Origin of the sequence: Streptomyces sp. NPDC014727, from assembly GCF_043083485.1 — a bacterium.
GTDB lineage: Bacteria > Actinomycetota > Actinomycetes > Streptomycetales > Streptomycetaceae > Streptomyces.
In genome coordinates this window covers 227785-280477 of sequence record NZ_JBIBYR010000011.1, presented here as the reverse complement: position 1 = coordinate 280477, position 52693 = coordinate 227785, and the positions used below count along the sequence as shown (strand labels likewise).

Sequence of the window (52693 nt, the reverse complement as noted above, 5' to 3'; positions counted from 1 at the left end):
GTGGGGGGGTTTGGGGGCGGGCCCCGGGTTATTAAAACAACCGCGCACGGCGCCCCCTTCTGCCGGTTCCGGTTAACCACTCACCGGGGGGGGCGCCCGGCGGCCCCCGGGGGGGCGCCGCGCTCCGTCGTACCGGCAGACAAAAAGGCGCCCGCACCACGCACCTTCGCTCGATACGGTGGCGGGATGGGGAACGTGTTTCATGGCGGGGGCCGCAGTCTGTCCATGTCCAACGGGGGCACGGACGTGTTCGTCGATGTGCTCATGCTGGCCGTGTCCGATCTTGCCGAGAGCTCCTGGGACCACCGCTTCGCCACGCTGCTCACCTGGCAGGACCAGAACATCATGGGGCGTGGGACGGTCGGGTTCGATCTGGAGGACGTCGACTGGGGCCGCTCGCCGCACGAGCGGGCCGCGGCGAAGGAATTCGTCCTGCGGGTGCTCGATCTCGCGCTGCGCGGGCACCGGTGGGACGAGCTGGACTATGACCCGCCGTTCGCCGAGGACTGCCTGCGGCAGTACCGGGACATGGTCGAGACGTTCGATCCGGCCGACGTCGAGCCGCGGGGCGACCGTTCCTCCTTCCCCGGCCCGGAGGAGGCCGCCATGGCCTCGTGCGTGCGGCACCGCGTCCTGTGCGCGCCGGACCACCAGGAGGGATGCGTCTTCTGTACGGCACTGCTGTGAACCCTGCCGCCGCACGCCACCCCCACCGTCAACCAACGGTTGACAGCGGGAGGGTGTCAACCTATGGTTGACACATGGTGAATCCCGTACGCATGACCAATCCCGTGCGCCTCGACGAACTGATCGAGGCCATCAAGAAGGTCCACACCGACGCCCTCGACCAGCTGTCCGACGCGGTCATCGCCGCGGACCACCTCGGCGATGTCGCCGACCATCTGATCGGGCACTTCGTGGACCAGGCCCGGCGGTCCGGCGCTTCCTGGACGGACATCGGGAAGAGCATGGGGGTGACCAGGCAGGCAGCCCAGAAGCGGTTCGTCGCCAAGGACCCGGGCGAGCCGTCGGACCTCGACCCCAGCCAGGGGTTCAGCCGCTTCACCGAGCGGGCCAGGAACGTCGTGATGGCGGCACAGAACGAGGCCCGTGCGGCGGGCAACGGCGAGGTACGCACCGAGCACCTCGTGCTGGGCCTGCTCAGCGAGCCCGAGGCACTCGGCCCCGCGTTCATCAAGGCCCAGGGCGTCACGCTGGAGGACGTCCGCCGGGCCGCGACTCAGGCGCTGCCGTCCGCGGCCGACGCGGTGCCGGAGATCATCCCCTACGACGCCGGGGCCCGTAAGGCGCTGGAGCTGACCTTCCGGGAGGCCCTGCGGATGGGCCACAACTACGTCGGCACCGAGCACATCCTCCTGGCCCTGTTGGAGCAGGAGGACGGCGCGGGCGTGCTGACGGGTCTCGGCCTCGACAAGGCGACCGCCGAGACGGCCGTCGCCAAGGCCGTCACACTCGTCGCCGACGCCCCGGACAAGGAGGCCTGACCGGCACCGGACCGCCCGGACGCGGGCGACGGGGCGGGGCCTTGACGCGCGCCGGTCTTCGGGACGACGAGGGTATTTCGTTTGGATCAGGCCGGACCGGCGAGCGGGGTCCGGTGCCGTGAATCACAAGGCGGAGGAGGGAGTCGGATGGAGCTCGGCCAGGGAGTGCGGTTCGCGCAGTCCGGCCGGCCCGGCGCGGTGCGAGAGCGGATGGCGCACGAGCACGGCTCCTTGCCCGCCGCGGCGAATTCCGGCCAGTACGCGGCGCCCGGGGCATCAAGATCGAGCAGGCCCGGTCGACCGGGATGCGGGCCCACAGGGCGGTCGGCTCCTTGGTGGTGGACCAGGCGTTGACCAGGCGCTCCCGCTCCCCGGGGCGGGTGCGCGCCCCCGCGGCCCAGCCGCCCCGAAGATCGGCCACGGGCTCTTCGTCCCAGTACGGCCACGGCCGCGACCGGTTCCTCCCGCTCCCGGAAATTCGCTTCGAACGCGCCGCGAACCGCGGAGAACCGGTCGTCGCAGTGGCCGTGGATCTCCGTCACGGTGGCCTCCTCGCCCCGGACATCCCGGCGGACTCGATGGATGCGCGGCGTACCGACCGATCGGCCCGGCGGGAGGGCTCCGTGCACCCGCAAAACCGGGGCCGTCGGCGGACTCCCGCTTCGAGCCCGGGCCCGCATGGGCAGGGCCCTCAGCGGGCTCCCGCTTCGAGCCTGAGGCTCCAACGGCCCGGCACGCCGGTGAGCGTGACGGTGGACAGCGGTCGGACATCGACGTTCCAGTACGTCGACGGCGGGGCCTTGAGCGCGTAGACGAGGGCGGCCCGGACGACCGCCGGTTCGGCGACGGCGACGATGGCCCCGTCGCACGCCGGGCGGGTGTCCAGCCACCCCCCTATGCGCGAGATGAAGGCGAGCAGCGGTTCGCCGCCGTGCGGGGCGGAGCGGGGGTCGGCGAGCCAGGCATCGACGGACGCGGGTTCGCAGGCCGCGACCTCGGCGAGGGTGCAGCCGCGCCAGCGGCCCATGTCGCAGTCGCGCAGAGCGGGCTGGACGAGCGGCGCGTAGCCGAGGGCCTCGCCGGTGGCTCGGCTGCGCGGCGTCGGTGAGCAGTAGCGCAGTTCCGCGGCGCCCAGGGGCACGAGGGTGTGCGCGACGAGCTGCACCTCGTGCCAGCCGGCATGGTCGAGCGGCCGGTCGTCGTCGAAGCGCTCGGCGAGCAGGGCGGAGCTGCGCGCCGCGGCGACGAGCGAGACTCGAACAGTCATGGCGGCGATCGTGGAGCCGAACGCCACGCGGGTCAAGGGTCCCTTCGCAAGCGCTTCGGGCTCGGCCGAGCCCGAAGCGCGCCACCGGTTCGGGTTCTTCCGTGGCTTGAAGCCGCCCCTCCCGTGAACGCCGTGGGCACCCTCGGCGGGTGCCCGTGGGGGGCGTGGCGTCGCGTCCGGCCGGCGTTCATGCGCTGAAGCCGGTCAGGGCCTCGGCGCAGGCGGCGCGCAGACGGTGCACCCCCTCGGCGATCTCGGCCGCCCCGGCGACCGCGGCATAGCTCAACCGGATGTGCGGGGACGGGGGTTCGGCGCAGAAGTACGGGCGGCCGGGTGCGACGGCCACGCCCGCGCGCAGCGCGGCCGAGACCACCGCGGACTCGTCCGTGCCGGCTTCCGCCTCGGGCAGGCGCAGCCACAGGCTGCCGCCGCCCGTGGGGACGAGGGGGAGCGTGAGTGCGGGAAGCTCCAGCCGCAGGGCCGTGGTCATGGCGGTCCGCCGGCTCCTCAGCTCGGCCGCTACGGCACGCAGGTGGTGATTCCACGCCGGGGAACCGACCAGTTCGAGCGCGGCCTCCTGGAGCGGCCGGGGGACGAAGAAGCTGTCGACGATCTGGATGGCCCTCAGCCGTCCCAGCACCGGGCCGCGCGCGGCGAGCGCGCCCACGCGCAGGCTGGGCGAGGTGACCTTGGTGAGGGAGCAGACATGGACGACCACACCGTCGGGGTCATCAGCGGCAAGGGGGGCGGGCAGCGGGCCGGCGTCGTCGTGGACCAGGCGGCGGGCGAAGTCGTCCTCGACGACGAAGGCTCCCGCCGCACGTGCGATCCGGACGACTTCGCCGCGCCGCTCGGGGGTGAGAACCGCGCCGGTCGGGTTCTGGAAGAGCGGCTGACAGACGAAGACCCGGGCGCCGGTGGCCCGGAACGCGGCGGCGAGCAGCTCCGGCCGTACGCCGTCGGCGTCCACCGGCACCGGCACGGGCCGAAGGCCGGTGGCGCGGGCGGCGGCCAGCATGCCCGGGTAGGTGGGCGACTCGACCAGGACCGGGGCGCCGGGCGGGGCGAGCGCGCGCAGCGCGACGGCCAGGGCGCTCTGGCCGCCCGCGGTGATCAGTACGTCGGCGGCGGTGACGGCGGGCCCGATCTCCCGGGCGAACCAGGCCCGTAGCTCGGTCAGGCCGTCGGTGGGCGGGCGGGCCCAGGCGCCGGGACGGCGACCGGCCCTGGCGAGGGCGGCGGCGAGCGCCCGCTCCGGCTGGAGCGAGGAGTGGAGGTAGCCACCGTTGAGCTCGATGACGCCGGGCGGTGGCGCGGCGAGCGTGACCAGGACGCCTGAGGCGTCGACGGTACGCGGCACCGCTTCAGGACCGCCGTCGCCGCTGAGGGAGACCTCCTGCCAGGAGGTGTCGCCCGGCGGGGGCACATCGGTACGGGGCCACGCCCGGAAGGCGCCCGCGCCGGGCCGGGTGACGACGAGGCCCTCGGCGGCGAGCCGGGCGATGGCCCGGGAGACGGTGACGGGGCTGACCCGGAAGCGCTCCACCAGAGCGCGACTGGACGGCAGTTTTCCACCAGGTGAGTAGCGCTTCAACTCATCACGGAGAGATTCCACGAGTTCAGCGACACTGCTACGCTCTTGCATGAGAGTCAAGAATAGCGCTACTCGTAAAATCACGATAGCGGCTGCTTCATCAGCGGCCCCCACGACGGCCGGTACGGCGAACCGTGGAGGTGTGGCTCTCGCCGGGCTCGGCGTCGTCGCCTTCTCACTGACCTTCCCGTCCACCGCCTGGGGCCTGGAGAGCTTCGGCCCCTGGTCACTGGTGTCGCTGCGCACCTTGCTAGCCGCCGTGATCGCGGGCGGTGCGCTGCTCGCGGGGCAGGTACCGGTGCCGGACCGCCGGCACCGGTCCGGACTCGTCGTGGTCGCGGCGGGTGTGGTGGTGGGCTTCCCGCTGCTGACCACGCTGGCGCTGCAGACCTCGACGACCTCGCACGCGGCCGTGGTGGTGGGGCTGCTCCCGCTGACCACCGCGGTGTTCTCCTCGCTGCGGACCGGCGCGCGGCCGTCCCGCGCCTTCTGGCTCGCGGCGCTGGCCGGGGCCGGCGTGGTGATCGCGTTCACCGTGCAGCAGAGCGGCGGCGAGCTGTCCGGCGCGGATCTGTATCTGTTCGGTGCGCTGCTGGTGTGCGCGGCGGGGTACACCGAGGGCGGCAGGCTGGCCGGGATCATGCCTGGTTGGCAGGTGGTCGGCTGGGCGCTGGTCCTCTCCCTGCCTCTGGCGGTCGCGGGGGCGGCGGTCGCACTGCCGTCGGAGCCGGTGCGGCTGACCGCGCACGGAGTGATCGGACTGGTCTGGGTGGCGGCCGGGTCCACCTTCCTCGGCCTGTACGTCTGGTACCGCGGAATGGCGGAGATCGGGGTGCCGCGGGCCAGCCAGCTCCAGCTCGCGCAGCCGTTGCTGACACTGGTGTGGTCGTTCTTCCTGCTCGGGGAGGAGGTCTCGGCCGCCGCTCCGGTGGCGGCGGTCGCGGTGCTGGTCTGCATCGCGGCCACCCAGCGGGCGGGACGCGCCCGCCGTGCCGGATGAGAGCCTCGCTCCTCCACCGGGCGAAGTCACCGTTCGGTCATAGACTTGTCGACAAGGACCGCCACCCGTGAGGAGGTCACTCCCGATGGAGGCACACGCGGGCGACCGGCTGCTGACGCACGGCAGGACCGTGGGACAGCGTGACCATGTCGCAGAAATCGTCGAAGTGCTCGGTGCCGGGGGCACTCCCCCGTACCGCGTCCGCTCCGAGGACGGGCACGAACACCTCATTTCACCCGGTCCCGACAGCGTCGTGCAGCACGCCGCCGTCCGGAAGCAGGCGCCGGAGACCACGTAGCGGCCTTCGGCGGACGCGCTGCTCCTCGCCCCCGGGACCTGAGCGGGCCGACGGCTTCCCGGCGGCCCGCCCACAGCACCCGGTGCGTCCCCTCCGTTTCTTCTGTCAGCGGGGTGGACGCACCCTGCTGCGGTAGTGGTCGGCGACCACCCGTGCCATGGCTCCGTTCCGGTCGGTCACCACGTCCTTGCCGGAGAAGTAGACATGACCGCGCACCTGGTCGTGGTGGGCGGCGAAGTCGAGGTGGCGGGAGAGTTCGGCCGGGTCCTGCCAGGCGGCGGGCTGTGCGGGGTCACCGGCCTTGTAGAGGGCCTCGCCCACGAACAGATCGACGCCCGTGCCCCGTACGACCTCGCTCCACCAGGGCAGCAGCTTGGCGTAGTCGGCGGCGGCGAAGCCGATGTTCCAGTAGATCTGCGGGCAGATGTAGTCGATCCAGCCCTTCTTGATCCAGCCGCGGGTGTCGGCGTGCAGATCGTCGTAGGTCTGCACCCCCGCCTTCGTGTCGGAGCCGAGCGGGTCGGTCGCGGCGTTGCGCCACACCCCGAACGGGCTGATCCCGAACCGGACGTTCTTCTTGATCTTCTTGATCCGCTCGGCGGTCTCGCGCACCAGCTTGTCGGTGTTGTCGCGCCGCCAGGCGGCCTTGTCCGGGAAGCCGGCGCCGTACTTCGCGTACGTGGCGTCGTCGTCGAAGACCTGCCCGGCCACGGGGTACGGGTAGAAGTAGTCGTCCCAGTGCACGGCGTCGATGTCGTACCGACGGACCGCGTCGAGCATCGCGTCCTGGACGAAGCGACGCACCTCGGGGATCCCGGGGTTGTAGTAGAGCTTTCCGCCGTACGGCAGAACCCAGTCGGGGTGCAGCCGGGCGGGGTGCGAGGTGACCAGCCGGGACGGGTCGGTGTGGTTGGCGACCCGGTACGGGTTGAACCAGGCGTGCAGTTCCAGGCCGCGGCGGTGGGCCTCGCGGACGGCGGTGCCCAGCGGATCCCAGCCGGGGTCCTTGCCCTGCACCCCGGTGAGGTACTGGGCCCACGGCTCGTAGGGGGAGGGCCACAGCGCGTCGGCGGTCGGCCGGACCTGGAGGATCACGGCGTTCATCCGGCGGTCGACGGCCTCGTCGAGATAGGCGATCAGCTCGGCCCGTTGCGCCGCCGCCGTCAGACCGGGCTTCGAGGGCCAGTCGAGGTTGGCGACGGTGGCGACCCACATGCCGCGCAGCTCACGCCGATCGACGTGGTGACCGCCCCTGCGCGGCAGCGCGCCCGTCCGCCCGGAACCGCCTTGCCGGGAGGGTGCCGCGGCAGCCGCGCCCGCCGTGGCGACCGTGCTCACCACACCCGCGACCACTCCGGCCGCACCCGCCACAAAGCCTCTTCGGGCCATTTGCCGCATATCCATGCACCTGCCGTCTCTCTGTCCTCGTCGTCAACGTCCGTCGCCCCTGTAGTCAGGCGTAACGCAGAGCATGCCCGCCCCGGCCCGCGATGACCCGTAGGCCGCGGAGTAACGTCGTGGGGTCGGGGCGGGCACCGGAATCAGACGGGAACCTGCGACACACAGAACAGCGAAAGGCACGAGGTGACGGACTCTATGGCCGACATTGCACGCGTCGGAGTGGTGGGCTGTGGCCAGATGGGCGCGGGCATCGCGGAGGTGTGCGCCCGCAGCGGTCTTGAGGTCATGGTGGCCGAGACCACCGGCGAGGCGCTGGAGATCGGCCGCACCCGGCTGCACAACTCCCTCTCGAAGGCCGCCGAACGAGGCAAGATCACTGCGGAGGAGCGCGACGAGACACTGGCACGGCTGAGCTTCACCACCGACCTGGGAGAGTTCGCCGACCGTGATCTCGTCATCGAGGCGGTCGTGGAGAACGAGCAGGTCAAGACCGAGATCTTCCAGGTGCTCGACCAGGTGGTGACCCGGCAGGACGCGATCCTCGCCTCGAACACCTCCTCCATCCCGCTGGTGAAGCTGGCCGTGGCGACCTCTCGTCCGGACCAGGTCATCGGCATCCACTTCTTCAACCCGGCCCCGGTGCAGAAGCTCGTCGAGCTGATCCCCGCGCTGACGACGTCCGACGAGACGGTGAAGCGCGCCGAGGCCCTGGTGCAGGACGTCCTCGGCAAGCACCCGATCCGCGCCCAGGACCGCTCCGGCTTCGTCGTCAACGCGCTGCTGATTCCGTATCTGCTGTCCGCGATCCGGATGTTCGAGTCGGGGATCGCCAGCCGTGAGGACATCGACAACGGCATGGAGCTCGGCTGCGCCCACCCGATGGGACCGCTCAAGCTCTCCGACCTTATCGGTCTCGACACGGTGGCCTCCGTCGCCGACTCCATGTACGCGGAGTTCAAGGAGCCCCTGTACGCCGCTCCCCCGCTGCTCCAGCGGATGGTGGACGCGGGCCGGCTCGGCCGCAAGACGGGCTCGGGCTTCTACCCGTACTCCTGATCCCTCTCTCGTGCCCGTACGGGGCCGGCCGGGGCGATCCCCCGACCGGCCCCGTCCGTGGTTTCAGGGCGCCTCATCCCAGCCGTAAGTGACGGAGCATCATCAGCCCGGCCGCCATGCCTGCGGCCGGGACCTCGCCGCGGGCGATCAGGTCGGGCACCAGCTTGAGCGGTATCCACTCCCGGCGCGAGGACTCGAAGTCGTCGCTGGGATGACCGGTCCAGTCGGCCTTCTCGGACCAGTAGAGGTGGTGCCGGGCGTCGGTGAGGCCGTTCGACGGCTCCACGGTCAGCAGCGGGCGCAACGGGCCGGGGCGCCAGCCGGTCTCCTCCTCCATCTCCCGGGCGGCCGCGACCGCGATGTCCTCGCCGTCCTCGACCACCCCCGCGGCCAGTTCCCAGCCCCAGCTGTCGGTGATGAACCGGTGGCGCCAGAGCAGCAGCACCTCGTTGGCCTCGTTGACGGCGGTGGCCGCAGCGACGGGGCGGAGCCGGATGAGGTAGTGGTCGAGATGACGGCCGTCGGGGATGACCACATCGGCCAGGTTGACCCGGAACCAGCGGTTCTCATAGACGGTTTGTTCGTTCAGATTCACCCATTGCACAGTTTTGCCACCTTCCGACAAGTAGGTGGCAACATCGCAGCAGGATCGGCATCGCAGGGGAACGTACCGGTACCCGCGAGTCCGCACGCGCGGCGGTACTCACAGCGGTACGCGCAGCGCTCCGTCGATCAGTTCGGCGGCCCGCCCCGCCTCGGCGCAGCCGCTCGCGATCAGGTCCTCGCGCACCGCGCGCAGCCGGTCGCGCAGCCGCTGCGACTCCATGCCCCTGGCCCGTTCCGCCATCTCCACGGCCGTGGCCGCGGCCCGGTCCGCCTCGCCCTGACGCAGCTCGACATGGGTCAGCATGGCCAGCCGGTGCACCCGTCCCCGGTCGTGCGCCGGGGTCCGCACGGCCGTCGCCGCGTGCTCCCGGGCTGCCGGCAGATCGCCGAGGCTGAGCAGGGCCTCGGCCACCTGCACGTCGACCAGGCCCGGCTGGACGTACCCGGTCTCGTCCGGTTCATGGCCCGGCCGGATGCGTTCGGCCTCCGCCTCGGCGCGCCGGATGCACCCCAGGGCGCTGGCGGCGTCGCCGATACGGGCGTACGCCTTGGCCTGCATCGCGTACAGGTCTGCGGCCAGCGCCGGAGTGATGTGCCTGCCCGCGGCCCGCAACGCCGCCTGCGCGAAGGCCACCGACTGCCGGTAGTCGGCGAGGAACAGCGACTGGTTGACCAGCAGGGCGATCACATATCCGCCCAGCGCCCGGTCCCCGCTCGCCTTGGCCAGCCGCAGCGCCTGGTGGAAATAGCGCTGGGCCGACCCGTGCGCGTCGGAGTCGTAGGCGCAGATTCCCGCGACGGCCACCAGACCGCCCGTGGCCCGGTGCAGTTGGCGCCCCGTCGCGTCGCTGTAGCCGCCCCGCAGCAGCGGTGCGGTCTCGGCGTTGAGGAAGCCGACGATGCGGGACCGGGTCGCGATGCCACCGGCCCTGCGGTACATCAGTTCGTAGTGGGCACGGGCCGCACGCAACATCACTATGTCGGCCATGCCGACACGGGTGATGCCGCCGCGGGAGACGTCGACGTCCTCGGGCGGGTTCTCCCACTCCCAGACAGGCATCACCGCGGCGGTGCCGGTGACGGCGGCCGAGGCGAGCGGGTGCGGACGCTGCTGTTCGTCGGAGCGCCACAGCGCGGTGGCCCGCTCGACGAATCCGGTGAGCGTGGACGCGGGCACGGCCGCACCGGCACCCGGGGTCGCCATGCCGATGTCGTCCAGCGAAAGCGGCCTGTCCAGCCGGTTCCCGAGCACTTCGCAGATCAGGTCCGGCACCTGGCCGCGCGGGCGCTGTCCCTTCAACCAGCGGGCCACCGCGGTGTGTTCGTACCGCAGGCACAGTCCGCGGGAGCGGCCGGCCCCGTTGATGTGCGCGGCGAGGCCCGCCCTGGACATCCCCGCCTCCTCGATCAGGGCCTCCAGCAGAATGTTCGGCTCTGTCGCCCCCATGCGCCCCTCCGGTGGTTCGGCACGCCGAGGCGTGTCGCACCAGTGGAGCACGATTCACACGGGGTGTGAACGGAATGCCCCAACCGTCCCGCTGCGCACGCTGTTGCACCGGTGCGCGGATCGGTTGAATCAGTCGTCTCGCAAGAGGCGGCCGGGTCGTCTGCTCCCCCTCGTACAGTCGACGACCCGCACCCGCGCCGTCCGTCCCCGTCGACCCGCCCGGCACTCCGTGGCGGCGAGGACGGCGCGGGGAGCGCCCACGAGCGGTTCTGTGCCGCTCGGCGAGCACGGAAGGGGCGTATCCGGTCTCCGGATACGCCCCTTCATTCACGCTGCGTCACGTGCGGTGCTACGCGCCCCGCAGCACCGCGCCCGTCCGTTCGGCGGCCAGCGCCACCGCGGCGTCACGGGCAGCCGTAGCCTCGTCGACGGTCAGCGTGCGGTCCGCGGCGCGGAAGCGCAGCGCGTACGCCAGGGACTTGCGGCCCGCACCGGTCTGTTCGCCGGTGAAGACGTCGAACAGCCGCAGCGATTCGAGGAGTTCACCCGCGCCCGCGCGCAACGCCCGCTCCACCTCGGCGGCGGGGACGCTCTCCGCGACGATCAGCGCGACGTCCTGGGTCGCCACCGGGAAGGCGGAGATCCGGGGCGCCTGGAGCACGCCGTCGACGGCCTGCTCCAGGACGTCGAGCTCGACCTCCATGGCGCAGGTGCGCTCCGGCAGGTGGAGCTCCTTGATGACACGCGGGTGCAGCTCGCCGGCGTGCCCGAACAGGGTTTCCTCGCCGTTCACCGTCACATACAGCGCGGCGCAGCGGCCCGGGTGCCACGGTGCGTGCTGGTCGTTCCGGACGATCACCTCGACACCGGCCTCGCGGGCGATGGTGCGGGCGGCCTCGATGGAGTCCGCCCAGTCGGCCGGGCGGCCCTTGCCCCACCAGCCGGCCTGCTCGCGGGCACCCGCGAGTACGACCGCGGCGCGGCGCGGCTGGCGCGGCAGCGTGGCGTCGAGTCCGGCGATCTCCTCGTCGGTGGGACGTCGGTCGACCGGCAGCCGCACGGCCCTCTTCTCGGTGCCCCTCGGCCTGAAGACCAGACCGGTCTCGAACAGCGCGAGGTCGTGGCTGCCGCGGCCGTCGTTGCGCCGCAGCGCGCCGAGCAGGCCCGGCAGCAGCGTGGTGCGCAGCGCCGGCTCCTCGTCGGAGAGCGGGTTGACGAGCTCGACCGTGCGGCGACGGGCGTCGTCGGCGTCGATTCCGAGCTGGTCGAGGACCGCGTCACCGATGAACGGGTAGTTCAGCGCCTCGACGTAGCCGGCCCCGGCGAGCGCCCGGCCGACCCTGCGGTGCAGCCGCTGGCGGTCGGTGAGCCCGCGGCCGGACGGCGGCGTCGGGAGGGTGGACGGGAGGTTCTCGTAGCCTTCGAGCCGGATGACCTCTTCGGAGAGGTCGTTCGGTTCGCCGAGGTCGGGGCGCCAGGACGGCACGGTGACGAGCAGCTCGTCCTGACCGTAGACGTCGCAGCCGACCTCCTGGAGACGCCGTACGACGGTCTCGCGGCCGTAGGCGACACCGGCCACCCGGTCGGGGTGGTCGGCGGGCATCGTGATGGTGCGGGGCGCGGACGGGGCGCTGACCTCGGTGACCCCGGCCTCGGCGGTACCTCCGGCGAGCAGCACCAGGAGGTCGACGGTGCGCTGTGCGGCGGCGGCCGCGGCCTGCGGGTCGGCGCCGCGCTCGAAGCGCTTGGACGCCTCGGAGGACAGCTTGTGGCGGCGCGCGGTCCGGGCGATCGAGATCGGATCGAAGTGCGCGGCCTCGATGACGACCTCGGTGGTGCTGTGCGCACCGTCCTGGACGTCCGCGATCTCGGTGTTGGCACCGCCCATGACGCCCGCGAGGCCGATCGGCCCGCGGTCGTCGGTGATGACCAGGTCCTCGGCGTCCAGGACGCGGACCGTGCCGTCGAGGGTGGTGAGCTTCTCGCCCTGCTGGGCGCGGCGCACCCCGATCGGCCCGTCGAGGCGGGAGCGGTCGTAGGCGTGCAGCGGCTGGCCGAGCTCCAGCATCACGTAGTTGGTGACGTCGACGGCGAGCGAGATCGGACGCATCCCGGCCTTCTGCAGCCTGCGCTGCAGCCAGATCGGGGAGCGTGCCTCGGGCTGGAGGCCGACGACGGTGCGTGCGGTGAACCTGTCGCAGCCGATCGGGTCGGCGATCTTGACCGGGTAGCCGAACGCGTTCGGCGCGGGCACGTCGAGGAGCGCCGGGTCGCGCAGCGGCAGCCCGTACGCGATGGCGGTCTCGCGGGCGACGCCGCGCATGGAGAGGCAGTAGCCGCGGTCCGGTGTGACGGCGATGTCGAGGACCTCGTCGACGAGCTGGAGCAGCTCGATCGCGTCGGTGCCGACCTCGTGCTCCGGCGGCAGCACGATGATGCCGTGCGTGCCGTCGTCGCCCATGCCGAGCTCGTCGGTGGAGCAGATCATGCCGTGCGAGGTCTTGCCGTACGTCTTGCGCGCGGCGATCGCGAAGTCGCCGGGCAGGACGGCGCCCGGGAGGACCACGACGACCTTGTCGCCGACGGAGAAGTTACGGGCTCCGCAGACGATCTCCTGCGGCTCGCCGGTGCCGTTGGCGTTGCCGACGTCGACCGTGCAGAAGCGGATGGGCTTCTTGAAGCCCTCCAGCTCCTCGATGGTCAGTACCTGTCCGACGACCAGCGGGCCCTTGAGACCGGCGCCGATCTGCTCGACCCTCTCGACCTCCAGACCCACGGCGACGAGCTCGGCCTGTACGTCACGGCCGGTCTCCGTCGCCGGCAGGTCGACGTACTCCCGCAGCCAGGAAAGCGGGACGCGCATCAGATCTCCATCCCGAACGGCCGGGTGAACCGGACGTCACCCTCGACCATGTCTCGCATGTCTTCTACGTTGTGGCGGAACATCAGCATCCGTTCGATGCCGAACCCGAAGGCGAATCCGCTGTACTTCTGGGGGTCGACACCGCAGGCGATGAGCACCTTGGGGTTGACCATGCCGCAGCCGCCGAGCTCGATCCAGCCCTCGCTGCCACAGGTGCGGCAGGGGCGGTCCGGGTTGCCGACGGACGCGCCGCGGCAGACGTAGCAGACCATGTCCATCTCGGCGGACGGCTCGGTGAACGGGAAGAAGTTCGGCCGGAGCCGGGTCCTCATGTCCGGGCCGAAGAGCGCCTGGACCATGTGGTCGAGGGTGCCCTTGAGGTCGGCCATGGTGAGGCCCTCGTCGACGGCGAGCAGCTCGATCTGGTGGAAGACCGGGGTGTGCGTCGCGTCGAGCTCGTCGGTGCGGTAGACGCGGCCGGGGCAGACGACGTAGACGGGGGGCTCGCGGTCGAGCAGCGTACGGGCCTGGACCGGCGAGGTGTGCGTACGCAGCACGACTCCGGACTCGTCGTTGTCGCCGCCGTCGGCACCGCGGACGAAGAAGGTGTCCTGCATCTGGCGGGCCGGGTGGTCGGGCACGAAGTTCAGGGCGTCGAAGTTGAACCACTCCGCCTCGACCTCGGGGCCCTCCGCGACCTCGTAGCCCATGGCCACGAAGACGTCGGCGACGCGCTCCATGAGGGTCGTCAGCGGGTGGCGGGCTCCGGCCGGGGTGCGGTCGTAGGGCAGCGTGACATCCACGGCCTCCTCGACCAGCACGCGGGCGTCCCGCTCGGCCTCCAGCTCCGCCTGACGGGCGGCGAGGGCCTTGCCCACGGCGCCGCGGGCCTGGCCCACGCGCTTGCCCGCCTCGGCCTTGGCCTGGGGCGGCAGCGCGCCGATCTCCCGGTTGGCGAGCGAGAGGGGCGAGGTACCACCGGTGTGCGCGGTCTTCGCCTGGGCGAGCGCGTCGAGGTCACCGGCGGCGGCGAAGGCGGCGAACGCCTCGTCCCGCATGCGCTCGATCTCTTCCGGTTTCAGTGCCTCGACCTCGACTGGGTCGTACGACTTGTTCGGTGCCGACATCTCTTCCCGTGCTTCCGATTGGCTGATACTGCTCTGAACCGGGGACACCCCGGACCCCGCGGCCCCGCTCGACGGCTGGAGGACGCAAAGGTGCCAAAGGTCGAGTCTACGGGTCACAGGATGTGTAGGAGGCCCGTGGGCTGCTCAGGCCCTCCCGTCGCCCACCGCCACCCTGCCCGATTGCTCCGCAAATCTTCTTATCTCAAGTAGGCCGGCGCGCTCACGGGCAGAACAAATCGGAATTCGGCGCCGCCGCCGGGGCCGCGGCCGACCGCGATCGTGCCGCCGTGCGCCTCGACGATGCCCTTGACGATATAGAGACCCAGGCCCGTACCGCCGCGCTTGCTCCCCCGCCAGAAGCGGGTGAAGACACGGCCCATCGATTCCTCGGGGATGCCGGGGCCTTCGTCGCTCACGGTGACGGCCGTTCCCTTCTCGTCGCTCTTCGCGGGTGCGGGTGCGACTTCGATGGTGACGGTTCCCTCGCCGTGGCGCACCGCGTTTTCCAGCAGGTTGCCGAGCACCTGGTCGACCTTGTCCGGATCGGCCCAGACCACGGGCAGCGGCTGGCAGGTGCGGACGAGGAAGCGGTCCGGGGTCTGGCCGTTCGCGGTGAGGGTCTGGATGTGGCGTTCGACGGCCGCGGAGAGGTCCACGGGCTGGCGTCGCAGCTCCAGTCTCCCGGAGTCGATCCGGGAGATGTCGAGCAGTTCCGCGATGAGCCGGGTGACACGGCCCGCGTCGGCGTCGACGGTCTCCAGCATCAGGCGCTTCTGGTCGTCGGTGAACCGCTCCCACTTGGCGAGGAGGGTCGCGGTGAAGCCCTTGACGGAGGTCAGCGGCGAGCGCAGCTCATGGGCGACCGTCGCGATCAGTTCGGCGTGGCTGCGTTCGTTGCGGCGACGGGCCTCGGTGCCGCGCAGCGAGACCACCAGACGGCGTACGGGACCGGTCGGGTGCTCGCGTACGTACCGTGCGGAGACCAGGACCTCCCGGCCGCCCGGCAGCAGCAGATTGCGCTCGGGCTGGCCGACCCGGGTGGTGAGTCCGCCGTACGGGTCGGTCAGGGCCCACCATCGGCGGCCCTTGAGGTCCTCCAGCGGCAGCGCACGCTCCAGAGGGCGGCCCAGAGCGGCGGCCCGGGGCACGGCGGTGATCCGGGCGGCGGCGGCGTTGAAACAGATGACCCGGCCGGTCTCGTCGGCGACGACCAGACCGTCGGGGAGGTCGTCGGGGTCGAGGGCCACGCCGAAGGGTCCCGGGTCCGGTCCGTCGCCCGGTGCGTCCGCCGGGCCGGGGCCCTCGCGGGGGCGCACGACGGCCGTGTGTGTGTCGCGCGGCCTGCTCATGCCGACAGCCATATCCCGTACCCCACCTCTCGAACCGGTGCAGTGGGCCCCCGAGTTCGTCACCCTACTAGTCGTCGGTGACGGAGCGACACCCTGCGGGGGCGCACTGCCGCGGTCCGCCGTCGGGCGGGGTACGGGGCACGGCGTCGGTCAGACGGCGGCCTCGACGCGGTCCCCGGTCGGCCGGGGTGCCCGCTCCCGCCTCATGAGCGATCCGGAGGCGAACGATCCGGCTGCCGTGCAGGCCGCGATCACCATCAGGAGCAGGGCCGCGCCCCACGAGGCACCGTTCGCCGCGCCGGTCAGCGAGGTGGCGAGCAGCGGTACGAATCCGGCCACGACGCCCGCGAGGTTGTACGACATCGCGACGGCGCTGTAGCGGAACGCCTCGGGGAACATGCCGGAGACCACGGCGCCGATGGGGGCGTACGGGATGGAGAGCGCCCCGATCCCGAGCCCCACTCCCAGGTAGACCAGTGCGGGCTTGCCGGTGTCGACGAGCCAGAAGGCCGGGAAGGCGACGGCCATCGTGACGAGGCCGCCGATGGCACAGACCGTCCAGGCGCCGATCCGGTCGGCGATCCGCCCCGCCACGACGAGCACGATGATCTCGACGACCGAGCCGATGACGGTGGCGTTCAGCATCACGGACTTGTCGATGCCCAGCTCGTCGGTGCCGTACGAAATGATGAACGTGGTCATCAGGAAGAAGCCGCCGACACCGAGCAGGGCCGCGCCGATGCCGATGATCATGCGGCCCCAGGTGCGGCGGAACGCCTCGATGAGCGGTGCGGGCTTCGGGCCGTTCTTCTCGGCGTCGGCGAGCATCGCGTGGAAGACCGGCGACTCCTCGATCCGCAGCCGCATGTAGAGCGCGAAGCCGAGGAGCGGGAACGCGGCGAGGAACGGCAGACGCCAGCCCCAGGAGTAGAACGCGTCGTCGGGCAGCATCCCGACGAGGGCGAACGCGCCGGACGAGATCAGGGTGCCGACGGGCGAGCCGAGCTGAGGGATCGAGGAGTAGCTGCCGTGCTTCTCCTTCGGGGTGTGCTCCAGTGTGAGCAGCATGGCGCCGCTCCACTCACCGCCGACCGAGATGCCCTGCAGGAAGCGGAGGAGTGCGAGGAGCACGGGGGCCCAGATGCCGATGGTGGCGTAGCTGGGCAGCAGGCCGATGCAGCCGGTGGTGACGCCCATCATCACCACGGTGATGATCAGGGCGACCTTGCGGCCGTACCGGTCGCCGATGTGGCCGAAAACGGCCGCGCCGATGGGGCGGGCGACGAAGCCCACGGCGAAGGTGACGAAGGACGCGATGGTGCCCACGGCGGGGTCCAGCTCGGGGAAGAAGAGCCGGTTGAAGACCAGGGCGGCGGCGGTGCCGTAGAGGAAGTAGTCGTACCACTCCAGAGCGGTGCCGGTGAAGGCGGCGATCAGCAGTCGCCGGATGTCCTTGATGTCGGGCGAGCTCACACGTTCTCCTGGGGACGGAGGGCCTGGTGGCCTTGAGGGGACGGGGGAACGGGCTGTGCGGGGGTGCGGGTGGCGGCCTGGGCCGCGAGGCCGTGCGGGTCGTGGACGGGATCGCCGTCGACGACGGTCGCGAGGACCTGGAGCGAGCCGATCCGGTCGGGATCGGTGCGGAGCGGGTCGGCGTCGAGGATCGTGAGGTCGGCGAGGTACCCGGGGACGAGGCGTCCCTTGTGGTCGCCGAAGCCGGTGGCACGGGCGGAGCCCTCGGTCCAGGCGCGCAGCGCGTCGAGGACCGGGACGCGCTCGTCGGGTCCGTAGACGGCGCCCGAGCCGGTACGCCGCAGGACCATGGCCTGGATGGCGGGCAGCGGGGCGCCGGGGGCGACGGGCCGGTCGGAGCTGCCGGGTACCGGCAGCCCGAGGTCGAGCAGCGAGCGCAGCCGATAGGACCAGGCGGTGCGCCGGGCACCGAGCGACTCGGCCATGGCATCGCCGAACGGCGGCAGGAAGTTGTGCTGCGGTACGGGGACCACGCCCAGTTCGGCGAACCGGCCGAGCTGGTCGGGGCGGACCACTCCGGCATGCTCGATGCGATGGTGCACGCCGGGGCGCGGGAGTTCACGCTGGGCGCGGGCGAATGCGTCGAGTGCGAGGTCGACGGCCCGGTCGCCGATGGCGTGGGCGGCGACGGTCCAGCCGGATCGGTGCGCGGCGACGACGATCCCGGTCATGGTGTCGGCGTCGTTCTGGAGGTATCCGGTGGGATTCGCCGCCTCCGCCTCGTTGTGCGGGCAGCCGCAGAAGGGTTCGGTGACGGCTGCGGTGCGGCCGAGCAGGGAGCCGTCGAGGAAGATCTTGACCGGTCCGAGGGAGAGCCGGTCGTCGCCGAAGCCGGTGCGCATCCCCAGGTCGAGTCCGAGGCCGATGCCGTCGTCGGCGTGCGAGACCAACGGGTGCAGGACGTCGGAGGCGGCCATCAGCTGGGCACGGGTGTGGAGCCTGCCGGTGTCGCGGGCGAGCTGGTACGCCGCGAGTTCGACGGGGGTGTGGCCGATCCAGCCGCCGCCGATTCCTGCCTCGGTGAAGCTGGTGATGCCTTCGGTGAGGTAGTGGCGGGTGGCGGCGCCGACGGCGTCGGCGACGGTCTCCACGGGGTACGGAAGCACGTGCCGCTGCACGAGGCGCTGGGCGGTCTCCTCCAGGAGCCCGTCGGGCCGGCCGTCCTCGTCCCGGGAGACGACGCCGCCGTCCGGGTCGGTGAAGCCGTCGGCCAGGATGCCGGCGAGCCGCAATACCGGGGTGTTGACGACGCAGGCGTGGCCGGACGTGTGTTTCAGCCACACCCGTCGGCCGCCCGCGGCCCGGTCGAGGGCCTCGCGGTGCGGGTAGCGCCCGCCGGTCCGGTTGTGGTCGAGTCCGGCGCCGATGACCCAGGCGTCCTGGGGCAGCCCTGCGGCGTACGCGGCCACGGCCTCGTACACCTCGTCGAGGGTCCGCGCCCCGGAGACGTCCAGTTGCGTGAGGGTGAGGCCGAACCACGCGGTGTGGCAGTGCGCGTCGTTGAAGCCGGGCACGACCGTGGCGCCGCCCGCGTCGAGGATCCGTGCGGCGGGGAGGTGCTCGACCTCCTCGTCGAGCCCGACGATGCGGCCGTGCAGGACGCCGAGGGTGCGGGCGGTGGGCCGGGCGTCGTCGAGGGTCAGGATGTTCGCGTTGCGGACCAGCAGATCGAGTTTCACGGGCGGGGGTCTTTCGGGTTCGAGGCTTTCGGGCTCAGGCGAGGTGGTGCAGCTGGGCGAGCGGCACGGCGTCGGCGGCGGGGGTTCCGGTGGGGACGCCGTCGACCAGGACGGGTGCCGGTTCGCGGGGCACCAGGACGTGCGGGGTCGCGGTGTTGTGGAGCATGTCCGCGCGGGTGAGGCCGCGGGAGCCGCGGATCGGCGCGTAGCTGAGTCCCTTGGGCAACGCCGCGCGGGCGGCCCGGTCCGCCAGCGCGGCCTCGGCGACGAAGATCCGGGAGAGCCGTGCGGGCGCCTGGCCGAGGGCGCCGAAGTAGGGCCGATACGTACGGGGCTGGGTCAGCCGGGTCGATCCCGAGCCGGACCCCGTGTTGCCCCAGGCCACGAATCCGGCCTTGATGACCAGCTCCGGCTTCGACCCGAAGTACGCCGGGTGCCAGAGCGCCAGGTCCGCGAGGCGCCCCGCCTGGGCGGTGCCGACCTCGTGCGCGAGGCCGTGGGCGATCGCCGGGTTGAGCGTGATCTTGGCGAGATAGCGCAGGGCCCGCTCGTTGGCGCGGTGCTCCACGCCGCCCTCGCCGGCCGCCAGGGCCTGGAGATGGGCGAGCTGCCAGGTGCGGCGGACGGTCTCGGCTATGCGGCCCATACCCATGGAGTCGGAATTGACGATGGAGATCGCACCGAGGTCGTGCAGGGCGTTCTCGGCGGCGATGGCGTGGGCGCGGATACGGCCCTTGGAGATCTCGATGTCGCTGGCGCAGTGGTGGTTCTGCCGGTGCACGGTCATCGTCATCGGGAAGAGCTCCCCGACGGTGTTCGGGGTGTACGGGATGGTCGGCGTGGTGGAGGACGGCAGGATGTTCGGCTCGGAGAGGATCTCCAGCAGATCGGGGTGCCCCCCGCCACCCTCCACGTGGTACGCGTGCACGGTCCGGCCCCGGGTGGAGCCGATGGTGTCGCGCAGATAGCCGGACTCGTTCATGGAGTCGGTGTGCAGGGCGACCGGCAGATCGGCGGCCTCGGCGGTGTCGAGGCAGTTGTCGATGATGCGCGGGGTGGCCCCGAAGTCCTCATGGATCTTGAAGCCGCCGGCCCCGGCGAGCACGGACTCGTCGAGCAGGGTGCGCGAGCTGGACGAACCGCGCGCCAGGAAGGCGATGTTGAGCGGGGTGCCCTGCCAGGAGCTCATCAGGGTGTGCAGATTGTGGGCCGGATTGCAGCCGATCTCCCAGACACCGCCGAGACCCATGCCGACGAGCGTGGTGACTCCGGCCGCGAGCGCCGCGGGCGCCACGTCGGGCGAGGAGAGATGGACATGGCTGTCCACGATCCCGGGGGTGGCGATCAGTCCCTCGCCGGGGACGACCGAGGTGTGCGAGTCGATGGCGTACTCGACCGGCATCACGTCCGGGTTGCCGACGCCGCCGACGGAGACGATCCGGCCGTCCTTGATGCCGATGTCGGTCTTGCGTACGCCGAGAACCGGGTCCATGAGGACGACTCCGGCCACCACCATGTCCAGGGCGGAGTCCCGGTCGGAGCGCGGGGAGGCGAGCAGTCCGTCGCGTACGGTCTTGCCGCAGCCGCCGAGCAGTTCGTCGCCGGGGGTGCCGTCGTCGGCCTCCACCTCGACCCAGAGGGAGGTGTCGCCGAGCCGGATGCGGTCACCGGTGGTCGGCCCGTACAGGGCGTTGTACGTACGGCGGTCGATGCTGGTCATGCGCGCGGCTCCTCGGACTGGGCGTGCTGCGGGTGGCGGGAGAGGGGGATCAGCGAGACCTCCCGGGACTCCCCCGGTTCGAAGGCCAGCGCGGTGCCGGCGGCGATGTCCAGCCGCAGCCCCCGAGCCGCTTCCCGGTCCAGCTCCAGGGCCTCGTTCACCTCGTGCAGCGGATAGTGCGAGGAGATGAACACCGTGCGGTCGCCGGTGTTGCGGAGGGTGAGGACGGTGCGTGGGCGCCCCTCGTTGATCCGCACCGGGTCGGGGGCGGTCCTGACGGCACCCGGCGCGGTGTCCGGGCTCCCCGGGCCGATCGGCCGGTCGACGGCGACGAGGGCGGTGCCGCTGGGGAAGAGCGCCTCGACCTGCACGGTGGTGACGATGTCGGCCACGCCGTCCATCACCTCGGCCTCGGTGAGCACGGAGCGGCCCACCTCGATCACCTCGTCCAGACCGAGCCCGTCCCAGGCGGCTTCCAGCACCTCGTCGCAGATCAGGGCGATGGCCTCCGGCGTGTTCAGCCGCCTGCCGCGCGCCCTGCGACGGCGGGCCAGTTCGGCGACGGTGAACAGCTGGAGACGCTCCTGCTCGCGAGGCGTCAGATGCACTGCCAGGACCTCCCTGAATGCGGCGGGTCCCGGAAGGGGTTTCCGGGTTGCCTCAGCTTCGAGGGCAACGAGCACAAATCCAACGTCGAAACATCACCCGTACAGCCCCTTACATTGGTCATATGCACACCCCGGTTTCCGAATTCCCAGCCCCGTCCCGTCGGATCGCGGAGCTCGCGGGCCAGTGTCTGGACAACATCGACGGGCTGATCGGCCAGTGGATGGAGATGATCAACCCGGTCCGCAGCGCCTATGCGGACCGGGTGCCGGACGCCGATTTCCGCAGCTCCGCCTGGCAGGCGTTCGAGCTGCTGCTGCGGACGGTGGCGCAGCTGCCGGTGCCCGCGCACATCGCGGGGGTGTCGCAGCGCGTGGGTGAGCAGCGGGCCCGCCAGGGTGTCCCGCTGGACTCGCTGCTGGAAGCCGCCCGGCTGGACTTCCGGGTGGTGTGGGCGGCCTTGGTCCAGCGGGCGGACGAGTCCGACATGGCGGAGCTGGTGACGTCCGCCTACCACGTGTGGGAGGCCGTCGAGTCCCATGTCACAGGCATCATGACGGCGTATCAGCGCACGGTTCTGGAGATGGGCCGACGCCAGGAGGACGAGCGGCGGATGTGGTTCTCCCGGCTGCTGGAGAGCGAGGGCCACAACCCCACGGTGGTACGGAACGCGGCGTTGGCCCTCGGTTTCGACGGCGCGGGCACCTTTCTGTGCGCGGCGGCGCCGGCAGCGGAGGGTTCGGGGCTGCACCTGGCCGCGACGGCGCTGCGCGCGGCGGGTGCTCCGGTGCAGTACCAGGCGGTCGGCGGGGACGCGGTGCTGGTGGTGGAACTGGGCCGGCGCACCACGTGGCAGTCGGTGCTGGTCCGGCTCGCGTCCACGCCGTGCGGTGTCTCGCCGCAGACGAGCGGACTCGCGGCGGTCCCCAGAGCGGCCGTGCTGGCCATCGCGACGGCGCAGATGCTGCCGCCGGGCGCCCGTTCACCGAGGCTGCTGGAGGACAGCTGGCTGGATGTGCTGGTGCGGCGGGCGGGGGACTTCGGCACGGATCTGGCCGCCGACGTCCTGGGCGGTCTCGACGCTCCCGAGGTGTCGGCCTCGGAGGCGGCGCGCCTGCTGGAGACCGTCACCGAGCATCTGCGCGGCAGCGGCTCCATCGCGGACACCGCGGCAGCGCTGTACTGCCACCGCAACACGGTTCAGCACCGCTTCGCCCGCTTCCACGAGCTGACCGGCCGAGACGTCCGCCGCCCCGACGACGCGGCACTGGTCGCGGTGGCCCTGCGAGCCAGGACCGCGGCCGCGGACTGAGGGGTGTCCCGGGAGGCTGTGGACGAGTCATGCAGGACTCGGCCGAGGGATCGTGAACGGGCGGGCCGGACGGCCCCGGTGTGATCCGACGAGAGGCCCTAACCGCGCGGGCGCTGGGCGCGTGCGGAGGCGTACAGACAGACGGCCGCCGCCGTCGCCAGATTGAGGCTCTCCGCCTTGCCGTGGATCGGCACCCGTACCACGGCGTCGGCCAGCTCCCGGGTCTCCTCCGGCAGGCCCCAGGCCTCGTTGCCGAAGACCCAGGCGGTCGGCCCGCCCATGGTCCCCGCGTCGAGCTCGTCGTCGAGGTCGTCGTCACCCGCACCGTCGGCGGCGAGGATCCGGACGCCCGCCTCCCGCAGCCCCTGGACGGCCTGCTCGACCGGGACGCCGACGGCGACCGGCAGATGGAAGAGCGAGCCGACCGAGGCCCGGACGGACTTGGGGTTGTAGAGATCGACCGAGGCGTCCGTGAGCACGACGGCGTCGGCTCCCGCGGCGTCGGCGCAGCGCAGCACCGTACCGGCGTTCCCGGGATCGCGTACGTGGGCGAGGACGGCGACCAGTTTCGGCTTCGCGGCGAGGATGGCCTCGAACGGCGAGTCGAGGAAGTGGCAGACACCGATCAGGCCCTGCGGGGTGACGGTCTGCGACACATCGGCGAGCACATCCGTGTCCGCCAGGTGCACCCGGGCACCGGCCGCGTGGGCGGCTTCGACGATGTCGGCGTACCGCTCGGCCGCCTCGACGGTGGCGAACAGCTCGATCAGCGTCGCCCGGCCGTCGTCGCCGCGGTGCTCGGCGGCCTCGCGCACGGCCTGCGGCCCCTCGGCGATGAACCTGCGCTCCTTGCCGCGGAAATTGCGCTTGGCCAGCCGCCGGGCGGCGGTGACGCGCGGCGATCGCGGGGAGATCAGTTCGGGGGTGCCCATGGTCGGCGGCGAGCCTCTCTGCGTACGGGGGTGGTGACGGGTACGGAGGTGACGGACGTACGGAACACGTCCTGCAACGCACCGGACCCGCAGACGACGAGCGCCTGCGGGTCCGGCTCAGAAGCCAAGAAGTGCGACCTGGATCAGGCGGCCTTCGGGGCGTTGACGTCGCTCGGGAGGGCCTTCTGGGCGACCTCGACGAGGGCGGCGAACGCGTTGGCGTCGTTGACCGCGAGCTCGGCCAGGATCTTGCGGTCCACCTCGATGTTGGCGGCCTTCAGACCCTGGATGAGGCGGTTGTACGTCATGCCGTTCTGGCGGGCAGCGGCGTTGATGCGCTGGATCCACAGCTGACGGAAGTCGCCCTTGCGCTTCTTGCGGTCGTTGTAGTTGTAGACGAGGGAGTGGGTGACCTGCTCCTTCGCCTTGCGGTACAGGCGGGAGCGCTGGCCCCGGTAACCGCTGGCCTGCTCGAGGATTGCCCGGCGCTTCTTGTGAGCGTTTACTGCCCGCTTGACGCGTGCCACTTTTTAACTCCTTGTAGCGGGGCCGTGGTTGGACTCACACGGCCCGGAAACGAATTGGTCCCGGTCTGGTCGAGGTCGCCGCCCCCGGATTCACCGGAGGCTTCGGCCTCACTTGCCGAGAAGCTTCTTGACCTTCTTGGCGTCGGCCGGGGCCAGCTCGACCGTGCCGGTCAGCGAGCGGGTCTTCTTGGACGACTTGTGCTCAAGAAGGTGGCGCTTGCCGGCGCGCTCACGGAGCACCTTGCCGGAGCCGGTGATCTTGAAGCGCTTGCTGGCACCGCTGTGCGTCTTGTTCTTCGGCATCGCGCCGTTCTCTCCTCGTCAGTGGCGCCCCTCTCGGTGCGGGCACCGGACAGCAGGGGCGTCAGATCTTGGTGGGAATTCCGGGGGGACCCGGGGCCGCCTGGATGGCGGCCCCCTGAGGTCACGCCTCGGAAGGTGTCTCGGCCGAAGCCTCGGGCTGCGGGGCAGCCTCACCCGCGGCCTCGGCGTCCGGGGTGGATCCCTGACGCCCCGCCTTGCGGGCGGCCTGGGCCTCGCGGGCCTCGGCCATGGCTTCGGTCTTCTTCTTGTGCGGGCCCAGAACCATGATCATGTTCCGGCCGTCCTGCTTCGGGTTGGACTCGATGAAGCCGAGTTCCTCCACGTCCGAAGCGAGACGCTGGAGCAGTCGGAAGCCCAGTTCAGGGCGGGACTGCTCACGACCACGGAACATGATCGTGATCTTGACCTTGTCGCCCTGCTTGAGGAACCGGACGACGTGACCCTTCTTGGTGTCATAGTCGTGCGGGTCGATCTTCGGCCGGAGCTTCATCTCCTTGATGACCGTGTGCGCCTGGTTCTTGCGCGCCTCACGGGCCTTCATGGCCGACTCGTACTTGAACTTCCCGTAGTCCATGAGCTTGCACACGGGCGGACGGGCGGTCGCCGCCACCTCGACCAGGTCGAGGTCGTACTCCTGTGCGAGTTCCAGGGCCTTGGCAAGCGGAACAATCCCGACCTGCTCGCCGCTGGGACCGACAAGTCGCACCTCGGGCACGCGAATCCGGTCGTTGATGCGGGGCTCGGCGCTGATGGATCCTCCTCGGTAGCACCACGCGGCCGTCTGGCGGACAGCCACGTAACGTCTGTTTCGTCAGACCAACCGCACCAGGCCAAGAAAAATGCCCCGGACGGGACACAGGCGGGGCTCCTGGAACAACCGGAACACCGCCGCGGTCAACCGCGGGGCGCATCGGGTGGCTCCATCGTCCGTACGGAACGATGGGCGCCACCTGACCGGTGACCCGCTGTCCGACAAGGACAGCCAGGTGGGAGATCGGAGCCTCCACTTGTGGGCCGGGCACATAGCTGCCCAGCCGGTCGTTACACAAGGTTAGCAGCTCCCCCGGGCGGGCGCTAACCGGCTACCGCTCGCGGCTCCCGCAGACAGGGAGGCGCCGCAGGGGGCCTATCGTATGGCTCATGAGTGACGCGACCCCCACCACCGATTCCCCCGGCTTCGACGACATGGCCCGCGACATCGCGGAGGTGCCCGCGGTCGAGGTGATCGTGACGGTCGCGGTCAATCTGATGAGCGCCGCGGCCGTGAAGCTCGGACTGACCGAGGACGGCGACGAGCACAAGGACCTCGACGAGGCCCGCAAGCTGGTGCACGCGCTGGCCGGCCTGCTGGACGCCAGCACCACCGAGATCAGCTCGTTCCACGCGGCTCCGCTGCGTGACGGCCTGAAGTCCCTGCAGCTCGCGTTCCGCGAGGCGTCGCTCGTTCCGGACGAGCCCGGCCAGGGTCCCGGGGAGAAGTACACGGGTCCCGTCTTCGGCTGAGCCCCGCTCGTCCGTACTGCTCCACGACGTTCCACGGCCGTGGGCCCCTGCCCGTCCCGGGCCCGGGTCCACGGCCGTCGTCGTCCTCGGCCCCGGCACCTGCCGGGGCCGAAGAGCCCTCCGGCAGGAGACCGCCGTCCGTACACCGGTCGACGCGTGTATCCGTACGCGCAGGACGGACCGGGCCGTCAGCGCGTGAACAGGGCCTCACCGGGCGCGGCCGCATCGGCCGGGAGCAGCGCCAGGTCCAGGCCGCGCACGAGGCGCGCGCGCAGGACCTCATCGGCCGCCAGCCGTTCCGCGACCCGCCGGGCGGCGTCGGCGGGGTCCGCGTCGGGTGCGAGCACGAGCGCGAGGGTGCCGTCCGCCCGCCCGGGACCGAGGTGGGCGCGGAGCACCGCGGGTTCCGCGGCGACCGCCTGCCGCACCGCCGAGGTGACCGCGGGGTCGTCCAGCGGATCGGCGCTGGTGCGGCCCTCGGCGAGGGCGAGCAGGGCGGAACCGGTCAGCTCGAAGGCCACCGGGCCGGCGAGATCGAGGACGACCGTGTCCGCCTTCTCGTGCGCGGCGGCCTGCAGTGCCTGGTGCAGGGGCACGGCGACGGGACGGGCCTGCGGATCCCAGCGGGCCAGCGAGTCGGTCGAGGTGAAGGCGGGCAGGGCCCGGCGGTCTCCCGCCTGAAGGGTGGGGACGGCCATGTCGCTGGTCTTCTCGCGACGCAGCCCGTTCTCGTCCTCCTCCACTTCCCCGAGCACGGCGACGACGGGGACCAGGAGCCGGGTGCCCTTGAGTGCTTCGAGGACCGGGCCGACGGCCTTCCGGTCCTCGGCCCACGCGGCCAGCGCCGCGCTCAGGGCCGGATCAGCCGTGCCGTCGTCGTCGGAGTAACCGGGGTCCGGAATGTTCTTCTGCGCCACAGGGCGAGCGTAGTGCGTGGGGATTCCTGGCGTGGCAACCGGGGGTTTCTTACCCTGGCAACCGGGGGTTTCTTGCCGTGGCAACAGGTCGGACTCAGCCGGTTCCCAGGTGCCGTTCCTAACGTCCGGGGCATGTCCCGAAGTAGATTCCGCAGCTCCGCCCTGTCCGCAGCCGTGACGGCCGTTCTTCTGCTGGCGGGTTCGGCCGCGGGTGGCATCTGTCTGGCCGGCCGGTCGTCGGATCACGCTCCCCGCGCCTCGGCGTCCGTATCGTCCGTACCGGCCGCCGGGAGCACCCCGGCCGCGGCAACGACGAGTGAGGAGCCGACGGTGGATCTCGACGCGGCGCTGGCCGCGGCGGTGGAGCCGCTGCTGACCGACGTGGGTGACGTGGAGGTGTCCGTCGCGGTGCTGGACACCGGGAGCGGGGCGCGGGCGGTCTACGGGGACGGGGCGTACGACACCGCCAGCATCGTCAAGGTCGACATACTCGCGGCGCTGTTGCTCAGGACCCAGGACGAGAAGCGTGCACTCACCGCAGGCGAGCGCGGCTACGCGACCGCCATGATCGAGTGGAGTGACAATGCCTCCGCCACCGCGCTGCTGCGGGCGATCGGCGGGGCGGATGCACTCGACGCGGCCAATGAACGTCTGGGCCTGACCGGGACGACGGCGGCGGGCGCATGGGGGCTGACCCGGACCACGGCGGCGGATCAACTGGCTTTGCTGAAAGCGGTGTTCGGTACGGAATCGGAGCTGAGCGAGGGTTCCCGCACTTATCTGCAGGGGCTGATGGGACGGGTCGAGGCCGACCAGCAGTGGGGGGTGTCGGCGGCGGGCAGCAGTTGGGCCCTGAAGAACGGCTGGATGCCCCGGACGTCGACCGGGCTGTGGGACATCAACAGCATCGGACAGGTGCGGGCGGACGGCCGCACCTATCTGGTGGCGGTGCTCTCGGGCGGGCAGCGGACGAAGGAGACGGGCATCGCGCTCGTCGAGTCGGTGGCGAAAGCGGCGGTGGATGTGCTCGACGCCGCTCGGTGAACAGGCGAGGCGGTGCCGCGTTCAGCGCCGTACGGTGGCCGGTCTGCCGCTCCTGCCTCGCCACAGCACCACGGCCAGTGCCAGCAGGACCGCTCCGAGACCGCCCGCGGCGGGGGCGAGCCAGCCCGCGGGGCCGCTGTCATGGCGCTCGGGGGTGGGGCCGGCGCCGAAGTACCGCTTCCGGTATCCGGCCTCGGCGGACTCGGCACGCAGGCCGGCCGGACGGAGCGCGGCCCCGGCCCTGATCGCCGCGGCGGGGTCGACGATGCCGTATCCCCGGGCGTCGTCCCGGCCGGACGCGGGGGCGCTGCGGGCCGTGTCCGTGAGCAGGCGCTTGATCTGGGCGGGGGTCAGTCCCGGGTGCGCGGCGCGGACCAGCGCGACCGCGCCCGAGACGAACGCGGCGGCGGCGGAGGTGCCCCACTCCACGTAGTACTGGCGGTCGGGGGCGGCGACGACGATGTCCACTCCGGGGGCGCTGACGGTCGCGTACCAGCGGCGGGTGGAGAACGCGGCGTGGGTGCCGTACCGGTCGACGGCGGCGACCGCTATCACGCCGGGATAGGCGGCGGGGTACGAGATGTGGTCGCCCTTCTCGCCCCCGTTGCCCGACGAGGCGACGACGACGGCACCCTTCTTCAGCGCGTACTGGACAGCGGCGTCCTCGCCCGGTTCGGGGTGGGCCGACTCGCTGTCGTCGCCGAGCGAGAGGTTGATGACGTCGGCGCCGTGGTCGGCGGCCCAGCGGATGCCGTCGGCGAGGGCCGTGCCCCGGGACTCCCGGGCCTTAGCGCGGGAGGGGTCGGAGGCTTCGAGGATCACCCGGACCGGAAGGATCTTCGCCTCCGGCGCGATGCCCAGGACGCCGTCGCCGTGTCCGTCACCATGGCCGTGACCTGCGATGATCCCCGCCATCGCGGTGCCGTGCCGGGCCCAGGAGCGGTCGCCCCGGCCGGCCCCGAAGCCGATCATGTCCCTGCCGGGCAGCACCTGGCCCGCCAGGTCGGCAAGGCTGCCGTCGACCCCGGTGTCGACGACGGCGACGGTGATTCCCCGGCCCTTGGTGGTCCGCCAGGCCTGATCGGTGTGGAGTGCCTGAAGGCCCCACTGCTGGTCCCGGATGGCATCGGCCCTGGCCGGCACCGCGGGCAGGAGCGCGAACGTGGTGGCGGCACAGACGGCGCCCAGGACGCGGCGGCGCGTGCGGCGGCTCATTCCGGCTGCTCCGTGAGGTCGGTGACGGTCCGGCGCAGGCCGCGCTCGATCCGGTCGGCGATTCCCTTGGCCTCGTGACCGAGTCCGGCCTGGGCGGCGGCCGTGGTGGCGTTCGCGGCCATGGCCCCGGCGGCGGGCTGCGGATCGGGGACCGTGCGGCCGTCGGCGAATCCGGAGACGGCGAACACGACGACGGGGACCTCGGTCAGTACGTGGATGGTCCAGCTGGCACGCTGCCGGTCGCCGAATCCGGCGGCGACCGTGTCCTCGACGGGGTACGCACGGGGCATCAGATCCGCGCGCCGGTCGAGGTGCTGGTCGGTGAAGCGGGTGCTCAGCGCCCTCATGGCCTCGGTGTCCCCCTCGGTGAAGATCACCCCCACCGTGGTGACGCTGCTGGTGGTGGCGTCGGTGTAGGTGGCCCGGAGCATGCGCTCGCACCCGACGGGGGCGAGGGTCCCGGCCAACAGCGGGTCCAGGGCCGAAGCGCAGCCGCCGTCCGGGGCGACGGCGACGCGGGTCCAGACCCGGTCGGCACCGCCGGGCCCCGCTCCGTCACCTGCCAGCGTGCGCGGGAAGAGCGTGTCCACGGGGACGCTGTGCCAGGCCGAGCGGCCCACGGTGTAGGCGCTGTGGGCGGCGGGGTCGGCCGAGGAATCACTGGTCAGCCAGGCGCCGGTGGCCGCGCCGCCGATCAGTCCGAGCCCGAGCACCACACAGGCGGCGGCGGTCGCGGTCCTGAGGGGGTGGCGGGTACGGATCGGGCGCAGCCGGGTCGTGGTCTCGACGGGGGTCTCGGGCGGCGGGTGGCCGTACGGGTGCTGCCGAGGCTGCTGGTACGCGTGCGGGAGGTGCGTCGGCCCGGTCGGTGGTGCCCCCGCACCCGGGGGCGGGGTGAGGTCCACGGCACCGACGGGCCGCCGGCGGGTCGGGGCGGGCGGCTGCCCGGGGTGGGGCGGGGCGGCGGAGGGAACGGCGGATGAGGGGACCGGGGGAACGGGCCGCAGCCGGGTCGTCGTCTCCACGGGCGGCGCTCCGGCAGCGGGCGGCGCCTGAGGTGTCACCACCGGTCGCGGCTCCTGAGGCGGCGCCGGCTGATCCGGCTGCTGCTCCGGCTGCGGTGGCCGAGGCGCGGAGTGCGGCGCCGGGGCGGCCGGGACCACGGGCACCGCCGGACCGGGGTTCGGCGTCGGCTCTCCGGGCGGCGGGGTCCCGGGACGCGGCGGAAGGGGCGAGGCGGCGGCCGAGGTGTCGGCAGGACGCCGCGCCGGGTGTGCGGCCATCGGTGGCGGCGGGGTCGTGGGGCGGGGCGGGACAGGAGCACGTTGCGCCTCGGTACTCATCCGCCCCCCTGGTCCTGTTCCGTACCGTGCGCGGATCGACGTCACAGGCAGGCCCGTTGGTTGCCGCGTGCCCGTCACTCTACGGGGTGCAACGGCCCCTGCGGGAGCGGGACGCCGCGCCCCTGGACGATCTGCGCAGATCATCCCCCTACCCAGCGGTACGGACGTCTGGCAAGCTGCGGCCATGACTGCGCGCGCCGCTGACCGGACCCGCTACGACCGGGCCACCGCCCATCTGGACGCCCCGATCGCCATCGTCGATCTGGACGCGTTCGACGCCAACGCCGACGATCTCGTGCGCCGGGCCGCCGGGAAGCCGATCCGGGTGGCGAGCAAGTCGGTGCGCTGCCGGGCCCTGCTGGAGCGGGTGCTCGCGCGGCCCGGCTTCGCGGGGATCATGTCGTTCACGCTGGCCGAGTCGCTGTGGCTGGCGCGGGCCGGTTTCGAGGACGTGCTGCTGGCCTATCCGTCGGCCGACCGGGCCGCCTTCGCGGAGCTCGCCGCCGACCCGAAGCTGGCCGCCGCCGTGACGGTGATGGTCGACGACCACGCGCAGCTGGAGCTGATCGACGCGGCGCGGGCCGGTGGCCGCGAGGAGATCCGGGTCTGCCTGGAGCTGGACACCTCGTTGCGGCTGCTCGGCGGCCGGGTCAGGATCGGCGCCCTGCGCTCACCGCTGCGCTCCCCCGCCCAACTGGCCGAGCTGGCACGCTCGGTGGCGCGCAGGCCCGGTTTCCGGCTGGTGGGTCTGATGGCGTACGAGGGGCACATCGCCGGGGTCGGCGACTCGGTCGCGGGCCGGCCGCTGCGCTCCCGGGCGATCCGGCTGATGCAGGCCACGGGCCGCAGGGAGCTGGCTGTCCGGCGGGCCGAGGTGGTGCGGGCGGTGCGGGCGGTGGCACCGGACCTGGAGTTCGTGAACGGCGGTGGCACCGGCAGCGTCCAGCACACGGCGGCGGAGCGCGCGGTGACCGAGATCGCGGCCGGCTCCGGGCTCTACGTACCGCGGCTGTTCGACAACTACACGTCGTTCACGGCGCGTCCGGCGGCGCTGTTCGCCCAGCCGGTGGTGCGCCGGCCGGGTGTGGGTATGGTGACGGTCCTCGGGGGCGGCTACCCGGCGTCCGGGCCCGCGGGCGCGGACCGGCTGCCGGTCCCGTATCTGCCGGAGGGGCTGTGCTACGACGGGCAGGAGGGGCCGGGCGAGGTGCAGACCCCGCTGCTCGGTGCCCCGGCCGACGATCTGCTGATCGGTGACAAGGTGTGGTTCCGGCATGCGAAGGCCGGTGAACTGTGCGAGCGTTTCGACGAGTTGCAGCTGATCGAGGGCGACCGTGTGACGGCGGCCGTGCCGACGTACCGGGGCGAGGGCCGTACGTTTCTCTGAGCCGGGGTCCCCGGCCGGGGCCAGGGCGCCACGGAACTCCGACGCCGCCGCTCGTCCGGCCGTCGTCGATCGGCCGGACCGGTGCCCGGCGTCGCGGCCGGCGATACCCGGGCGGTGTCGCGTCGCTCATCCCCCCACGCCGGGTTTCCGCCGCCGACAGGGGCCGTTCGAGCCCCTGTCGGCCTGCTTCGGCCGCTTCGCGCGGAAGGGTCTGGTGCTGTGGCCGGAAAGGTTTGCCGGAACCTTTCCGGCCACAACAGTGGCTAGAGGGGTGTGACGTACGCGCCGGAGATGCCCCCGTCGACGAGGAAGTCGGTGGCGTTGACGAACGAGGAGTCGTCGCTCGCGAGGAAGGCGACCGCCGCCGCGATCTCCGTTGCCTCGGCGAAGCGGCCGACCGGGATGTGCACCAGCCTGCGGGCCGCGCGTTCCGGATCCTTGGCGAACAGTTCCTGGAGCAGCGGGGTGTTGACCGGTCCCGGGCACAGCGCGTTGACCCGGATGCCCTCGCGGGCGAACTGCACGCCGAGTTCGCGGGACATGGCGAGGACGCCGCCCTTGGACGCGGTGTACGAGATCTGGCTGGTGGCGGCTCCCATGATCGCGACGAAGGACGCGGTGTTGATGATCGAGCCGCGGCCCTGGCGGCGCATGTAGGGCAGGGCGGCCTTGCAGCAGAGGTAGACGGAGGTCAGATTGACGTCCTGGACGCGCTTCCACGCCTCCAGGCCGGTGGTGAGGATGGAGTCGTCGTCGGGCGGGGAGATGCCCGCGTTGTTGAAGGCGATGTCGACGGAACCGTAGGTGTCGAAGGCGGTCCTGAAGAGCGCCTCGACCTGTTCCGGGTCGGTGACGTCCACGCGTACGAAGGTGCCGCCGACCTCCTCGGCCGCGGCCTTGCCCGCGTTCTCGTCGATGTCCCCGCAGACGACGTTCGCGCCCTCCGCCGCCAGGCGGCGTGCGGTGGCGAGGCCGATGCCACTGGCGGCTCCGGTGATGACGGCGGTGCGGCCGACCAGGCGGCGGCAGATGTTCTCGCTGTCGGTGGTGGTCATGCGGGCTCAGGCCTCCGTACTGAAGAAGACGTTCTTGGTCTCGGTGAATGCGGCGAGCGCGTCTGGGCCGAGTTCGCGACCGAGTCCGGATTGCCCGTAGCCGCCGAACGGGGTCCAGTAGCGGACACTGGAGTGGGAGTTGACGGAGAGGTTTCCGGCCCGGACCGCCTGCGAGACGCGCAGCGCGCGGCCCACGTCACGGGTCCAGACAGAGCCGGCCAGGCCGTACTCCGTGGCGTTGGCGAGCCGGACGGCGTCGGCCTCGTCGTCGAAGGGCAGGACGACGGCGACCGGTCCGAAGACCTCTTCGGTGGCGACGGGTGAGTCCGGGCGGGCGTCGGTGAAGACGGTCGGCGGGAACCAGAACCCGGGGCCTTCGGGTGCCTTGCCGCTGAGGGCGGTCGCGTCCTCGGGGACGTAGCTGCGGACCCGTTCCAGCTGCGCCCGGGAGATCAGGGGGCCCATCTGGGTGTTCTCGTCGAACGGGTCGCCCACGACGACCGATTCGATCGCGGGGGCGAGGAGTTCCAGGAAGCGGTCGTACGCGGATCGCTGGACCAGGATGCGGGTGCGGGCGCAGCAGTCCTGCCCCGCGTTGTCCAGGAACGCCATGGGTGCGGCGGCCGCGGCGGCCTCGATGTCGGCGTCGGCGAAGACGATGTTGGGGCTCTTGCCGCCGAGTTCGAGGGTGAGCCGCTTCACCCGGGCGGCGCACTTGGCCATGATGTGCCTGCCGACCCGGGTGGAGCCGGTGAAGACGATCTTGGCGATGCCGGGATGCTCGACCATGGCATCGCCCGTCACGTCGCCCGCGCCCGGCAGCACCTGGAGCAGGTGTTCCGGAAGCCCTGCGTCCAGGGCGATCCCGGCCAGTCGCAGGGCGGTGAGCGGGGTGGTCTCGGCGGGTTTGAGGAGTACGGCGTTGCCTGCGGCGAGGGCGGGGGCGACACCCCAGGCGGCGATCGGCAGCGGGAAGTTCCACGGTGCGATGACGCCGATGACACCGAGGGGTTCGAGGAGCGTGATGTCGAGTCCGCCGGGCACCGGGATCTGCCGGCCGGTGAGCCGTTCCACTCCCCCGGCCGCGTAGTCGAGCAGATCACGGACGTTGGCCGCTTCCCAGCGGGCGTTGCCGAGCGTGTGGCCCGCCTCCTGGACCTCCAGTCGGGCCAGTTGCTCGGCTTCGCCGTCGACGGCCAGGGCGAAGCGGCGCAGCAGCCGGGCGCGGTCGGCGGGGGTGAGGGCGGCCCAGGTGCGCTGGGCGGCCGCGGCCCGGACGACCGCCGTGTCGACCTCGGCGACGGTGGTGGACGCGACGGTGGCGAGGAGTTCTTCCGTCGCCGGGTTGAGTACGTGGTGTTCCACCGGGTGGTCGGGTGTGGTCACTCAGTGCCTCACAGGCGTTCGAAGGAGCGGCGGAGCTCCCAGTCGGTCACTGCGGCGTCGAAGGCTTCGAGTTCGACGCGGGCCATGTTGCGGTAGTGCGCGACGACGTCGTCGCCGAAGGCCGCCGTGGCGATCTCGCTCCTCTCCCAGAGTTCGGCGGCCTCGCGCAGCGTGGTGGGAACGTGGTCGTATGCGGCGGTGTAGGCGTTGCTCCCGCACGGCTCGGGGAGTTCGAGTCCCTTCTCGATGCCGTGGATGCCCGCCGCGACCATGCCGGCGACGGCGAGGTACGGGTTGACGTCACCGCCGGGCAGCCGGTTCTCGAAGCGCGTCGAGCGGCCGTGGCCGACGACGCGCAGCGCACAGGTGCGGTTGTCGTGCCCCCAGGCGACGGCGGTCGGGGCGAAGGAGCCCGGCTGGAAGCGTTTGTAGGAGTTGATGTTGGGCGCGTAAAGGAGGGAGAAGTCACGCAGGGCGGCCAGTTGTCCGGCGAGGAAGTGCCGCATCACCGGGGACATGCCGCCGTCTTCGTCCGCCATGGCGTTGCGCCCGGCCTCGTCGACCGGCTGGAGCGAGAGGTGGATGTGGCAGGAGTTGCCCTCGCGCTCGTTGAACTTGGCCATGAAGGTGAGCGCGACGCCCTCCTGGGCGGCGATCTCCTTGGCGCCGGTCTTGTAGACGGCGTGCTGGTCGCAGGTGACCAGGGCCTCGTCGTAACGGAACACGATCTCGTGCTGGCCGGGGTTGCACTCGCCCTTGGCGGACTCGACGGTGAGCCCCGCGGCGGTCATGTCGTTGCGGATGCGGCGCAGCAGCGGCTCGACACGGCCGGTGCCGAGGACGGAGTAGTCGATGTTGTACTGGTTGGCCGGGGTCAGGTCACGGTAGTTGCGGTCCCAGGCCTGCTCGTAGGTGTCCTTGAAGACGATGAATTCGAGTTCGGTGCCGACATGGGCCGTGTAGCCGAGCTCCGCCAGCCGTTCCAGTTGACGGCCCAGGATCCGCCGGGGCGCGGCGGCGACGGGGGAGCCGTCCTCCTGGGTGAGGTCGGCCATGACCATGGCCGTGCCCTCGTTCCAGGGCGCAGGGCGCAGGGTGGAGAGGTCGGCGTGCATGGCGAAGTCGCCGTAGCCGCGGTCCCAGGAGGACATCGCGAATCCGTCGACGGTGTTCATGTCCGTGTCGACGGCGAGCAGGTAGTTGCATCCCTCGGTGCCGTGCTCCACGACCTCGTCGAGGAAGAAGCGGGCGGCGAACCGTTTGCCCTGCAGCCGTCCCTGCATGTCGGGGAAGGCGAGGACGACGGTGTCGATCTCACCGCTTGCGACGAGGGCGCGCAGCTCCTCGATCCCGAGCGGTGGGGTTCGGTCTGCCACGGGATACTCCTCCTTCGGTCAGCCGGAACGCTTAAGGTATGTGAGAGAACCATTAATTGTGAAGGGAAAACGGGACGTGGCCGAGGAAAGCGAGTTCACCGACCGCCCGATGCCCGTACTGCGGCCCGTACGGGCGGGGAACGGCTTCGAGGAGGCGCTGGAGCAGATCCTCCAGGTGGTCAGGCTCGGCCTGGTGCCCGGCGGCGGGCGGCTGCCGGCCGAGCGCGAGCTGGCCGAGCTGATGGGGATCAGCCGGGTCACGCTGCGCGAGGTGCTGAAGGTCCTGCAGGACCAGGGCCTGGTGGAGAGCAGGCGGGGGCGGTACGGCGGGACGTTCGTGCTGCCCCGCACCGGCAGCCCGGGCGAGGACGAGCTGCGCCGGAAGGTGGAGTCCGTCGACATCGAGGACGTGCTGCGCTTCCGCGAGGTGCTGGAAGCCGGGGCCGCCGGGCTGTGCGCCGCACAGGGATTGACGGACGAGGACGCGGACCGGCTGCGTGCGGCTCTGACGGCGACTCACGAAGCACCTCTGCCCGAGTACCGCAGGATCGACACCCTGTTCCACCTCACCCTGGCCGAACTCTCCGGCTCCGCAACGCTGACCGCGCAGTACGCGGCCGTCCGGGCCACGCTCAACGACCTGCTCGACTGCATACCGCTGCTGGTACGGAACCTGGAGCATTCGCAGCATCAGCACGCGAGTCTGGTCGAGGCGGTTCTCGACGGGGACGCGGAGGCGGCACGTGCGGTGATGCGTGAGCACTGTGCGGGCACGGCCGCGTTGCTGCGCGGATTCCTGGCCTGAGCCGCGGCAGGCCGCCGGATGCACCGCTGCCACTGCTGTACCGACCCTCGGAATCGTAAAGGTATCCTCTGCCACCATTGACATCATGGAACCGAGTCCGCCCGCACAGGCGGCCGACCGGAGGGACCGCCCCGTGTCCGAACCTCTCATCGGCGTCTCCACCTATCTGGAGCCCGTGGCGCGCTGGGGTGTCTGGGAGCTGCCCGCCGCCCTCCTCCCGGCCGCCTATCCACGCATGGTCCAACGGTCCGGCGGCCTCGTCGCGCTGCTCCCCCCGGACGCCCCCGGCCGGGCGGCGGCCGCGGTGGCCCGGCTGGACGGTCTCGTGATCGCGGGCGGTGCCGATGTGGAACCGGAACGGTACGGCGCGGAGCGCGACTTCCGGACCGGTCCGCCGGCGCGGGAGCGCGACGCCTGGGAGCTGGCCCTGATCAGGGCCGCACTGGAGTCCGGCACACCGGTGCTGGGCATCTGCCGCGGTATGCAACTGCTCAACGTGGCGCTCGGCGGCACCCTGGTCCAGCACCTCGACGGGCACGCCGGCCCCTTGGGCGCGACCGGAGTCCTCGGCACCCACCCCGTGACCCCCGTACCGGACACCCTCTACGCGTCGATCGTGCCCGAGGAGACCGACGTCCCCACCTACCACCACCAGTGCGTGGAGCGGCTGGCACCGGGGCTGGTGGCGTCCGCGCACGCGACGGACGGCACGGTCGAGGCGGTCGAGCTGCCGGGAGCGCAGTGGGTGCTCGGGGTGCAGTGGCATCCGGAGATGGGCGACGACCCACGGCTGACGCAGGCACTGGTGACGGCCTCCACGACCCGGCCGGTCCGGGCCCGTACACCGTTCGCGGACCTCACGCCACCGCGGTCGGCGGGGGCCTGAGAGCGCGCCGCCGTCGGCCCGTCGCCCGGACCGCTACAGGTCGCGGCCCGTGAGCGACAGCAGATCCCGGGCCGGGCCGGTCGGGCGGTGGCCCGAAGGCCATACGGCACGGAGCTGACGGCGGAGCCGTACTCCGGCGACCGGGATCTTGACCAGCCGTCTGGCGGACAGCTCCTCGCCCAGCGCCAGTTCGCTCAGCACGCACGGTCCCGCGCCGCTCTGCGCCGCCCCCTTCACCGCGGTGGTCGAGGAGAGTTCGAGCAGGGGCTGGGCGAGGCCGCCGTGCACGGCCAGGGCGGCGTCCAGGACCTGGCGGGTGCCGGAGCCGTACTCGCGCAGGATCAGCGGGGTCGCGGCCAGTTCCTGCGGGGTCAGGGCGGTGCGGCGGCGGGCCCACGCGTGCGACGGGGCCACCGCGACGACGAGACGGTCGTGGGCGATGACCGTGCCGTCGAGCCCTTCCGGCACGGTGAGGCCCTCCACGAAACCGAGGTCGGCCTCACCGACGAGAAGCCGCCCCGCGACCGCCGCCGAATTTCCGGCGAGCAGCGAGACCGCGGTGTCCGGCCGTTCGGCGCGCAGCGCTATCAGCCAGCCCGGCAGCAGGTATTCGGCGATGGTCATCGAGGCGGCGACCCGCAACCGGGAGTCCCGCCGGTCGCGCAGCGCCTGCGCTCCGGCGTCGAACGCCTCGGCCGCCTCGACGATCCTGCGCGCCCAGTCGGTGACCAGCGCGCCCGCGTCGGTGAGCCGGGACCCGCGTGGTGAACGGTCCAGCAAGGCCAGGCCGAGCTGCCGCTCCATCGACCGGATGCGGCTGCTGGCCGCGGGCTGGGTGACGCCCACGTCCCGTGCCGCGCGCCCCAGACTGCCGTGCCGGGCGACGGCGAGGAGCAACTCCAGCGCGCCGAGGTCAGGAACCCGGTGCGCGAGCGGAATGTGTTGTTCACCGGACATAAAGCCAGCTTATGACCTCATAGAGACGGGGTCCCTGGTGAGGCCGGACCCGCGCGCCGAAAATCGTGGCATGGCCATCTTTCCGCAGACTCAGCAGTCCCCAGTCACATATGCGCCCGCTCCACGGCTCCCGCACCTGCGGCACATCGGCCCCAACTGGTACGCGACCGTCATGGGCACCGCCATCGTCGCGAGCGCGGGTGCCACCCTGCCCGTGCACGTCCCGGGCCTCCGGGGTGTCTGCACGGTGGTGTGGGCGCTCGCGACCGTGATGCTCCTCGCCGTGCTCACGGCCCGCACCGGCCACTGGCTCGCCCATCGCGACCAGGCCCGCACCCATCTGCTCGACCCGGCCGTCGCACCGTTCTACGGCTGTCTCGCGATGGCGCTGCTGGCGGTCGGCGGCTCGACGATGGTGGTCGGCCGGGACGTCATCGGGCATCCGGCGGCCCTGGCCCTCGATGCCGTGCTGTACACGGCGGGCACGATCGTCGGGCTGGCCTCCGCGGTCGCGATTCCGTATCTGATGGTCGTGCGTCACCGGGTCGAGCCCGGCACCGCGTCGCCGGTGTGGCTGCTGCCGGTGGTCGCCCCGATGGTCTCCGCGGCACTCGGCCCGCTGCTGGTTCCGGAGCTGCCCGCCGGTCAGTGGCGGGAGGCGATGCTGCTGGCCTGCTACGCGATGTTCGGGCTGAGCCTGCTGGCCACGCTGGTGATGCTGCCGCTCGTCTTCGCCCGCCTCGTCCACCAGGGCCCGCTGCCGCTCGCGCTGACGCCCACACTGTTCCTGGTCCTCGGTCCGCTGGGTCAGTCGACGACCGCGGTCAACCAGCTCGCCGATGTGGCACCGGGGGCGATCGGGGCGCCCTACGCCTCGGGCCTCGAGGTGTTCGCCGTGCTGTACGGGGTACCGGTGATGGGTTTCGCGCTGCTGTGGCTGGCGCTGGCCGTCGCACTGGTGGTGCGGGCCGCACGGAACGGCATGACCTTCAGCATGACGTGGTGGGGCTTCACCTTCCCGGTCGGTACGTGTGTCACGGGCGCCACGGGTCTGGCCCGGCACACCGGGCTGACGGCGTGCACCTGGCTGGCCGTCGCGCTGTATGTGCTGCTGGTGACGGCATGGGCGGTGGCCGGGCTCCGGACGCTGCGCGGGCTGTTCAGCGGAGCGCTGCTCGCAGCGCCGAAGGCGCCTGCACCAGCGACGGCCCGTACCACGTGAGGAATCGCCCGTCGACGAGTACGGCGGGCAGTGCGGGAAACGCCTCGGGGCCGTCGTCCGCGGTGAAGCGGTACGGCTCGTCGGGCAGGACGACCAGATCGGCACCCGCCGTGTTGAGCGCGTCGAGCGGAATGCGGGGATAACGCTCTGCGTGGTCCGCGTAGACGTTCTCGACACCGAGCCTGGCCAGCAGGTCCCCGGCGAAGGTCTCACGGCCCAGCACCATCCAGGGCCTGCGCCAGACGGGCACGACCGCACGGCGCGGGGCGTGGGGCGTCGGGAGCGCGGCCCAGGCGGCCTCGGCCTCGTCCAGCCAGCGCGGCCTGGCCTGTCCGCAGGCGGTGACCAGGACCCTTTCCAGTTCCTCGAAGGCCTGGTCGAGGGTGCGGACCTCGGTGACGAGCACCTCGATCCCGGCGTCCCCGAGCGCCGCGAGATCGGTCGCGCGGTTCTCCTCCTCGTTGGCGACGACGAGATCGGGCCGGAGCGCTACGACGGCGGCCACGTCGGGGTTCTTGGTGCCGCCGATCCGGGCGGCGGTCAGGCCCGGCGGGTGGGTGCACCAGTCGGTGACGCCGACCAGCAGGCCGGGGGCGGTGACGGCGACGGCCTCGGTGAGCGAGGGGACCAGGGAGACGACTCGCACGGCGGCTGCTCCTCCCTCAGCGACGTGGCTCGAAAGTGGCGTCGATGTGCTCGGCGACCGCGACGACCAGCAGCCGCGTACCAGGCATCGTGGCCCGCCAGCGGTGCCGTACCCCGCCGGACAGGAACAGCGTGTCACCCTCCTCCAGCCGGTGCGCCTGCCCCTCTGCCTCCACCTCCGCCGCACCCCGCACCACATACATCAGCTCGTCGTTGCGGTGCTGGAACTCGCGCCCGAGGTCGAGTTCGCCGGTGAACTCCAGGGCGCTGAGCTGGTGGCGCCCGCGCACCACCCTGCGTACCCCGTCCCCCTCGCCCGCCCGTACGACGTCGACGGCGCGCGCCGAGTCCGCGGCGGCGCGCAGCCGTGCCGTGGTGGTCTCCAGGGCTTCGGCGACCCGGTCCAGGGACCGGGCGCTGGGCCTGGCCCGCTCGTTCTCGATCTGGCTGAGAAACGGCACGGACAGGCCACTGCGGCCGGCGACCGCGGCCAGGGTGAGCCCCAGGGATCTGCGTCGTCGGCGGACCGCGGCGCCCACGCGGAGCGCTTCCTTGTCGTCCATGTCCGGCTCCCTCCCGACTCGTCATCCTTCCGGCTGCGGGCACATTACGCATACGGTTGCGCAAGGTCGGCCGGTTCACGAGCGTCCGGACAGCCCGAAGGGGTGGGCCCGCCGACGGCGGCGCCCACCCCTTTCCGGTGCTCCGGGCCCTACTGCGGAGCCATCTTGTCCGTGATGCCGGGGTTCTTCTCCATCCAGGCCTTCACGGCTTCCTCCTCATGGCCCGTGCCGCGCTTCTGGATCTCGTTCTCCAGGCCGGCGAGCTGGTCCTCGCTCAGCTTGAAGTTCTTGAACCACTTCGTCAGCTGCGGGTACTGCTTCGGGAAGTCCTTGCTGGCGATGGTGTGCAGCCGGTCCCCGTTGCCGAAGGCCTTCTCCGGGTCCTTCAGCTTGGTCATGCCGAACTCGTTGTACGCCCAGTGCGGCGTCCAGAGCAGCACCGCGATGGGCTCCTTCTTGGCGTACGCGCGCTTCAGCTCGGCGAGCATGCCGGGCGTCGAGGAGTCGACGACCTTGTACTCCTTGTCCAGGCCGTAGGTCGGCAGGACGTTCTTCTTGAGGTTCTCCATCGTGGCGGTGCCCGGCTCGATGCCGATGATCCGGCCCTTGAACTGCGAGGACTTGCCCTTGAGGTCGGCGAGGGACGTGACGTCCTTGACGTAGTCGGGTACCGCGACCTCGATCGATGTCGGGCCGTACCAGGACCCGATGTCGGTCAGCCGGGAGCCGTACTTCTCCCAGTAGTTCTTCTGGGTGTACGGGAGCCAGCCGTCGAACTGCACATCGATCTGGCCGCGGGACATCGCGGTGTACATCGGACCGACCTCGAACTGCTTGAGGTTGATCTTGTAGCCCCGCTCCTCCAGGACCGCCTTCCACAGGTACGTGGCGGCGATGTCCTCCTCCCAGGGGAACCAGGCCATCTCGACGGCACGGTCGCGCTCGTCCTTGCCGCTCGCGCTCTTGGCCGCACCGGCCTCGGCGACGGGGGTCCACTTGTCGGCGACGCCCGGGTTGGCCTTCAGCCAGGTGCGGACGGCCTCCTGCTCCTTGCCGGAGCCGGCCTTCTGGATCTCCGCCTCCAGGCTGGTGAGCTGGTCCTCGCTCATCTTGAAGTTCTTGAGCCAGGTGCCGACCTCGGGGTTGTCGGACGAGAAGCCCTTGCGGGCCAGGGTGTGGATGCCGTCGCCCTTGCCCCAGAGGTTCTTGGGGTCCTTGAGCTTCGTCAGTTCGAACTGGTTGTACGCCCAGTGCGGCGACCAGAGCGGAACGACGATCGGTTCCTTCTTGGCGTAGGCGCGCTTCAGTTCGGCCAGCATCGACGGCGTGGAGCCGTCGACGACCTTGTACTCCTTGTCCAGGCCGTAACCCGGCAGGATCTTGTCCTTGAGCAGGCCCATCTCGCCGGCGCTCGGCTCGATGCCCACGATCCGGCCCTTGAACTGCGAGGACTTGCCCTTGAGGTCGTCCAGCGACCGGACGTCCTTCAGGTACGAGGGGACCGCCAGCTCCAGCGAGGTGGGGCCGTACCAGGAGCCCATGTCCTCCAGGCGGTCCTTGTACTTCTTCCAGTAGCTGGCGTGGGTGACCGGGAGCCACGAGTCGGTCTCGAAGTCGATCTGGCCGTTGGCCATACCGGTGTAGAGCGCACCGGCCTCGTACTGCTTGACGTCGACCTGGAAGCCGCGCCGCTCCAGCATCTCCTTCCACAGGAAGGTGGAGGCGATGCCCTCGTCCCACGGGATGTAACCCATGCTGATCTTCTTGCCCGCGCCGATGTCCGAGGCGCCGGCGGCGGTGGCCTTGTCCGAGCGGGAGGAGCCGAAGAGGCCCATGCCGCCCGCGACGAGTGCGAGGACGACGATGCCGACGACCGCGACGACGGGCTGCGGGCGGTGGTTCCAGATCTTCAGCCCGCCGGCCATCGTCTGCGCCCTGGCGAGCGCACGCCGGGCGAGCGGGGAGACCTCACGGCCGAGCGCGCTGGTCATCCGGTCCAGGTACATCGCCACGATGACGATGGAGATGCCCGCCTCGAAGCCGAGGCCGACATCGACATTGCCGATGGCACGATAGACGGCGCCGCCGAGGCCGCCGCCGCCGACCATGCCGGCGATGACCACCATGGACAGGCCCAGCATGATGACCTGGTTGATGCCCGCCATGAGCGTGGGCAGGGCCAGCGGCAGCTGCACCCGCAGCAGGGTGTTGCGCCGGGTGGTGCCGAACGCCTCGGCCGCCTCGACGAGTTCGGCGTCGACCTGGCGGATGCCGAGCTCGGTCATCCGGACGCCCGGAGGCAGCGAGAAGATGATCGTGGCGATGATGCCGGGCACCACGCCCACGCCGAAGAAGATGACGCCGGGGATCAGATAGACCATGGCGGGCATGGTCTGCATGAAGTCCAGGACCGGCCGGATCACCGCGCTGACGGTCTTGGAGCGGGACGCCCAGATGCCCACCGGCACGGCCAGCACCAGCGCGATGATGGTGGCGACGAGGACCAGCGTGAGGGTGTCCATCGCTTCGTCCCACAGCTCGACGGAGTCGATGACGGCGAAGCCGACGAAAGCGAGCACGCCCGCGAGCAGACCGCGCAGCCACCAGGCGATGACGGCGACGATGCCCGCGAAGAGCAGCGGTGCGGGGGCGGAGAGGACGGCGGCTATGCCGTCGAACATGCCGCTGACGACGGCGCTGATCGCGTCGAACAGCCAGGACAGGTGGGTCTGCAGCCAGTTGACCGCGGAGTCGACCCAGTCACCCAGGTGGAGCCTAAACACTGGCCACCTTCTTCGCGGTGGTCGTGACGTCCTCGGGGACCTCGGTGGGGGTCATCGGCTCGCCGAGGACGGCGAGCAGCCGGGCCCGCGGTACGACGCCGACGAGCTTGCCCTCGGCATCGGTCACGGCGACCGCGACTCCGCTCCGCGAGCAGGGCGTGAAGAGCTCGATGATCGGCGTGGACTCGGTGACGGTGGCAGGGGCCGCCCTGAGGACGTCGTCGGCGGTCCGCATCTCCTCGCCGTCGTCCGTGCCGGTGCCCATGACGGTGTGCGGCTCCGCCATGATGGCGCCCGCGGTCAGCACCCGGGTGCGGTCGACGTCCTGGGTGAAGGAGGCGACGTAGTCGTTGGCCGGGGTGACGAGGATGTCCTCGGCGGTGCCGAGCTGGACGATCCTCCCGTCGCGCATCACGGCGATACGGTCCCCGAGGCGCATGGCCTCGTTGAGGTCGTGGGTGATGAAGACGATGGTCTTCTTCAGGCGCTTCTGGAGTTCGAGCAGCTGGTCCTGCATGTCACGGCGGATCAGCGGATCGAGCGCGCTGAAGGACTCGTCCATCAGCAGCAGGTCGGCGTCGGTGGCCAGGGCGCGGGCCAGGCCGACGCGCTGCTGCATACCGCCGGACAGCTCGTCGGGCCAGGACTTCTCCCAGCCGGCGAGACCGGTCAGCTCCAGCGCCTCGGTGGCGCGCTTCTCGCGCTCGGCGCGCGGCACGCCCTGCACTTCGAGTCCGTACGCGGCGTTCTCCAGCACGCTCCGGTGGGGGAAGAGCGCGAAGTGCTGGAACACCATGCTGATCTTGGAGGACCGGACGTGGCGCAGTTCGGCGGGGCTCAGGGCGGTCAGGTCCTGGCCGTCGAACAACACGCGTCCGGCTGTGGGATCCAGAAGTCCGTTGAGCATGCGCAGCAACGTGGACTTCCCGGACCCGGACAGACCCATCACGACGAAAATCTGTCCCGGGTCGACGGTGAACGAGGCGTCGATCACCGCTGCGGTCGTTCCGTCGGCGCGCAGCTCATCGCGGTCGGCGCCGCTTTCGAGCTTCTGCACGGCTTGATCGGGTCGTCTGCCGAACACTTTGTACAAGTGCTCAGCTTGCAGCCTTGACACATACACCTCGCGCGTTGAACCGAAAAACGGTCCGCCACCCCCTCCGGCAGACCGTGGAGCGGCACGGATTCGGCCCGCATGGCACGTGCATCAGTTGAAATTGCTACGTGATCCGCTCCGATTGCGCGCCTGCCCCCACTTACACGAGCCAAACACAAGAGTGACCCGAGTCACACACAAATGGCCCCCATGGGACCGCGCCCCTCTTGACCTCGAAGCCCACCGGTGTGCGGGACGGCCGCTGTCAGTGGGGTGCGGCATCATCGGTGTGTGACGCGACGCCTGATGCTCCTCGACACCGCCTCCCTCTACTACCGCGCCTACTTCGGGGTTCCCGATTCGGTACGCGCTCCGGACGGAACGCCGGTCAACGCCGTGCGCGGGCTGCTCGACTTCATCGGGCGCCTGGTGCAGGACCACCGGCCGGACGAGCTGGTCGCCTGCATGGATGCCGACTGGCGGCCGCACTGGCGGGTGGAGCTGATCCCCTCCTACAAGGCTCACCGGGTGGCGGTGGAGACGGCCGAGGGGCTGCCCGACGAGGAGGAGACCCCCGACACCCTGGCCCCGCAGGTGCCGGTCATCGAGGCCGTGCTCGACGCGCTCGGCATCGCCCGCGTCGGCGTCGCCGGCTACGAGGCGGACGACGTGATCGGCACGCTCACCGGCCTGGCCGCCGGCCCCGTGGACATCGTCACCGGCGACCGTGACCTCTATCAGCTGGTCGACGACGCCCGCGGGGTGCGGGTCCTCTACCCGCTGAAGGGGGTCGGCTCGCTCCAGCTGACCGACGAGGCCTGGCTGCGGGAGAAGTACGGGGTGGACGGTTCCGGCTACGCCGATCTGGCCCTGCTGCGCGGCGATCCGAGCGACGGACTCCCGGGCGTCCCCGGCATCGGCGAGAAGACGGCGGCGAAGCTGCTGGACGCCTTCGGCGATCTGGACGGGATCATGGCGGCGGTCGACGACCCGGCCGCCAAGCTGACGCCCTCGCAGCGCAAGCGGCTCGACGAGGCCCGTGACTATGTGGCCGTCGCGCCGAGGGTGATCCGCGTCGCCGGTGACGTGCCCCTGCCGGAGTTCGATCCCGCGCTGCCCGCCGAGCCGCGCGATCCCGACGCCCTCGAAGCCCTCGCGAAGCGGTGGGGACTGGGCGGTGCGCTGCAGCGCCTGCGCTCCACACTGCGCGAATGAGGTGCTAGCTTAGGTAAGCCTAAGCAATCGGAGCAGGGAGAACCTCGTGGCAGAACGACCGGCGCGGCAGGCACCCAAGGCGCAGGGAGCCCGCGTTCTGCGGACCGAGCGGATCACCCCGCACATGGTGCGTGTCGTGCTCGGCGGCGACGGGCTCGCCGGTTTCGGGCTCTCCGGGTTCACCGACCATTACGTCAAGCTCTGTTTCGCCCCCGAGGGCGCGGACTACGCGCACCCGTTCGACGTGGCCCGCATCCGCGAGGAGCAGCCGCGCGAGCTGTGGCCGACCACCCGCACCTACACGGTGCGCTCCTGGGATCCGGTCGCCCGGGAGCTGGCCATCGACTTCGTGGTCCACGGCGACGAGGGTCTCGCCGGGCCCTGGGCGATGCGGGCGGCTCCGGGCGATCAGGTGACCTTCCTGGGCCCCGGCGGGGGCTACGGTCCGGACGCGTCGGCGGACTGGCACCTCCTGGTGGGTGACGAGAGTGCTCTGCCGGCCATCGCCGCGGCCCTGGAGCAGATGCCGGCGGGTGCGGTGGTGCACGCGTTCATCGAGGTGTCGGACGCGACGGAGGAGCAGAAGATCGTGACGCCCGACGGGGTCGAGGTGACCTGGCTGCACCGCGGGGAGCGCCCGGTCGGCGAGACGCTGACAGCCGCGGTGAAGGGGCTGGAGTTCCCGGTCGGCGACGTCCAGGCGTTCGTCCACGGCGAGGCGGGCTTCGTGAAGGAGATCCGCCGCCATCTGCGCCTGGACCGCCGGATCCCGCTCCCCCAGCTGTCGATCTCCGGCTACTGGCGGCTCGGCCAGAACGACGACGCCTGGCGCTCGGTCAAGCGCGAGTGGAACGCGCAGGTGGAGCGCGAGCAGGAGAACGCGGCCTGACCGACACGCACGCCCGTGTGCCCCGGCCACAGGCCGGGGCACAGGTGTTTCTCGGGGGCGCGCTGTCCCGTCCCGGGGCGGTCTTCGCGCGCCACCCGGCGCCCCACATAGTCGAGGTCGGCCCGCGCGACCGCCTCGGCGGCGGCCGCGTAGTCGTCGAGCAGTTCGACGAACCCGCCGTGCCCGGCCCGCCGCAGCGCGACGATCACCCGGCCAGGCACTCACCTGCCGGGCCGTGCGCCTCGGCCCGCCAGCCGCGCCGCTCCACCAGCTCCGCCACCTCTTCGCGGGCGTCGTCCAGTTCGGGCCCCGGCTCGTCCCCCTGCAGCGGGGCGAGGCGCTTCGCGCGACGCCCAGCACCTTGTGCACCGGCTGCTCCGGGTCCTGGACCGCCCTGAACGGCCCGTACCGATGCGGACTCCGGTTCCGCCGAGCGGGAGCCTGCGGCATGACCGGCGCGCTCTTCGAGATCTCGTTCCTGCTGGCAGCCCCGTTCTGGCTGCTCATGATCCTCGCGCCGAACTGGCGCCCCACCGCACGCCTCGCCGCCTCCCCGCTCACCCTTCTGCCGGTGCTGACGGTCCATCTCGTCATGGCTCTGCCGGTCTTCCCTGAACTCTGGGACGCGGTGCGCAGCCCCGACATCGACACCTTCCGCGATCTGACGGCCCTGGCCAACGGCGCGGGGGCGGTCTGGGCGCAGGTCATCGCCTGGGATCTGCTGCTGGGCCAGTGGATGTTCCTGGAGGGCCGCCGGCTGGGAATCTCTCCCCTGGTGATGGGGCCGTTGCTGGTACTGACGATTCTGCTGTCGCCGTTCGCGCTGCTGGTCTTCCTCGCGCTACGGGCGGTGCCGGGGCCGAGGGCCCGGCCCGGGAAGGGAATCCCGGACCGGGTCCGCCGCGCGTCGCCGTAGCGGTATCCGTCAGACGGACTTCTGGTACGAGCGGAAGGTGCGGGTCGACAGCCGGACCGCCACCACGACGAGTAGCAGCAGGGCTCCCCCACGGCTGAGCACCACACCCCATTCGGGCTCGGCGGTCAGCGCCGAACGGCCCGCGACCATGGCCCGGTTGACCGGATTGAAGTCGGCGATGTGCCGCATCCAGGACGGCATCTGGCTCGGGGCCATGAAGGAGGAGAGGAACGTCAGCGGCAACAGCAGAAAGGTGTTGACGCCGATGATCGACTCACGCTCGCGGACCAGCATGCCCAGGGCGTTGGAGAGCGCGCCGAAAACCGTACCGAGCAGGATCGACGCCACGACCAGGACCAGCAGCCCGCCGCGCCACCCGGATAGGTGGCCCCGGCGGCCCGGCCGAGCAGCACGATGACGACGGACTGCGCGGCGGTGCTGATGCCAGTGCGTCGTGAGGACGATGGTCAGCCCCTCGTCACCGGGACGGGTCAACCACGATGTATCGCGAAATGAAAGTGGCGTGGAAGGATCTCGCGCACCGACCGATCCGCGCCGCCGTCGGCTCCGGATCACCGGGAGAGCAGACGCGCAATCAGGGAGGAAGCCCGCGTGAAAGAAGCCGTGTACATCGGCGGGGCGCCCCCGGCGGGGCCCGATCTCCAGGAGCTTCTGGGGATGGTCGCCCGAGGTGACCAGGACGCCTTCGCCGAGGTGTACGACGCGGTCAGCGGGCCGGTCCTCGGACTGGTGCGGAGCGTGCTGCGCGATCCCGCCCAGTCCGAGGAGGTCGCGCAGGAGGTGCTGGTCGAGGTGTGGCGCACGGCCCCCCGGTTCCGGGGGGCCCGCGGCAGCGCCATGAACTGGGTGCTGACACTGGCACATCGTCGGGCCGTGGACCGGGTGCGCTCGGCCGAGGCATCGGCGGCCCGCGAGCACAGGGCCGCGCTGCTGGACCGTACTCCGGCCTTCGACGAGGTCACCGAGCAGGTCGAGCGCCGACTGGAGCGCGAGCAGGTCCGCCGCTGCATGCGGACCCTCTCCGAACTGCAACGACAGTCCGTGACCCTCGCGTACTACCGGGGGCTGACGTATCGCGAGGTGTCGGAGTTGCTCTCCGTACCGCTCGGGACCATCAAGACACGCCTGCGCGACGGACTGATCCGGCTGCGCGACTGCCTCGGGGTGAGCACATGAGCCACGCCGAACTGCACACGCTGACCGGGGCGTACGCCCTGCACGCGCTGCCGGACTCCGAGCGCGACGAGTTCGAACGGCATCTCGCCGACTGCCAGGCGTGCGCCGCCGAGGTACGGGAGCTGTCCGGGACCGCTGTTCGGCTCGGGCTCGCGGTGGCCGGGGTCCCGCCTCGCGACCTGCGCGAACGGGTGCTGCGGGAGATCGCGGCCGTACGGCAGGATTCGCCGTCGGACACCCGGCGGTCGCGCACCGGGGGCAGCCTGCTGACCTTCCCGACCGCCCGACCCACCCTTCGCTGAGAGGTGCTCGGCCTTGACCGTCTCGGTGGCGCTGTTCACCTCGGACCTACGGCTGCACGACAACCCCGTCCTGCACGCCGCGCTGCGCGACGCGGACCGTGTCGTCCCCCTCTTCGTGCGGGACGCGGGCATGCGCCGGACCGGCTTCGACGCACCGAACCGGCGGGCGTTCCTCGCCGACTGCCTGGCCGATCTCGACGCGGAGTTGCGCCGCCGCGGTGGCCGGCTGATCGTCCGCGACGCGGAGGCCGTGGCCGGCGTCCTCGACGTGGTCACGGAGACCGGCGCACGCAGCCTGCACGTCGCGGGCGGGGTGAGCGGGTACGCGCTACGGCGTGAGGAGCGTCTGCGCGCGGCTCTGACCGAAATCGGCTGCACGCTGCACGTCCATGACGCGGTGGTCACCGCGGTCGCACCGGGCCGGATCGTCCCGGCGGGCCGTGATCACTACGCGGTGTTCACCCCGTACTTCCGCCGTTGGGAGGCGGCGGGGGTGCGGGGCACACTGGCCGCCCCGCGCACGGTGCGGCTGCCCGAAGGCATGAAGTCCGAGCCGTTGCCGGAACGGGCCGAGGTGACCGGGGTCTCCCCCGGGCTCGCCAGGGGCGGCGAGAGGACCGGACGTCGGCTGCTGTCCTCCTGGCTGGACGGCCCCATGGCCGACTACGAGAGCGCCCACGACGATCTGGCCGGCGACGCGACCTCCAGGCTCTCCCCCCATCTCCACTTCGGCACTCTCTCGGCGGTGGAAGTGATCGACCGGGCGCGGCAGCGGGGCGGGCCGGGCGCCGACGCGTTCGTGCGGCAGCTGGCGTGGCGGGACTTCCATCACCAGGTGCTCGCCGCCCGGCCGGACGCCGCCCGGGACGACTACCGTCCACGGCACGACCGTTGGCGGTCCGACATGGACGAGATCGAGGCCTGGCGCACGGGACGCACCGGCTACCCGGTGGTCGACGCGGCGATGCGGCAACTGGCGCACGAGGGCTGGATGCACAACCGGGGGCGCATGCTGGTGGCGAGCTTCCTCACCAAGACGCTGTACGTGGACTGGCGGGTCGGTGCCCGGCACTTCCTGGACCTGCTGGTCGACGGGGACCTGGCGAACAACCAGCTCAACTGGCAGTGGATGGCCGGTACCGGCACCGACACCCGCCCCAACCGGATCCTGAACCCGGTGGTCCAGGGCAAGCGGTTCGATCCGAGCGGGGCGTATGTGCGCCGCTGGGTGCCGGAGCTCGCCGAGCTGGCGGACGGCGAGATCCATGAGCCGTGGAAACTGACCGGTCCGCGCCGGGCCGCGATCGACTACCCGGATCCGCTCGTCGACCTGGCGGAGGCACGGGCCCGGTTCGAGCGGGCGCGGGACCTGGACTGACAGGGCGGCAGGGGAACGAACCCGGATGACGACCGCGTCGAACGGCTCGGTGGTGTCGTCCCCCGGTGACGGTCCGCCACGCCGCAGGTCCGCCGATCGTGAGCATTCCGTGGTCCGCCGCCCGGGTCGTCCGCCTGGAACAGCGTCCGCATCCGTCGGACAGTCCTGCGTCTTTGGCGCCTTCCGGATGCCGGCCGGTGGTGATTCGTCACAGGTCGTCCGCCGGATCGGCCGGAAGGAACTCACGCCCATTCGGGTGATGGACCAATCCGTCCGGCTTCCGGCGACGAATCCCCCTCGTGAGTGAAGATCGAGACGATGCGCAGCAGGCCGGGGCCGCACGGTCCGGGCGGTCCCGGCGGGCCCGCGCGGCTCTTGCCGCGCTCAGCGGACTCATCGCCGGGTTCTGCGCCCTGGCCGTCGCCGAACTGGTCGCGGCTGTCGTACGTCCCGAGGCAGGACCGGTCACGGCGGTGGGCGGTGCGGTGATCGACCGCACTCCCCCGGCCGTGAAGGACTTCGCCGTGAGGAACTTCGGCACCGACGACAAGCTGGTGCTCCAGCTCGGCATTCTGGTTCTCCTGGCGCTGTTCGCCGCAGGAATCGGAATGCTGGCGCTGCGGCACCGGCGGCTCGGTTCCGCTGCCGTCCTGGTCTTCGGTCTGGTCGGGGCCGTGTCGGCGGTGGGGCGTCCGGAAGGCGCACCGGCCGACGCCCTGCCCTCGGTGGTGGGTGCCGTGGTGGCCGCAGGAGTGCTGCATCTCCTGGTCGGACGGCTCGTACCGGTTCCGCGTCCTTGTCCCGCGGCTGGGGAGAGGGACGCGGAACCGCAAGGCACCTTCGACCGGCGCGGCTTCGTGGTCGCGGCGACCACGGCGGCGGCGGCCTCGGCGGGCGCGGGACTCCTGGGTCGGCGGCTCACGTCATCCGTCCAGGCCGGAGCCGCCGCCTCACGTCACAACCTGGTCCTCCCGGTACCCGATTCCGCCGCACCGGCCATCCCGCCGGGCGCCGATCTCAGGATCCGGGGGCTGAGCTCCTTCATCACCCCGAACAAGGACTTCTACCGGGTGGACACGGCTCTGGTCGTACCCCGGGTCGACGCCGGTGAATGGCGTCTGAAGATCCACGGAACGGGTGTCGCGCGGCCGTTGGAGATCGGCTTCCGTGATGTGCTGCGCCGCGAGATCATCGAGCGGGACATCACGCTCACGTGTGTGTCCAACGAAGTCGGCGGACCCCTGGTCGGCAACGCCCGGTGGATCGGTGTACGGCTGGCCGATCTGTTGCGCGAGGCCGGTGTGCGCCCCCCGTCGAAGGGCGGTCCGGCCGACCAGATCGTGGCGCGTTCCGTCGACGGCATGACGATCGGCACACCGGTCGAGACGGTCATGGACGGGCGAGACGCGATGCTCGCTCTCGGCATGAACGGCGAGCCGTTGCCCTTCGAGCACGGCTTTCCGGTCCGAATGGTCGTTCCCGGCCTCTACGGATACGTGTCGGCCTGCAAGTGGATCAAGGACATCGAGCTCACCACGTTCGATGCCTACGACGCCTACTGGGTGAAGCAGTCCTGGTCGCAGCAGGCACCGATCAAGACCGAGTCACGGATCGACACCCCCCGCCCGTTCGCCTCCCCGAAGGCCGGCGTCGTGCCGGTGGCCGGGGTCGCCTGGGCCCAGCACCGGGGCATCTCCCGGGTCGAGGTCCGGGTGGACGGCGGGAACTGGCACACGGCCCGGCTGGCCACCGCGGACAGCCGTGACACCTGGCGTCAGTGGGTGTGGGAGTGGCCCGCCACCTCCGGCCGGCACACCTTGGAGGTCCGCGCCACCGACGGGACCGGCGCCACCCAGACCGGCGAGCGCGTCGGCACCGTACCCGATGGTGCGACCGGCTGGCACTCGGTGGTGGTCGACGTGCCCTGAGCCGGGGCACGCACCGATCGCACGGACCGCTCCTCGGAGCACGGCTCACCACGTCCGCACGACCGGCGGCCCCGCGCGGTTCCGCCGATGGGCGGCGGGTGAGCCGAAGGACATCGGCCTGCAGACCGAGTCCGTCCTGATGAGCGGTGATCCGTGGCTGGACTCGGGCCCGCCCGTTGCGGATTCGACGGACATCCACGCACCTTGAATCTACACATAAGGGTGAGATAAGCGCAGAATGGACATGCAGGCCACGCAGCGCACGGAACGGAATTCGGGTCTGCACGAGCGAAGGAGACGAACCTCATGTCGAACCTCTCGCACACCGGCCGTGACATGGCCAGTCACCCCGATGTTTCCGAAATGCGCGACCGCTATGCCCGAATGCTCGGTGGCCGTGACGTGGCCCTCGTGGACGCACCGGTGTTCCTCATCGGTCTGTACTGCGCCATCTCGCCCTGGGTGCTCCACTTCACGGCAACTCAGCCCACACTCGTGGCGCACAACCTGATCATGGGTATCGCGATCGCGGCGCTGGG

General features: G+C 71.5%; 46 protein-coding genes and 3 pseudogenes (1 of these 49 cut by a window edge). 20 read left to right on the top strand and 29 right to left on the bottom strand.

Features of this window, described 5'->3' with window-relative positions; genetic code table 11:
- The first annotated feature begins 186 nt into the window (after positions 1-186).
- Entirely contained in the window at positions 187-687 is a 501-nt protein-coding gene (locus ACF1B9_RS19915; protein ID WP_391740251.1) for a hypothetical protein, read from the top strand.
- Positions 688-761: 74 nt separating this feature from the next.
- The gene (locus ACF1B9_RS19910) at positions 762-1505 is read left to right on the top strand and encodes a Clp protease N-terminal domain-containing protein (RefSeq protein ID WP_391740252.1); all 744 of its coding nucleotides are present in this window, start codon (positions 762-764) and stop codon (positions 1503-1505) included.
- 147 nt (positions 1506-1652) lie between these two features.
- Here ACF1B9_RS19910 and ACF1B9_RS19905 read toward each other — a convergent pair.
- From ACF1B9_RS19905 to ACF1B9_RS19895, 3 genes and pseudogenes are all read right to left on the bottom strand, one after another.
- A pseudogene (locus ACF1B9_RS19905) lies at positions 1653-2047 on the bottom strand (serine hydrolase); the annotation flags it as partial.
- Positions 2048-2196: 149 nt separating this feature from the next.
- Positions 2197-2772, bottom strand: a complete 576-nt coding sequence (locus ACF1B9_RS19900) for a histidine phosphatase family protein (RefSeq protein WP_391740253.1) — start codon at positions 2770-2772, stop codon at positions 2197-2199.
- 187 nt (positions 2773-2959) lie between these two features.
- Complete coding sequence (locus ACF1B9_RS19895) at positions 2960-4417, bottom strand: PLP-dependent aminotransferase family protein (RefSeq protein WP_391740254.1); 1458 nt, start codon at positions 4415-4417, stop codon at positions 2960-2962.
- Here ACF1B9_RS19895 and ACF1B9_RS19890 point away from each other — a divergent pair.
- Together ACF1B9_RS19890 and ACF1B9_RS19885 are read left to right on the top strand one after the other, a co-directional pair.
- Entirely contained in the window at positions 4416-5366 is a 951-nt protein-coding gene (locus tag ACF1B9_RS19890) for a DMT family transporter (RefSeq protein ID WP_391740255.1), read from the top strand. The two genes, ACF1B9_RS19895 and ACF1B9_RS19890, sit on opposite strands and share 2 nt — an antisense overlap.
- 85 nt (positions 5367-5451) lie before the next feature.
- The gene (locus tag ACF1B9_RS19885; protein ID WP_391740256.1) at positions 5452-5664 is read left to right on the top strand and encodes a DUF1918 domain-containing protein; all 213 of its coding nucleotides are present in this window, start codon (positions 5452-5454) and stop codon (positions 5662-5664) included.
- 105 nt (positions 5665-5769) lie between these two features.
- Here ACF1B9_RS19885 and ACF1B9_RS19880 read toward each other — a convergent pair whose 3' ends face one another.
- The gene (locus ACF1B9_RS19880) at positions 5770-7035 is read right to left on the bottom strand and encodes a glycoside hydrolase family 10 protein (protein WP_391740441.1); all 1266 of its coding nucleotides are present in this window, start codon (positions 7033-7035) and stop codon (positions 5770-5772) included.
- Between the two features lie 225 nt (positions 7036-7260).
- On the opposite strand from ACF1B9_RS19880, the gene ACF1B9_RS19875 reads away from it, so the two are divergent.
- Entirely contained in the window at positions 7261-8121 is an 861-nt protein-coding gene (locus ACF1B9_RS19875) for a 3-hydroxybutyryl-CoA dehydrogenase (protein ID WP_326764625.1), read from the top strand.
- Positions 8122-8194: 73 nt separating this feature from the next.
- Here the strand turns inward: ACF1B9_RS19875 and ACF1B9_RS19870 are convergent, their stop codons facing one another.
- From ACF1B9_RS19870 to ureA, 9 genes are all read right to left on the bottom strand, one after another.
- On the bottom strand, positions 8195-8725 hold the full coding sequence (locus ACF1B9_RS19870; RefSeq protein ID WP_391740257.1) for an NUDIX hydrolase: 531 nt from the start codon (positions 8723-8725) through the stop codon (positions 8195-8197).
- A 99-nt stretch (positions 8726-8824) separates the two neighbouring features.
- Positions 8825-10174 (bottom strand): transcriptional regulator, encoded by a 1350-nt coding sequence (locus ACF1B9_RS19865; protein WP_391740258.1) that lies wholly within the window; start codon positions 10172-10174, stop codon positions 8825-8827.
- 349 nt (positions 10175-10523) lie between these two features.
- Positions 10524-13037 (bottom strand): phenylalanine--tRNA ligase subunit beta, encoded by a 2514-nt coding sequence (gene pheT / locus ACF1B9_RS19860; RefSeq protein ID WP_391740259.1) that lies wholly within the window; start codon positions 13035-13037, stop codon positions 10524-10526.
- On the bottom strand, positions 13037-14164 hold the full coding sequence (pheS, locus tag ACF1B9_RS19855) for a phenylalanine--tRNA ligase subunit alpha (protein ID WP_391740260.1): 1128 nt from the start codon (positions 14162-14164) through the stop codon (positions 13037-13039). The genes pheT and pheS overlap by 1 nt, the downstream gene beginning before the upstream one ends.
- Positions 14165-14361: 197 nt before the next feature.
- The gene (locus ACF1B9_RS19850) at positions 14362-15525 is read right to left on the bottom strand and encodes an ATP-binding protein (protein WP_391740261.1); all 1164 of its coding nucleotides are present in this window, start codon (positions 15523-15525) and stop codon (positions 14362-14364) included.
- Positions 15526-15663: 138 nt separating this feature from the next.
- Positions 15664-16986, bottom strand: a complete 1323-nt coding sequence (locus ACF1B9_RS19845; RefSeq protein ID WP_391740262.1) for an MFS transporter — start codon at positions 16984-16986, stop codon at positions 15664-15666.
- On the bottom strand, positions 16983-18725 hold the full coding sequence (locus ACF1B9_RS19840) for an amidohydrolase (protein ID WP_391740263.1): 1743 nt from the start codon (positions 18723-18725) through the stop codon (positions 16983-16985). Before ACF1B9_RS19840 ends, ACF1B9_RS19845 begins: the two co-directional genes overlap by 4 nt.
- A 34-nt stretch (positions 18726-18759) precedes the next feature.
- Positions 18760-20445, bottom strand: coding sequence for an urease subunit alpha (locus ACF1B9_RS19835; RefSeq protein WP_391740264.1), 1686 nt, complete (start codon positions 20443-20445; stop codon positions 18760-18762).
- The gene (gene ureA / locus ACF1B9_RS19830) at positions 20442-21053 is read right to left on the bottom strand and encodes an urease subunit gamma (protein WP_391740265.1); all 612 of its coding nucleotides are present in this window, start codon (positions 21051-21053) and stop codon (positions 20442-20444) included. Before ureA ends, ACF1B9_RS19835 begins: the two co-directional genes overlap by 4 nt.
- A gap of 122 nt (positions 21054-21175) precedes the next feature.
- Here ureA and ACF1B9_RS19825 point away from each other — a divergent pair, with 122 nt between their 5' ends.
- On the top strand, positions 21176-22363 hold the full coding sequence (locus tag ACF1B9_RS19825; protein ID WP_391740266.1) for a PucR family transcriptional regulator: 1188 nt from the start codon (positions 21176-21178) through the stop codon (positions 22361-22363).
- Positions 22364-22461: 98 nt separating this feature from the next.
- On the opposite strand, the gene ACF1B9_RS19820 is transcribed toward ACF1B9_RS19825, so the two are convergent.
- The 4 genes from ACF1B9_RS19820 to infC form a co-directional block, all read right to left on the bottom strand.
- The gene (locus ACF1B9_RS19820; RefSeq protein WP_391740267.1) at positions 22462-23295 is read right to left on the bottom strand and encodes a TrmH family RNA methyltransferase; all 834 of its coding nucleotides are present in this window, start codon (positions 23293-23295) and stop codon (positions 22462-22464) included.
- Positions 23296-23438: 143 nt separating this feature from the next.
- Positions 23439-23822 (bottom strand): 50S ribosomal protein L20, encoded by a 384-nt coding sequence (gene rplT / locus ACF1B9_RS19815; protein WP_018103794.1) that lies wholly within the window; start codon positions 23820-23822, stop codon positions 23439-23441.
- A 108-nt stretch (positions 23823-23930) separates the two neighbouring features.
- Positions 23931-24125 carry a 50S ribosomal protein L35 gene (rpmI, locus tag ACF1B9_RS19810; RefSeq protein WP_114243588.1) on the bottom strand — a complete coding sequence of 65 codons (195 nt, stop codon included), beginning with the start codon at positions 24123-24125 and terminating at the stop codon, positions 23931-23933.
- Positions 24126-24246: 121 nt separating this feature from the next.
- Positions 24247-24942 carry a translation initiation factor IF-3 gene (gene infC / locus ACF1B9_RS19805; protein WP_391740268.1) on the bottom strand — a complete coding sequence of 232 codons (696 nt, stop codon included), beginning with the start codon at positions 24940-24942 and terminating at the stop codon, positions 24247-24249.
- 344 nt (positions 24943-25286) lie between these two features.
- On the opposite strand from infC, the gene ACF1B9_RS19800 reads away from it, so the two are divergent.
- Positions 25287-25649, top strand: coding sequence for a DUF1844 domain-containing protein (locus tag ACF1B9_RS19800; RefSeq protein WP_093896122.1), 363 nt, complete (start codon positions 25287-25289; stop codon positions 25647-25649).
- A 188-nt stretch (positions 25650-25837) separates the two neighbouring features.
- Here the strand turns inward: ACF1B9_RS19800 and ACF1B9_RS19795 are convergent, their stop codons facing one another.
- A complete protein-coding gene (locus ACF1B9_RS19795) occupies positions 25838-26566 on the bottom strand; it encodes an SseB family protein (RefSeq protein WP_391740269.1) in 729 nt (242 codons plus the stop codon).
- A gap of 132 nt (positions 26567-26698) precedes the next feature.
- Here ACF1B9_RS19795 and ACF1B9_RS19790 point away from each other — a divergent pair, with 132 nt between their 5' ends.
- Positions 26699-27610, top strand: a complete 912-nt coding sequence (locus tag ACF1B9_RS19790; RefSeq protein WP_391740270.1) for a serine hydrolase — start codon at positions 26699-26701, stop codon at positions 27608-27610.
- Between the two features lie 21 nt (positions 27611-27631).
- Here the strand turns inward: ACF1B9_RS19790 and mycP are convergent, their stop codons facing one another.
- Positions 27632-28825, bottom strand: coding sequence for a type VII secretion-associated serine protease mycosin (gene mycP, locus ACF1B9_RS19785; protein ID WP_391740271.1), 1194 nt, complete (start codon positions 28823-28825; stop codon positions 27632-27634).
- Positions 28822-29730 carry a hypothetical protein gene (locus ACF1B9_RS19780; RefSeq protein ID WP_391740442.1) on the bottom strand — a complete coding sequence of 303 codons (909 nt, stop codon included), beginning with the start codon at positions 29728-29730 and terminating at the stop codon, positions 28822-28824. Before ACF1B9_RS19780 ends, mycP begins: the two co-directional genes overlap by 4 nt.
- A 622-nt stretch (positions 29731-30352) precedes the next feature.
- Here ACF1B9_RS19780 and ACF1B9_RS19775 point away from each other — a divergent pair.
- Positions 30353-31555 (top strand): amino acid deaminase/aldolase, encoded by a 1203-nt coding sequence (locus ACF1B9_RS19775; protein WP_391740272.1) that lies wholly within the window; start codon positions 30353-30355, stop codon positions 31553-31555.
- Positions 31556-31818: 263 nt separating this feature from the next.
- Here the strand turns inward: ACF1B9_RS19775 and ACF1B9_RS19770 are convergent, their stop codons facing one another.
- From ACF1B9_RS19770 to ACF1B9_RS19760, 3 genes are read right to left on the bottom strand one after another with little or no spacing between them, the layout of a single operon-like run.
- Positions 31819-32610 (bottom strand): 3-oxoacyl-ACP reductase, encoded by a 792-nt coding sequence (locus tag ACF1B9_RS19770; protein ID WP_391740273.1) that lies wholly within the window; start codon positions 32608-32610, stop codon positions 31819-31821.
- A gap of 6 nt (positions 32611-32616) precedes the next feature.
- A complete protein-coding gene (locus ACF1B9_RS19765; protein WP_391740274.1) occupies positions 32617-33996 on the bottom strand; it encodes an aldehyde dehydrogenase family protein in 1380 nt (459 codons plus the stop codon).
- Between the two features lie 8 nt (positions 33997-34004).
- The gene (locus ACF1B9_RS19760) at positions 34005-35372 is read right to left on the bottom strand and encodes a glutamine synthetase family protein (RefSeq protein ID WP_391740275.1); all 1368 of its coding nucleotides are present in this window, start codon (positions 35370-35372) and stop codon (positions 34005-34007) included.
- A gap of 109 nt (positions 35373-35481) precedes the next feature.
- On the opposite strand from ACF1B9_RS19760, the gene ACF1B9_RS19755 reads away from it, so the two are divergent.
- Together ACF1B9_RS19755 and ACF1B9_RS19750 are read left to right on the top strand one after the other, a co-directional pair.
- On the top strand, positions 35482-36177 hold the full coding sequence (locus ACF1B9_RS19755) for a FadR/GntR family transcriptional regulator (RefSeq protein WP_391740443.1): 696 nt from the start codon (positions 35482-35484) through the stop codon (positions 36175-36177).
- A 133-nt stretch (positions 36178-36310) separates the two neighbouring features.
- On the top strand, positions 36311-37063 hold the full coding sequence (locus ACF1B9_RS19750; RefSeq protein WP_391740276.1) for a gamma-glutamyl-gamma-aminobutyrate hydrolase family protein: 753 nt from the start codon (positions 36311-36313) through the stop codon (positions 37061-37063).
- 33 nt (positions 37064-37096) lie between these two features.
- Here ACF1B9_RS19750 and ACF1B9_RS19745 read toward each other — a convergent pair whose 3' ends face one another.
- On the bottom strand, positions 37097-38020 hold the full coding sequence (locus tag ACF1B9_RS19745) for a LysR family transcriptional regulator (RefSeq protein WP_391740277.1): 924 nt from the start codon (positions 38018-38020) through the stop codon (positions 37097-37099).
- Positions 38021-38090: 70 nt separating this feature from the next.
- On the opposite strand from ACF1B9_RS19745, the gene ACF1B9_RS19740 reads away from it, so the two are divergent.
- Entirely contained in the window at positions 38091-39242 is a 1152-nt protein-coding gene (locus tag ACF1B9_RS19740; RefSeq protein ID WP_391740278.1) for a TDT family transporter, read from the top strand.
- On the opposite strand, the gene ACF1B9_RS19735 is transcribed toward ACF1B9_RS19740, so the two are convergent.
- The 4 genes from ACF1B9_RS19735 to ACF1B9_RS19720 form a co-directional block, all read right to left on the bottom strand.
- Positions 39181-39888, bottom strand: coding sequence for a helical backbone metal receptor (locus ACF1B9_RS19735; RefSeq protein WP_391740279.1), 708 nt, complete (start codon positions 39886-39888; stop codon positions 39181-39183). The two genes, ACF1B9_RS19740 and ACF1B9_RS19735, sit on opposite strands and share 62 nt — an antisense overlap.
- Before the next feature lie 16 nt (positions 39889-39904).
- Positions 39905-40450 (bottom strand): XRE family transcriptional regulator, encoded by a 546-nt coding sequence (locus ACF1B9_RS19730; protein ID WP_351079264.1) that lies wholly within the window; start codon positions 40448-40450, stop codon positions 39905-39907.
- 149 nt (positions 40451-40599) lie between these two features.
- A complete protein-coding gene (locus tag ACF1B9_RS19725; protein WP_391740280.1) occupies positions 40600-43233 on the bottom strand; it encodes an ABC transporter permease/substrate binding protein in 2634 nt (877 codons plus the stop codon).
- Positions 43226-44350, bottom strand: coding sequence for a glycine betaine/L-proline ABC transporter ATP-binding protein (locus ACF1B9_RS19720; RefSeq protein ID WP_391740281.1), 1125 nt, complete (start codon positions 44348-44350; stop codon positions 43226-43228). Before ACF1B9_RS19720 ends, ACF1B9_RS19725 begins: the two co-directional genes overlap by 8 nt.
- Positions 44351-44635: 285 nt before the next feature.
- On the opposite strand from ACF1B9_RS19720, the gene ACF1B9_RS19715 reads away from it, so the two are divergent.
- The 3 genes from ACF1B9_RS19715 (at position 44636) to ACF1B9_RS19705 (ending at position 47349) form a co-directional block, all read left to right on the top strand.
- The gene (locus ACF1B9_RS19715) at positions 44636-45544 is read left to right on the top strand and encodes a 5'-3' exonuclease H3TH domain-containing protein (RefSeq protein WP_391740444.1); all 909 of its coding nucleotides are present in this window, start codon (positions 44636-44638) and stop codon (positions 45542-45544) included.
- 46 nt (positions 45545-45590) lie between these two features.
- On the top strand, positions 45591-46433 hold the full coding sequence (locus ACF1B9_RS19710) for a siderophore-interacting protein (RefSeq protein ID WP_391740282.1): 843 nt from the start codon (positions 45591-45593) through the stop codon (positions 46431-46433).
- A gap of 448 nt (positions 46434-46881) precedes the next feature.
- Complete coding sequence (locus tag ACF1B9_RS19705) at positions 46882-47349, top strand: ABA4-like family protein (RefSeq protein ID WP_391740283.1); 468 nt, start codon at positions 46882-46884, stop codon at positions 47347-47349.
- A gap of 9 nt (positions 47350-47358) precedes the next feature.
- Here ACF1B9_RS19705 and ACF1B9_RS19700 read toward each other — a convergent pair.
- A pseudogene (locus ACF1B9_RS19700) lies at positions 47359-47795 on the bottom strand (ABC transporter permease); the annotation flags it as partial.
- Between the two features lie 166 nt (positions 47796-47961).
- Here ACF1B9_RS19700 and ACF1B9_RS19695 point away from each other — a divergent pair.
- The 5 genes and pseudogenes from ACF1B9_RS19695 to ACF1B9_RS19675 form a co-directional block, all read left to right on the top strand.
- Entirely contained in the window at positions 47962-48546 is a 585-nt protein-coding gene (locus tag ACF1B9_RS19695) for a sigma-70 family RNA polymerase sigma factor (RefSeq protein ID WP_391740284.1), read from the top strand.
- Positions 48543-48806, top strand: a pseudogene (locus ACF1B9_RS19690) (zf-HC2 domain-containing protein); the annotation flags it as partial. The gene ACF1B9_RS19695 and the pseudogene ACF1B9_RS19690, both read left to right, overlap by 4 nt.
- Before the next feature lie 55 nt (positions 48807-48861).
- Positions 48862-50226, top strand: coding sequence for a cryptochrome/photolyase family protein (locus ACF1B9_RS19685; RefSeq protein WP_391740285.1), 1365 nt, complete (start codon positions 48862-48864; stop codon positions 50224-50226).
- 299 nt (positions 50227-50525) lie between these two features.
- Positions 50526-52154, top strand: coding sequence for a molybdopterin-dependent oxidoreductase (locus ACF1B9_RS19680; protein WP_391740286.1), 1629 nt, complete (start codon positions 50526-50528; stop codon positions 52152-52154).
- 306 nt (positions 52155-52460) lie between these two features.
- On the top strand, positions 52461-52693 hold the 5' portion of the coding sequence (locus tag ACF1B9_RS19675; protein ID WP_391740287.1) for an SPW repeat protein. The gene runs 211 nt beyond the window's last position; 233 of the gene's 444 nt are visible here — the first part of the coding sequence; the start codon lies at positions 52461-52463; its stop codon lies off the right edge, out of view.

What these genes read in the sequence shown, in the direction of transcription:
- ACF1B9_RS19915 (WP_391740251.1), top strand. Translation starts at nt 187, where the DNA reads ATGGGGAACGTGTTTCATGGCGGGGGCCGCAGTCTGTCCATGTCCAAC.
- ACF1B9_RS19910 (WP_391740252.1), top strand. Translation starts at nt 762, where the DNA reads ATGGTGAATCCCGTACGCATGACCAATCCCGTGCGCCTCGACGAACTG.
- ACF1B9_RS19900 (WP_391740253.1), bottom strand. Translation starts at nt 2,772, where the DNA reads ATGACTGTTCGAGTCTCGCTCGTCGCCGCGGCGCGCAGCTCCGCCCTG.
- ACF1B9_RS19890 (WP_391740255.1), top strand. Translation starts at nt 4,416, where the DNA reads ATGAGAGTCAAGAATAGCGCTACTCGTAAAATCACGATAGCGGCTGCT.
- ACF1B9_RS19895 (WP_391740254.1), bottom strand. Translation starts at nt 4,417, where the DNA reads ATGCAAGAGCGTAGCAGTGTCGCTGAACTCGTGGAATCTCTCCGTGAT.
- ACF1B9_RS19885 (WP_391740256.1), top strand. Translation starts at nt 5,452, where the DNA reads ATGGAGGCACACGCGGGCGACCGGCTGCTGACGCACGGCAGGACCGTG.
- ACF1B9_RS19875 (WP_326764625.1), top strand. Translation starts at nt 7,261, where the DNA reads ATGGCCGACATTGCACGCGTCGGAGTGGTGGGCTGTGGCCAGATGGGC.
- ACF1B9_RS19865 (WP_391740258.1), bottom strand. Translation starts at nt 10,174, where the DNA reads ATGGGGGCGACAGAGCCGAACATTCTGCTGGAGGCCCTGATCGAGGAG.
- pheT (WP_391740259.1), bottom strand. Translation starts at nt 13,037, where the DNA reads ATGCGCGTCCCGCTTTCCTGGCTGCGGGAGTACGTCGACCTGCCGGCG.
- pheS (WP_391740260.1), bottom strand. Translation starts at nt 14,164, where the DNA reads ATGTCGGCACCGAACAAGTCGTACGACCCAGTCGAGGTCGAGGCACTG.
- ACF1B9_RS19850 (WP_391740261.1), bottom strand. Translation starts at nt 15,525, where the DNA reads ATGGCTGTCGGCATGAGCAGGCCGCGCGACACACACACGGCCGTCGTG.
- ACF1B9_RS19835 (WP_391740264.1), bottom strand. Translation starts at nt 20,445, where the DNA reads ATGACCAGCATCGACCGCCGTACGTACAACGCCCTGTACGGGCCGACC.
- ACF1B9_RS19825 (WP_391740266.1), top strand. Translation starts at nt 21,176, where the DNA reads ATGCACACCCCGGTTTCCGAATTCCCAGCCCCGTCCCGTCGGATCGCG.
- ACF1B9_RS19820 (WP_391740267.1), bottom strand. Translation starts at nt 23,295, where the DNA reads ATGGGCACCCCCGAACTGATCTCCCCGCGATCGCCGCGCGTCACCGCC.
- rpmI (WP_114243588.1), bottom strand. Translation starts at nt 24,125, where the DNA reads ATGCCGAAGAACAAGACGCACAGCGGTGCCAGCAAGCGCTTCAAGATC.
- ACF1B9_RS19800 (WP_093896122.1), top strand. Translation starts at nt 25,287, where the DNA reads ATGAGTGACGCGACCCCCACCACCGATTCCCCCGGCTTCGACGACATG.
- ACF1B9_RS19790 (WP_391740270.1), top strand. Translation starts at nt 26,699, where the DNA reads ATGTCCCGAAGTAGATTCCGCAGCTCCGCCCTGTCCGCAGCCGTGACG.
- mycP (WP_391740271.1), bottom strand. Translation starts at nt 28,825, where the DNA reads ATGAGCCGCCGCACGCGCCGCCGCGTCCTGGGCGCCGTCTGTGCCGCC.
- ACF1B9_RS19775 (WP_391740272.1), top strand. Translation starts at nt 30,353, where the DNA reads ATGACTGCGCGCGCCGCTGACCGGACCCGCTACGACCGGGCCACCGCC.
- ACF1B9_RS19770 (WP_391740273.1), bottom strand. Translation starts at nt 32,610, where the DNA reads ATGACCACCACCGACAGCGAGAACATCTGCCGCCGCCTGGTCGGCCGC.
- ACF1B9_RS19755 (WP_391740443.1), top strand. Translation starts at nt 35,482, where the DNA reads ATGCCCGTACTGCGGCCCGTACGGGCGGGGAACGGCTTCGAGGAGGCG.
- ACF1B9_RS19745 (WP_391740277.1), bottom strand. Translation starts at nt 38,020, where the DNA reads ATGTCCGGTGAACAACACATTCCGCTCGCGCACCGGGTTCCTGACCTC.
- ACF1B9_RS19740 (WP_391740278.1), top strand. Translation starts at nt 38,091, where the DNA reads ATGGCCATCTTTCCGCAGACTCAGCAGTCCCCAGTCACATATGCGCCC.
- ACF1B9_RS19730 (WP_351079264.1), bottom strand. Translation starts at nt 40,450, where the DNA reads ATGGACGACAAGGAAGCGCTCCGCGTGGGCGCCGCGGTCCGCCGACGA.
- ACF1B9_RS19715 (WP_391740444.1), top strand. Translation starts at nt 44,636, where the DNA reads ATGCTCCTCGACACCGCCTCCCTCTACTACCGCGCCTACTTCGGGGTT.
- ACF1B9_RS19705 (WP_391740283.1), top strand. Translation starts at nt 46,882, where the DNA reads ATGACCGGCGCGCTCTTCGAGATCTCGTTCCTGCTGGCAGCCCCGTTC.